The organism is Streptomyces sp. NPDC020983 (assembly GCF_044333485.1).
Classification (GTDB): Bacteria; Actinomycetota; Actinomycetes; order Streptomycetales; family Streptomycetaceae; genus Actinacidiphila.
In genome coordinates, this window is record NZ_JBIRRA010000004.1 from 1 (window position 1) to 57,671 (window position 57,671).

Consider the following 57,671-nt stretch of genomic DNA (forward strand, 5'->3'; position numbering starts at 1 on the left):
TGGGTTGATAGGCCGGATGTGGAAGCCCTGTAAGGGGTGGAGCTGACCGGTACTAATAGGCCGAGGGCTTGTCCTCAGTTGCTCGCGTCCACTGTGTGGTTCTGAAACAACCAGCCACCATGATCCTCCCCAGGGTTTTGTTCCTGTGGGGTGTGGGTTGTGGTGTGTGTTTCATGGTGTTTCGGTGGTCATAGCGTTAGGGAAACGCCCGGTTACATTCCGAACCCGGAAGCTAAGCCTTTCAGCGCCGATGGTACTGCAGGGGGGACCCTGTGGGAGAGTAGGACACCGCCGAACAAATATTGAAGGAGCCCCGCTCCCGGATCTGATTCCGGGAGCGGGGCTCTTTGCTTTTCCCAGGGGGTCTTTGCGTGGTCCATGGTCCCTGGTCCATGGACCAGGTGCCAGGTGCCAGGGCCACCGCAATGCCCGTACGCACGAAGGGGGCCGCCCTCCCGCAGGAGGGCGGCCCCCTTCGTACGTCAGCGGCGGGCGCCGGGCGGTGTGGCGGGAGGCTCGTAACCGGGGACGTTCGCGGCGCGGGCGAGGTCGATGTCCAGGGCCTCGCGGCGGATGCGCTGGTCGACGTACAGCAGGGAGACGGCGCTCGCGCTGATCGGCAGGGTGAGGACGGAGGCGATGACGCCGCCGAGCGCCGTGATGAGGACGGTGGGCCAGTCGGGCGTACCGTCCGTGGAGAAGAGGCCGCCGTTCCCGTTGCCCACGGCGTCGGCGAGGGTGTTCACGGGGAGCTGGATGACGAGTGACGCGACGCCGGTGACGAGCACGACGAGCAGCTGCACGCCGAGGACCCGCCACCAGGAACCGCTGACGAGCTTCACCGAGCGCCTCACCGCCGTCCGGATGCCCTGCCTTTCGAGGACGAGGGCCGGGGCGGCCAGGTTCCACAGGTTCCATTGCCACAGGCAGACGACCGCGGCCGCCACAAGGCCGAGGGACGCGAGTGAGGCGCCACCGTCCTCGGAGCCGGCCCAGGCGACCAGGGCGCCGGGGAGGACTGCCACCGCGATGACGGCGACCAGCGCGAGCGGCAGCAGCACGGCGAGGCCGAGGAGCTGCGGCAGCCGGGGGCGGAGCTCCTGCCAGGAGCCGCGGACGGAGACCGGGCGGCCCAGGACGGCGCGGCTGACCACGACCGTGAGCAGCCCCGAGGTGAGGATGACGCCGAACACGCTGGTGAGCATCACCAGGAAGGACGCCCCGGCGCTGCCTCCGAGCGCGTGCGCGATGTCGCCCATGCTCGGGTCGGACTCGTTCTTGAGGTCGTCGAGGCGGCCGTCGTCGAGCAGGTACTTGCTGGCCAGTGCGCTGGCGCCCTCGGTCAGCACCGCGACGCCGGCGACCAGGAGGATCGCTGTGCGCCAGTGGGCGCGGAAGGTGGCGAAGGCCCCGCTGAGGATCTGGCCGGCGTCGAGCGGGCGCAGGGGGACGACACCGGGCTGGGGTGCTGCGGGGATGGTGCCCCAGCCGGTCGGCGGGGGTCCGTAGTAGGGGACGTTGGGGCCCCAGCGGGGGCCGCTGCGGTCGGGGTCGGGCGGGGACTGGGGAGTCCACTGGCCACTCCAGCCGCCCGTGTACGGACCTGGCTGCGGGGGCACGGGCGCCGGGGGAGGCGGGGGCTGCTCGGCGGCGGGTGCGGGGGGCTCGGGGGTGGCCGAGGCCTGCCACGTGCCGGCCGGGGGCTGCTGCTGCGACCAGTTGGCCGTTGCGGGCGCGGGCGCGTCGGAGCCGGGGCTCTGCGGTGCGCCGGGGGCGTCGTCGGGGACCTCCGGAGTGCCCGGCGAGGCGGCTGAGGCGCCGGCGGCCGTGTCCGGGGTGGCGCCGCCGCTGCCCGGCGGCGCTGCGGGAGGCGTGTCCTCGGTGCTGTCGCCGCTGCCCGGATCCGGGGATCCGGACGATCCGGGCGAGGCCCAGCCCGGAGTGTTGGTCATCGGAGGCTGCCCTTTCGTATGTGCTGTCCTGTGTGTCCTGCGGGTACGGGTGCCCGTACCCGCGCCATCGTGTCACGGGCTGCCGCTGGGCGGACCGGGCAGGGCAGACTGGACGGATGGACGATCACCTCGTGGATTCCGCTTCCGTCCCGGTCCCCGCGCTGCGGTGGGAGGAGCCGCCGGAGGGCCCGGTCGTGGTGCTGCTCGACCAGACCCGGCTGCCCCGGGAGGAGGTCGAGCTGGTGTGCACGGACGTGCCGGGGCTGGTGTCGGCGATACGCCGGCTGGCCGTGCGGGGGGCGCCGGTGCTCGGCCTCGCGGGGGCGTACGGGGTCGCGCTCGCGGCGGCCCGCGGCTTCGACGTCGAGGAGGCGGCCGACCAGCTGGCGCACGCGCGGCCGACGGCGGTGAATCTGGGCTACGGCGTGCGGCGGGCGCTGGAGGCCTGGCGTGCGGCCTCGCCGGAGCGGGCCGCGGCTGCGGCTCTCGCCGAGGCGCGCGCGCTGCACGCGGAGGATGCGGCGGCGAGCACGGAGATGGCCGCGCGCGGGCTGGGCCTGCTGGAGGAGCTGTCGCCCGGTGGGGGCTACCGGATCCTGACGCACTGCAACACCGGCGCCCTGGTGTCGGGCGGGCAGGGGACGGCGCTGGGTGTCGTCCTGGCGGCGCACCGCGCGGGCCGGCTGCGGCGGCTGTGGGTGGACGAGACGCGGCCGCTGCTGCAGGGCGCGCGGCTGACGGCGTACGAGGCGGCGCGGGCCGGGATGCCGTACACGCTGCTCGCGGACAATGCCGCCGGGTCGCTCTTCGCGGCGGGGGAGGTGGACGCGGTGCTGGTCGGGGCGGATCGGATCGCGGCGGACGGTTCGACGGCGAACAAGGTGGGGAGTTATCCGCTGGCGGTGCTCGCCCGCTACCACCGGGTGCCCTTCATCGTGGTGGCGCCGTCGACGACCGTCGATCCGGCCACCGCGGACGGCGCCTCGATCGAGGTGGAGCAGCGCCCCGGGAGCGAGGTGACCGACCTCGCGCCGTCACCGCTGGGCGCGCAGGCCTATAATCCGGCTTTCGACGTCACCCCGCCGGAGCTGATCACCGCGATCGTCACGGAGAACGGTGTGGCGTCACCCGTGACCGCCGCGAGTCTCGCGTCGGTGGGCGCACAGCAGACCGTTCGGTGACGTTCCGTCGATCGTTGGACGCGGGACGTTCCGTCCGTTATCCACAGGCTGCACATGGGGGGCAGCGCAAGTCCGCACAAGCGGGGACAATAGTCGCATAGCGTGACCTTGATCACCAAAGGTCACCATTATCGATATGCAAATGGGATGATGGTCGGTATGAAGGGACGTGTCCTGGTCGTCGATGACGACACCGCGCTGTCAGAGATGCTTGGCATCGTGCTGCGCGGAGAGGGTTTCGAGCCGTCGTTCTGCGCCGACGGCGACAAGGCGCTTGCCGCTTTCCGGGAGGCCAAGCCGGATCTGGTCCTGCTCGATCTGATGCTGCCGGGGCGGGACGGTATCGACGTCTGCCGGCAGATCAGGGCGGAGTCGGGTGTCCCGATCGTGATGCTGACGGCGAAGAGCGACACCGTTGACGTGGTCGTCGGGCTGGAGTCCGGCGCGGATGACTACGTCATCAAGCCGTTCAAGCCGAAGGAACTGGTCGCGCGCGTCAGGGCGCGGCTGCGCAGGGCCGAGGAGCCCACGCCCGAGCAGCTGACCATCGGCGATCTGGTGATCGACGTGGCCGGCCACTCGGTCAAGCGCGACGGGCAGCCGATCGCGCTGACCCCGCTGGAGTTCGACCTGCTGGTGGCGCTCGCGCGCAAGCCGTGGCAGGTCTTCACCCGCGAGGTGCTGCTGGAGCAGGTGTGGGGGTACCGCCACGCGGCGGACACCCGCCTGGTGAACGTGCACGTGCAGCGGCTGCGCTCCAAGGTCGAGCAGGACCCGGAGCGCCCCGAGATCGTCGTGACCGTCCGAGGGGTCGGCTACAAGGCGGGACCGGGCTGACATGCGCAGACCGTACGAGCGTGAGCTGCTGGAGGGCCGGCTCGCGGACCCGATGCGGGGCCTGCTGCCGGTCATCCGCTCGTGCGTGCGCTGGGCACGGCGGCCGCTGCAGCCGGCGTCCCGGCTGTGGCGGCGCAATCTCCAGCTGCGGGTCGTCGCCTTCACGCTGCTGATGTCCGTCGGCGTGGTGCTGCTGCTCGGTTTCGTCGTGATCGGCCAGGTCCGCAACGGCCTGCTCGACGCGAAGGAGAAGGCCTCGGTCAAGCAGGCCATGAGCGGCTTCTCCCTCGTCCAGAACATGGTGACGCAGGGCGGCCAGGAGCTGGACGCGACGAGCACCGGCGGCCAGGTGGGCGGGAACGACAAGCAGATCGACTCCGGGACGTGGATCACCCAGCTGACCCAGCAGCTCTCCAGCGGCGGCAAGGGCGTGTACTGGATCGTCGCGCTCAGCCCGGGCGGTGCGGAGGATTCCGGCCCGCAGGGCGGCGACACCAGCCCGCGTGGAGCGCGCACCTCGGGTGTCCTGCCGAAGAAGACCATCTCGCCGGCACTCAGCAGCGCCGTCGACAAGTCCGCCGGCGCCATGAAGCAGTACACGACGGTGTACACCGACGACGGCGAACCGCCGCGGTCGGCGCTCGCCGTGGGCAAGCGCATCACGGATCCGAACGGGCGCGAGGTCCAGCTCTACTACCTCTTCGCCTTCGACCAGGAGCAGAAGACGCTCGGCCTGGTCAAGGGCACGCTGGCGACGGCCGGGATCTTCGTGGTGGTGCTGCTGGGCGCGATCGCGTGGCTGGTGACGCGGCAGGTGGTCACGCCGGTGCGGATGGCCGCGGGGATCGCCGAGCGGCTGGCCGCGGGCCGGCTCCAGGAGCGGATGCAGGTCTCCGGCGAGGACGACATCGCCAGGCTCGGCGAGTCCTTCAACAAGATGGCGCAGAACCTCCAGGTCAAGATCCAGCAGATGGAGGACCTGTCGCGGATGCAGCGCCGCTTCGTCTCCGACGTCTCGCACGAGCTGCGGACTCCGCTGACGACCGTGCGGATGGCCGCGGACGTCATCCATGACGCGCGCTCGGACTTCGACCCGGTGACGGCACGCTCCGCGGAGCTGCTGCAGAACCAGCTGGACCGCTTCGAGTCGCTGCTGTCCGACCTGCTGGAGATCAGCAGGTTCGACGCGGGCGCCGCGGAGCTGTCCGCGGAGCCGATAGACCTGCGTGAGGTCGTGCGGCGGGTGGTGGACGCCGCCGAGCCGCTGGCCGAGCGCAAGGGCAGCACCGTGCTGATACGCGGCGACGCCCAGCCGGTGGTGGCCGAGGCCGATCCGCGCCGGGTCGAGCGGGTGCTGCGCAATCTGGTGGTCAACGCGATCGAGCACGGTGAGGGCCGCGACGTGGTCGTGCGGCTCGCGACGGCGGACGGCGCGGTCGCGGTGGCGGTGCGGGACTACGGCGTCGGGCTCAAGCCGGGTGAGGCGACCCGGGTGTTCAACCGGTTCTGGCGGGCCGATCCCGCGCGGGCGCGCACCACGGGTGGGACGGGCCTGGGCCTGTCGATCGCGGTGGAGGACGCGCGGCTGCACGGCGGCTGGCTCCAGGCGTGGGGCGAGCCGGGTGGCGGCTCGCAGTTCCGGATGACGCTGCCGCGGACGGCGGGCGACAGTCTGCGTACGTCGCCGCTCCCGCTGGAGCCGGACGACTCGCGCCGCAACCGCGGGCTGACCGCTCCGGGAGGGGCGGCGGCCGCGGGGTCGCCGGTCGTGCCCGGACCGCGTGACGGTTCGGGTCCGGCGGGCAACGGGGCGCCCGGCCAGGCGCACCGCAGGGACGTGGGATCGCCGCGGCCGCCGCTCATCCCGCCGATGCCGTCCGGTGCGCCCGCGCGGCCGCCCACGGCAGATCCGGCGGCGCTGCCGGGCAGCGGGGCACGGGTCGTCGGTCACCGGGACGCGGTTCGGAAGGACGAGATCTGATGGCACTGCTGGGGGGCCGCGTGGGCCGGGCGGCCAGGGTGGCGCTGCCGCTGTCCGCGGCACTGCTGCTGGCGGGGTGCGCGTCCATGCCGGGCGGCGGCGAGGTCAGCAAGGTCGACGACAGCCAGCAGGCGGAGGGCGACACGCAGGTGCGGGTGTTCGGCATTCCGCCGCGGCCGGGTGAGTCGCCCACGGAGATCGTCAACGGCTTCCTGGAGGCCACCACCAGCGGCGAGGCCGATTTCGCCACCGCCAAGCAGTATCTGGCGGCGGACCTGAAGAAGCGCTGGGATCCGCTCGCCGGCATCACGGTGCTGTCCGCCGTACCGCGGGCGCCGACGATGTCCGATCCGGGTGCGAAGGCGACGGAGGAGACCGTCCCGCTGGACGCCGAGCAGACCGCGAAGGTGGACGCGAAGGACGCCTACCAGCTCTCGGTGAACGATTTCCACGAGCAGGTCCACCTGGTCAAGCAGGGCGGCGAGTGGCGGATCGACGGCCTGAAGGACGGCCTGGTCCTCTCCGCCGCCGACTTCCAGCGCATATACCACTCGGTGAACATGTACTACTTCGCCGTCCAGGGGGCCGGTGACCCCCGCGGCAGCGGCGGCAGGACGCTCATCGCCGATCCGGTGTACCTGCGCCGGCAGCAGCCGGACACGCTCTCGGCGACGGTCACCGCGCTGCTCGGCGGTCCGAGTACGTGGCTGGCGCCCGCGGTCACCACGGCCGTCCCGGCCGGCGCGCGGCTGCACGACGGCCGGACGACGAGCGTCTCGCTGGACGACTCGCAGCGCCTGCGGGTGCGGCTGGACAAGGCGGACGGCCTGCACGGGGAGGCGTGCCTGCGGCTCGCCGCCCAGCTCTTCGCCACGGTGCAGGGTCAGTCGTCGGTGCAGCTGTCCTCGGTGGAGGTGCAGCGCACGGACGGGGCCGAGGCGTGCACGCTCGGCAGCGGGGAGGCGAAGCAGTACGGGCCGGGCAATCTCGTCGGCACGACGGGGGAGCAGTTCTACATCGGCTCGCAGAAGCACAATCTGCTGGTGCGGCAGGGGACCAGTACCTCCGGCTTCCCGGTGCGGGGGCCGTTCGGTGCCGACAAGGCCGGGCTCCGGTCGGTCGCCGTGCGCCGGGACGGGCAGCTGGCCGCGGCGGTCAGGTCCGACGGGCGCCAGCTGGTCGTGAGCGCGCTGATGGACGGCGCCGCTGTCCGGACGGCACCGCTGACGAGTGCGGCGCAGGACCCGAAGAACGGGCTGAGCGCGCCGAGCTGGGACGGTTACGACGACCTGTGGGTGGCCGACCGCAATCCCGCGGCCTCCCGGCTTTACGTGCTCCCCGGCGGTACGGGGCAGCCCTCGGTGGTCGACGTCCCGGGACTGCAGGGGCGCATCCAGTCCCTGCGGGTGGCCTCCGACGGGCTGCGGATCGCGCTGGTGGTGGCGTCCGAGGACGGCAAGGACCGGCTGATGCTGGGCCGGGTCGAGCGAGGGGGGACCGTCGCACAGCCTGAGTTCGCCGTGCGGGACCTGCTCGACATCACCCCGTCCGAGCAGAGCGTGGTCTCGGTGTCCTGGGCCGGCGCGAGCCGGCTGGTCGTGCTCGGCAGCGATCCGGAGGGCAGCGGGCAGCAGATCCAGTGGGTCAGCACCGACGGGTCGGTGTCGCCCGCGACGGACACCATCGGTGAGGCGGATTCGGTGGCGGCGTCGGAGAACCCGGACCAGAGGGACGTGTCGCTGCTCGCCTCGTCCCACGACAGCGTCTACTGGCAGTCGCCGGACCTGAACTGGAAGAAGGTCACCCCGGCCGGCGGGAGCCCCGTCTACCCGGGCTGAGGGGCCCTTCCGGCCGGCAGGAGTTGTCCACAGCCCTCGAACGGGTGACTGGCAGCGCACCCCCGCGCGGCCCCACAGTTGGTTCATGCGGGGCTGGTGGCAGGAGATCGCCGGGCTGGTGCTCCCGGCGGACTGCGCGGGCTGTGGCCTGCCGCGTACGGAGTTGTGCGGGCGCTGCCGCGGGCTGCTGGGCGGAGCGGCCTCGGTGCGGCGGGTACGCCCGGTGCCCGAGCCGCCGGGTCTGCCGCCGGTGTGCGCGGCCGCGCGGTACGGCGACGAGGTGCGGGCCGTGCTGCTGGCGCACAAGGAGCGGGGCGCGCTGGGGCTGGCGCGTCCGCTGGGCGGGGCCCTCGCCGCGGCGGTGGCGGGGCTGGGGGTCGCCGGGGCGGTGCTGCTGGTGCCGGTGCCCTCCGCGCGGCGGGCGGTGGCGCGGCGGGGCCACGACGCGACCGCCCGGATGGCCAGGGCGGCCGCGGCGGTACTGCGCGGGCAGGGCACCGCGGCGCGGGCGGCGGTGCTGCTGCGGCACCGCAGGCTGGTCGCCGACCAGACCGGGCTCGACGCGGCCGGGCGGCTGGCCAACCTGTCGGGTGCGATCGAGGCGGCCGGGGGCTCGGCGGGGCTGCTGGCGGCGGTGCCGGTGGTGCTGGTGGACGATCTGGTGACGACCGGGACGTCACTCAGTGTGGCCGCGCGGGCGGTCACGGTGGCGGGAGGCAGGGTGGCGGGGGCGGCTGTGGTGGCGTGCGCCGACGGCCGGTGAAAATCCACTCCGATGCGTGTCGCCGCTGGTGGGGGCTGTAACGGTTCACTCGAACGGAGGTAGCCGGTCGCTGCGGATGCCGACTTCCGCACTCCGGGACTATGTTCGGGGTAGAGGGATGACAGCGCCATGGGGTGATGATCTTCCTCGTGGGGCAGGAGGAGGTGAAAGCCGCAGCTCCGCGGTTCCCGGCAGATCGGGAGGCGGAGCGGCTGCCGACGCAGTGCCGGGCGGGACTGTTCCCGGGCCGGCCTCAGCGAAAGGGACCGCCGCCGGTCACCCGGCGGGGTCCGGGAACGGAGTTCTGCGTGGACATCGTCGTCAAGGGCCGCAAGACCGAGGTGCCCGAGCGGTTCCGGAAGCACGTGGCCGAGAAGCTGGACAAGATCCAGAAGCTCGACGGCAAGGTGATCAGCCTCGACGTCGAGGTGTCCAAGGAGCTCAACCCGCGGCAGGCGGAGCGTGCCGACCGCGTGGAGATCACGCTCAATTCGCGCGGGCCGGTGATCAGGGCGGAAGCCGCCGCAGCCGACCCGTACGCCGCGCTGGACGTCGCGGTGACCAAGCTGGAGGCGCGCCTGCGCAAGGCCGCGAGCAAGCGCCACACGCGCCGCGGAGCGGGCCGGATCCCCGCCGCGGACGTACCCTCCGTGGTCTCCGACGCGGCGTATCTCAACGGGGAGGGGGAGCTCGTCGGCAGCCCGGCCGAGGAGGACGACGTGCCGACCAGGCGGATGGGGTCGCTGGAGGTGCGTGGCGAGGGCCCGCTGGTGGTCCGGGAGAAGACGCACGCGGCCGCGCCCATGGGGCTCGAGCAGGCGCTCTACCAGATGGAGCTGGTCGGACACGACTTCTACCTCTTCGTGGACGCCGACACCAAGCAGCCGAGCGTCGTCTACCGGCGGCACGGTTACGACTACGGCGTCATCCACCTGGACTCCGACGAGGCGATGACGCAGGCCCCCGGTGGTGCGGGCGGAGCGCTGCGCCGCTGAGCGGCGCGGTGCGGCGGCGGCCGAGACGGGCCGACCGCTCGGTACGGCAAGGCGGTGCCCCCGGGTTCTCCCTGGGGGCACCGCCGCGCCAGGACGTGAAATGCTGGACCAGCAGTGGGGCAACTGCGGTCTGACGGGGAGGAATTGATGCCGGAATTCGCGCACCGGGCTGCCGGCGGGAGCGACCGCGACCCCGATGCGGACGGCCCACCACCCGCCGAGCCGATCAGGGTCCTGGTCGTCGACGACCACGCGCTCTTCCGGCGGGGTCTGGAGATCGTGCTCGCGCAGGAGGAGGACATCCAGGTCGTCGGCGAGGCCGGGGACGGCGCGGAGGCGGTCGAGAAGGCCGCCGACCTGCTGCCCGACATCGTGCTGATGGACGTGCGGATGCCGCGCCGCGGCGGTATCGAGGCGTGCACCTCCATCAAGGAGGTGGCCCCCAGCGCCAAGATCATCATGCTGACGATGAGCGACGAGGAGGCCGATCTCTACGAGGCGATCAAGGCCGGGGCGACCGGCTACCTCCTCAAGGAGATCTCCACCGACGAGGTGGCCACCGCGATCCGCGCGGTGGCGGACGGGCAGTCGCAGATCAGCCCGTCGATGGCGTCCAAGCTGCTGACCGAGTTCAAGTCGATGATCCAGCGCACCGACGAGCGGCGGCTGCTGCCCGCGCCCCGGCTCACCGACCGGGAGCTGGAGGTGCTCAAGCTCGTCGCCACCGGGCTGAACAACCGCGACATCGCCAAGGAACTGTTCATCAGCGAGAACACCGTGAAGAACCACGTCCGCAACATCCTGGAGAAGCTGCAGCTGCACTCCCGGATGGAGGCCGTGGTCTACGCGATGCGGGAGAAGATCCTGGAGATCCGCTGATCCGCCGGGCCCGCCCTCCGCGGTGGGCCCGGCGGCCGGTGGACCCGGCGGGTCAGCGGCTCAGCGGCGGTCGTGGGTGCGCCGGAGGGCGCTCTCCAGCGGCTCACGCAGTGTCTCCGGCAGCACCCGCTCCACCCGGGCCTCCACGCAGCCCACCCAGCCCGCCGCCTCCGCGATGGCGTCCGCCGCGGGCTGCACCGCCTTCGGGCCGTCCAGCGTCACCTGCCGGGCGACCAGCGTGCCGCCCTCCCTTGCCGGGTCGACCCGGCCCACCAGCCGCCCGCCCGCCAGCAGCGGCATGGCGAAGTAGCCGTGCACCCGCTTCGGCTTGGGGGTGTAGGCCTCCAGCCTGTGGGTGAAGCCGAAGATCCGCTCCGTCCGCGGCCGGTCCCACACCAGCGAGTCGAAGGGCGACAGCAGGGTCGTGCGGTGCCGGCCGCGCGGCTCGGACGCCAGCGCCGCCGGATCGGCCCACGCGGGCTTGCCCCAGCCCTCGACCTCGACGGGCACCAGGCCCGTGCTGTCGATGACCGCGGCGACCTGCTCGCCCTTGAGGCGGTGGTAGTCGGCGAGGTCGGCGCGGGTGGCCACGCCCATGGCCGCGCCGGCCTGGGCGACCAGCCGCCGCATGCACTCGGTGTCGTCCAGCTCGTCGTGCAGCAGTTCGGCGGGGACGGCGCGCTCCGCCAGGTCGTAGACCCGCTTCCAGCCGCGCCGCCGGGTGCAGACGACCTCGCCGGTGTCCAGCAGCCACTCGACGGCGATCTTCGTCTCCGACCAGTCCCACCACGGGCCGCCGTTCTTGGCGCCGCCCAGATCCGTCGACGTCAGCGGACCGTCGGCCTTCAGGCGGTCCAGGACGGCGGCGCAGGAGCGCTCGGCGTCCGCCAGCACGTGCCAGCGGTGGCCGCGCGCCCGGCGGGCCCGGCGGCGGAAGGCGAAGTGCGGCCACTCCTCGATGGGCAGGATGCACGCGGCGTGCGACCAGTACTCGAAGGCGTGGTCGTCCGACCAGTAGGCCTGCTCGACCGCCTGCCGGCCGATCGCCCCCAGCCGCGCGTAGGGGACCAGCTCGTGCGAGCGTGCCAGCACCGAGATGGTGTCCAGCTGCACGGCCCCGAGGGCGCGCAGCACGCCTCGGGCGCCGGCCCGCCGGTCGGGAGCGCCGAGGAGGCCCTGGGCGCGCAGGGCGATCCTGCGGGCCTCGTCGGCGGACAGGGAGAGCTGGGGAGGGGGCAGCGCTGTCATGCGGGCCAGGCTAGGGGGACCCACTGACAATCGGCTCCGGCCTGCTCACGACCCCTCCCGGCGGCTGCGCGGGGGCGCCCGTCCGGGGTCAGTCCGCCGGGTGCCCGGGGTCGTACGGCAGGTACGGGGCCTGTGCCGGCAGGCCCAGGTCCGTCGGGAGCAGGGCGCCGACCCAGGCGTCCCGGCGGGTGCCGCGCTGTGCGACCTTGGCGCGCTGCACGCCCTCCATGACGAAGCCGAGCCGCAGCGCGACCGCGCGCGAACCCTCGTTCCCGGCCTCGGCGTACCACTCCAGCCGTTCCACGCCCAGGTCTTCGAACGCCCAGCGGCACACCGCGCGGGCCGCCTCGACCGTGTAGCCCCTGCCGCGCTGCTCCTTCACCGTCCAGAAGCCGAGTTCCGCCTGGCGCACGGGCGCGGCCAGTTGCCCGAGCCTGACCAGGGCCATCGAACTGACCAGGGTGCCGCTCGCGCGGGTGAAGACGCCGAAGTTGTACATGGTGTCGTCCTGCCACCCCAGCGGGCTGAGCCGCTGGACGAAATCCGCCGCGTGCTCGCGGGTGTACGGCGACGGCACGCTGGTCCAGCGCGGGATCTCGGGGTCCTGGCACGCGGCGAGCACCGCGTCGGTGTCGGCCGGCTCCAGCGCGCGCAGGTACAGGCGCTCGGTGGTCAGGGTGACGGGTTCCATGGGCGGCGTGCACCTTTCTCCGGGGCCGTCGGGCGGCTCTGCGGCGAGTATCGCGGGCCCCGGAACCACGGGAAAACCGTTTTGCCGCCGCCGGGCCTCCCGGCCCGATGCTCTCCTCGCTTACGATGGCCGTTGCAGCAGGGCCCCGGCAGACAAAACCCCTGCTGTGCCCCGCGCGGCAACCGCGCCAGGCCCGACCGGCAAGGAGCCAGCCTACGTGTCCGTCATCACCAAGATCATGCGTGCAGGCGAAGGCAAGATCCTGCGCAAACTGCACCGCATCGCGGACCAGGTCAATTCCATCGAAGAGGACTTCGAGAGCCTTTCCGATGCCGAGCTGCGGGCTCTCACCGACGAGTACAAGGAGCGGTACGAGGGCGGCGAGAGCCTCGACGACCTGCTGCCCGAGGCGTTCGCCACGGTACGCGAGGCCGCGCGGCGCGTTCTGGGCCAGCGGCACTACGACGTGCAGCTGATGGGCGGCGCCGCCCTGCACATGGGCTACGTCGCGGAGATGCGCACCGGCGAGGGCAAGACGCTGGTCGGCACCCTGCCCGCGTACCTCAACGCGCTGTCCGGCAAGGGCGTGCACCTGATCACCGTCAACGACTACCTCGCCGAGCGCGACTCGGAGTGGATGGGCCGGGTGCACCGTTTCCTCGGCCTCACGGTGGGCTGCATCCTCTCCAACCAGTCGCCGGCCGAGCGCCGCGAGATGTACGCGTGCGACATCACCTACGGCACGAACAACGAGTTCGGCTTCGACTACCTGCGCGACAACATGGCCTGGTCGCAGGACGAACTCGTCCAGCGCGGCCACAACTTCGCGATCGTCGACGAGGTCGACTCGATCCTCGTCGACGAGGCCCGCACGCCGCTGATCATCTCCGGCCCCGCCGACCAGGCCACCAAGTGGTACAGCGACTTCGCGCGCCTGGTGCGCCGGCTGAACCGCGGTGAGGCAGGCGGCATCGGCAAGGAGGAGACCGGCGACTACGACGTCGACGAGAAGAAGCGCACCGTCGCCATCCACGAGTCCGGCGTGGCCAAGGTCGAGGACTGGCTGGGGATCGACAACCTCTACGAGTCGGTCAACACCCCGCTCGTCGGTTACCTGAACAACGCCATCAAGGCCAAGGAGCTCTACAAGAACGACAAGGACTACGTCGTCATGGACGGCGAAGTCATGATCGTCGACGAGCACACCGGCCGTATCCTCGCCGGCCGCCGCTACAACGAGGGCATGCACCAGGCGATCGAGGCGAAGGAGGGGGTGGACATCAAGGACGAGAACCAGACGCTCGCCACGATCACCCTGCAGAACTTCTTCCGCCTCTACACCACGCTGTCGGGCATGACCGGTACGGCCATGACCGAGGCCGCCGAATTCCACCAGATCTACAAGCTGGGCGTGGTGCCGATCCCGACGCACCGTCCGGTGGCGCGGATCGACCGCCCGGACCTGATCTACCGCACGGAGGAGGCGAAGTTCGAGGCGGTCGTCGAGGACATCGTCGAGAAGCACGAGAAGGGCCAGCCGGTGCTGGTCGGCACCGTGTCCGTCGAGAAGTCCGAGTACCTGTCGGCCCAGCTGTCCAAGCGCGGTGTGCCGCACGAGGTGCTGAACGCCAAGCAGCACGACCGTGAGGCGTCGATCGTCGCGCAGGCCGGCCGCAAGGGCGCGGTCACCGTGGCCACCAACATGGCCGGCCGCGGTACCGACATCAAGCTCGGCGGCAACCCCGACGACCTGGCCGAGGCCGAGCTGCGGCAGCGCGGTCTGGACCCGGTCGAGCACGTCGAGGAGTGGGCCGCGGCCCTCCCGGCGGCGCTGGAGCGTGCGGAGGAGGCCGTCAAGGCCGAGCACGAGGAGGTCGTCGAGCTCGGCGGGCTGTACGTGCTGGGCACCGAGCGGCACGAGTCGCGGCGTATCGACAACCAGCTGCGCGGCCGCTCCGGCCGCCAGGGCGACCCGGGCGAGTCCCGCTTCTACCTCTCGCTGGGCGACGACCTGATGCGGCTGTTCAAGGCGCAGATGGTGGAGCGCGTGATGTCGATGGCCAACGTGCCCGACGACGTGCCGATCGAGAACAAGATGGTCACCCGTGCCATCGCCTCGGCCCAGTCGCAGGTCGAGCAGCAGAACTTCGAGATCCGCAAGAACGTCCTGAAGTACGACGAGGTGCTCAACCGGCAGCGCGAGGTCATCTACGGCGAGCGGCGCCGCGTCCTGGAGGGCGAGGACCTGCAGGAGCAGGTGCAGCACTTCATGGACGACACGATCGACGCGTACATCGACGCCGAGACGAGCGAGGGCTTCGCCGAGGACTGGGACCTCGACCGGCTGTGGGGCGCCTTCAAGCAGCTCTACCCGGCCAAGGTGACCATCGAGGAGCTGGAGGAGGAGGCCGGCGACCGCGCGGGCCTCACCGCCGAGTTCATCGCCGAGGCCGTCAAGGAGGACATCCACGCGCAGTACGCCGAGCGGGAGAAGTCGCTCGGCGAGGAGATCATGCGCGAGCTGGAGCGCCGCGTGGTCCTGTCGGTGCTGGACCGCAAGTGGCGCGAGCACCTCTACGAGATGGACTACCTCCAGGAGGGCATCGGCCTGCGTGCCATGGCGCAGCGCGACCCGCTGGTGGAGTACCAGCGTGAGGGCTTCGACATGTTCACGGCCATGATGGACGGCATCAAGGAGGAGTCCGTCGGCTACCTGTTCAACCTGGAGGTCCAGGTCGAGCAGCAGGTCGAGGAGGTTCCGGTGCCGGCCGACGTCCAGGACGAGGTGCCGTCGCTGACCAAGGAGCGCCCGGAGATCCGTGCGAAGGGCCTGGAGGCGCCCAAGCGCGCCGACCGGCTGCACTTCTCCGCGCCGACGGTGGACGGCGAGGGCGGGGTCGTCGAGGGCGAGTTCGCCGGTGCCCCGGCGGACGCCGCGCCGGCCGCCGAGGACGGCTCGACGCGCGCCGAGCGGCGCAAGGCCGCCAAGGGCGGGCGGCGCCGCAAGAAGTAGCGGCAGCGCCGCCACGACGACCGGCCGGGGGCCGGGCCCCGCGGGGCCCGGCCCCCGGCCGCGTCATGCGGCCTCCACGGCGGTGCAGCGCCAGCGCTCGGGCCCGTAGCCGGTGGCGGCGTCCGGTCCGCCGGGCTCCAGCCGGAAGGCCAGCGCGCGGAAGACGTCCTGGCCCAGGCACACCACCGCGCAGACCTCCAGTGCCCCGCCGGCCGTGCGGAAGGGGTAGCAGCGGTACACGAAAGGGGTACGGCCGCGGGCGCCGCGCGGGCGCCAGTCCGCCCGCCGCGCGTGCAGCTCCCACAGCCGCTGGTACGCCTCGTCGCGGACCTTGCCGGCCAGCGTCGTCAGCGGCTGCCGCCCGGTCAGGACGTCCAGCAGCCGGCCGGCGAACCAGTCGTGCGGCGACTGCGGGCGCAGCACCCCGCCGGGCACCCGGCCCGCGGGCGGGCGGCCGGCGGGACGGCGCGGGTCCCGGCGCCCGGGAGGTGCCGCGCCCGCGCCCCCGGGCCTGCGGGGCGGTGCGCCGGCGGCGGGGCGCGGGGCGGAGGCGGCGGGCTGGTGCGGTGGCTGCGGCACGGTGGCTCCCCAAGATCGTTACCGGCTGGTAGTCCGGTTCTAGGGGGCTCCGCGACGGGCGGGCAAGCGCGAGCGGCGGTGCGCGGAGCCGCCGCGGAATTCACCTATCAGGCTGGTTGCGCACGTATGCTTCACGCCATGCGCGTCTATATTCCGACGACCATTGCGGGACTCGCCGAGGCGTACAAGGCGGGTGAGGTGGGGCCCGCTCCGATCGACGCCTTCGCCGTGACGCCGAGCCTGCGCGAGTGGTACGTCTCCGACGACATAGAGGAACTGGAGTACGCGGCGCTGACCCGGGCCGCCCAGGCGTCGCTGCGGCTGCTGGCCGTCCAGCCCGGCCTGCCGCGCCGCCGTACCGTCGTCGCCGTGGACGTGCCCGACGCCGCCGTGCGCTTCGACCCCGACCGCGCCCTGGACCCGGCCGCGCTGGGCGAGGTGCGGCTCACCCGCCCGGTGCCGCTGTCCGACGCGGCGGCCGTCCACCTGGACGCGGACGACGCCGAGGAGGACGTGTCCGCCGCGGCGGCCGCGCTCGGCGCCGCGGACGCGGGGGACGACGACGCGCAGTTCACGGTGGACGGCGCCGAGGACCACGAACTGCTCTGGTACGCGACGCAGGAGATCCCCAACCTGATCGGGTGAACGGCCGGTCCGCCCCGCGGCCCATCACCCGTATGTGCGGACCGTCCGACCGTCCGATGGTGCGGCCTTCCGATCTTCCGACGGTCGGAAGGTCCGGACGTCCCACCGCGGGTGGGGTTGTCCACAGGCTGTGAGACCGGCCGGGGACTCACGCGAGTACGGTTTCTTCCATGAGCACGCACCTCGTGTGGGACTGGAACGGAACCCTCTTCCACGACATCGACGCGGTGATCGAGGCCACCAACGCCTCCTTCGCCGAGCTCGGACTGCCCCCGATCACCCTCGAGCGCTACCGCGAGCTGTACTGCGTGCCCGTGCCCCGGTTCTACGAGCGGCTGATCGGCCGGCTGCCGTCCGACGCCGAGTGGGAGGTCATGGACAGCACCTTCCACCGGCACTACTGGCGGCTGGCCGGGTCCTGCCGCCTGGCCGAGGGCGCCGCCGAGCTGCTCGCCGCACGGCAGGCGGCGGGGGTCACGCAGTCGCTGTGCTCGCTGGCACCGCACACCGAGCTGGTGCCGGTCGTGGCCGCGCACGGCATCACCGGGCACTTCCTGCGGGTCGACGGCCGCACCGGGGCCTCGACGGCCGGCAAGTCCGAGCAGATGCTCCGCCACATCCGCTCGCTCGGCGGCGTCGACCCGCGCCGCGTCGTGGTGATCGGCGACGCCCTGGACGACGCGGCCGCCGCCGCGCACGTCGGCGCGCACGCCGTCCTCTACACCGGGGGTTCGCACAGCAGAGCGGCCCTGGAGGCCGCCGGGGTGCCGGTGGTGGACTCCCTGGCCGAAGCGGTCGAGCAGGCCGAGCGAATAGCGTCCTGACGGATCGCCGCAGGTCGGGGCCTGGTTGCGGTGCCGTTCTGTCCACCAGGGCCAAAGGTGGCCGGTGCATTTGTACGAAGACGTCGCCTGACAGGCCTCCCGGGCTGAGCGATAGCCTGGACGCCGTGATCACTGGTGATCCGTTCTCCGGGGGCAGGTTAGTGACGAGGCGCACGACCGACCTCTTTCCCGGCACAGCGTCGTCCCGTGGCGGAAACCCCGCGTACCGGTACGTCGTGCCATCAACCGACGTCACGCAATGGCGCGCGACAGGAGTCAGAAGACATGCAGAGCAAGCTGGACGAAACCAAGGCCGAGCGGCTGGCGCAGGCGGCGCAGGTCGGTGAGCACAGCCAGCAGGGGAGGCTGCCGGGCCAGGGACTCGACGCGGAGGCCCTGAGCGCGTTCCTCCAGCGGTACTACCTGCACAGCGCACCGGAAGACCTGGTCGACCGCGATCCGGACGACATCTTCGGGGCGGCGCTGTCGCACCACCGGCTCGCCGAGCTGCGCCCGCAGGGCACCGCGAACGTGCGGGTGCACACCCCGACGGTGGAGGAGAACGGGTGGCAGTGCAGCCACACCGTCGTGGAGGTCGTCACCGACGACATGCCCTTCCTCGTGGACTCGGTGACCAACGCGCTGACCCAGGCCAACCGGGCGATCCACGTCGTGGTCCACCCGCAGTTCACCGTCCGCCGGGATCTGACGGGCAAGCTGCTGGAGATCCTGCCCGCCGGCCCGGATCCGGACGCCGGGGGGCTGCCGCACGACGCGCTGGTCGAGTCCTGGATCCATGTCGAGATCGACCGCGAGACGGACCGGGCCGACCTCCAGGAGATCACCGCCGACCTGCGCCGGGTGCTGTCCGACGTGCGGGAGTCCGTCGAGGACTGGGCCAAGATGCGGCAGGCCGCGCAGTCCGTCGCCGACGAGCTGGCCGCGAGGCCGCCGCTGCTGCCGCAGCGGGAGATCGACGACGCGCTGGAGCTGCTCCGCTGGCTCGACGGCGACCACTTCACCTACCTCGGCTACCGCGAGTACGAGCTGATCACCGAGACCGCCGAGGACGGCAGCACCGAGGACGTGCTCGTGGCCGTGCCGGGGACGGGCCTGGGCATCCTGCGTTCCGACCCCCAGCACCCGCAGGCCGACAGCACCCACCCCGGCCACCCCGGGCACCCCAACTCCCCGTCCTTCAGCCGGCTGCCCGCGGACGCCCGGGCCAAGGCCAGGGAGCACAAGCTGCTCATCCTGACCAAGGCCAACAGCCGCTCCACCGTGCACCGCCCCTCGTACCTGGACTACATCGGGGTCAAGAAGTTCGACGCCGACGGGAACGTGATCGGCGAGCGGCGCTTCCTGGGCCTCTTCTCGTCCGCCGCCTACACCGAGTCGGTCCGGCGGGTGCCGGTGGTCCGCCGCAAGGTCGAGGAGGTGCTGGCGGGCGCCGGCTTCACCGCCGAGAGCCACGACGGCCGCGACCTGCTGCAGATCCTGGAGACCTACCCGCGCGACGAGCTGTTCCAGACCCCGGCCGACACCCTCCAGTCCATCGCCACCAGCGTGCTCTACCTCCAGGAGCGCCGCAAACTCCGGCTGTTCCTGCGGCAGGACGAGTACGGCCGCTACTTCTCCGCGCTGGTCTACCTGCCGCGGGACCGCTACACCACCGCGGTGCGGCTGCGGCTGACGAACATCCTCCAGGAGGAACTGGGCGGCCGCAGCGTCGACTTCACCGCCTGGAACACCGAGTCGGTGCTGTCCCGGCTGCACTTCGTGATCCGCATCGACCCCGGCGGTTCGCTGCGCGAGCTGACCGAGGCCGACGTCGAGCACATCGAGAACCGGCTGTCGGAGGCCACCAGGTCCTGGTCCGACGGCTTCGCCGAGGCGCTGGGCGCCGAGTGCGGCGAGGAGCGGGCCGCCGAACTGCTGCGCCGCTACGGGCAGGCCTTCCCCGACGGCTACCGCGCCGACTTCCCCCCGCGGGTCGCGGTCGCCGACCTCCAGCACTTCGAGAACCTCGGCGAGGACGACTTCACCCTCAGCCTCTACGAGCCGGTGGGGGCCGCGCCCGAGGAGCGCCGTTTCAAGATCTACCGCACCGGGGCGCCGGTGTCGCTGTCGGCGGTGCTGCCGGTGCTCCAGCGGCTCGGCGTCGAGGTGGTCGACGAGCGCCCGTACGCGCTGCGCCGGGCCGACGGATCACGGGTGTGGGTCTACGACTTCGGGCTGCGGCTCGACCCCGCGCTCGGCGACCTCGGCGAGGACGCCCGCGAGCGCTTCCAGGAGGCCTTCGCCGCGACCTGGACCGACCGCGCGGAGAACGACGGCTTCAACTCGCTCGTGCTGCGCGCGGGCCTGGACTGGCGGCAGGCGATGGTGCTGCGCGCCTACGCCAAGTACCTGCGCCAGGCCGGGTCGACCTTCAGCCAGGACTACATGGAGGACACCCTCCGCACCAACGTCCACACCACCCGGCTGCTGGTCAACCTCTTCCAGGCGCGGCTGTCGCCCGACCACCAGCGGGCGGGCAGCGAGCTCACCGACGGCATCCTGGAGGAGCTGGACGGGGCGCTCGACCAGGTCGCGAGCCTCGACGAGGACCGCATCCTGCGGTCCTTCCTCAGCCTGATCAAGGCGACACTGCGCACCAACTACTTCCAGCGGGGCGAGGACGGGCAGCCGCACCGCTACCTGTCGATGAAGTTCGACCCGCAGGCCGTCCCCGAACTGCCCGCGCCCCGCCCGGCGTACGAGATCTGGGTGTACTCGCCGCGGGTCGAGGGCGTGCACCTGCGCTTCGGCAAGGTCGCGCGCGGGGGGCTGCGCTGGTCCGACCGCCGGGAGGACTTCCGCACCGAGGTGCTGGGCCTGGTCAAGGCGCAGATGGTGAAGAACACGGTGATCGTGCCGGTCGGCGCCAAGGGCGGTTTCGTCGGCAAGCGGCTGCCCGACCCGGCCGCCGACCGCGACGCGTGGCTCGCCGAGGGCATCGAGTGCTACAAGACCTTCATCTCCGGGCTCCTGGACATCACCGACAACCTGGTGGGCGGCGAGGTCGTACCGCCGCAGAGCGTGGTGCGGCACGACGGTGACGACACCTACCTCGTGGTGGCCGCGGACAAGGGCACGGCGTCCTTCTCCGACATCGCCAACGAGGTGGCCGTCTCCTACGGCTTCTGGCTCGGCGACGCCTTCGCCTCCGGCGGCTCGGTCGGCTACGACCACAAGAAGATGGCCATCACCTCCTCCGGCGCCTGGGAGTCGGTCAAGCGCCACTTCCGGGAGATGGGTGTCAACACCCAGGAGGAGGACTTCACCGTCGTCGGTATCGGCGACATGTCCGGTGACGTGTTCGGCAACGGGATGCTGCTGTCGGAGCACATCCGGCTGGTCGCCGCCTTCGACCACCGGCACATCTTCCTGGACCCCAACCCCGACGCCGCCACCTCCTACGCCGAGCGGCGCCGGCTGTTCGAGCTGCCCCGCTCCAGCTGGGCCGACTACGACACCTCCGTCATCTCGACCGGCGGCGGGGTCTACCCGCGCACGGCCAAGTCGATCCCGGTCAGCGCCGCGGTGCGGTCGGCCCTCGGGATCGACCTGGGCACCGGCTCGGGCCCGGTCAAGCTCACACCCGCCGAGCTGATGAAGGCGATCCTCCAGGCCCCCGTCGACCTGCTGTGGAACGGCGGCATCGGGACGTACGTCAAGGCCTCCACCGAGACCCAGGCGGACGTCGGCGACAAGGCCAACGACCCGATCCGCATCGACGGCGCGCAGCTGCGGGTCAAGGTGGTCGGCGAGGGCGGCAACCTGGGCTTCACCCAGCTCGGCCGCATCGAGTTCGCCCGCTCCGGCGGCCCGGAGGGCACCGGCGGCAAGATCGACACCGACGCGATCGACAACAGCGCCGGGGTGGACGCCTCCGACCACGAGGTCAACATCAAGATCCTGCTCAACGGTCTGGTGATCGACGGCGACCTGACGGTCAAGCAGCGCAACGCGCTGCTGGCGGAGATGACCCACGAGGTCGGCAACCTGGTGCTGCGCAACAACTACGCGCAGAACGTCGCACTCGGCAACAGCATGGCGCAGGCCGGCAGCCTGCTCCAGGCGCACCAGCGGTTCATCCGGCGGCTGGTGCGGGACGGCCACCTGGACCGGGCGCTGGAGTTCCTGCCCACCGACCGGCAGATCCGCGAGCGGGCGAGCGCCGGGCAGGGCCTCAGCGAGCCGGAGATCGCGGTGGTCCTCGCCTACGCCAAGATCACCACGGCCGACGAGCTGATCGGCACCGGCCTGCCCGACGACCCCTACCTGCGCGGGCTGCTGCACGCGTACTTCCCCGTGCCGCTGCGCGAGCGCTTCGCCGCGCAGATCGACGCGCACCCGCTGCACCGCGAGATCATCACCACGCTGCTGGTCAACGACACGGTCAACACCGCGGGCACGACCTTCCTGCACCGCTTCCGGGAGGAGATCGGCGCGACCACCGAGGAGATCGTGCGGGCGCACACCGCCGCCCGGACGATCTTCGGGCTCAGCGGGATCTGGGACGAGGTCGAGTCGCTCGACAACCGGGTGACCGCCGACGTCCAGACCCGCATCCGGCTGCACTCGCGGCGGCTGGTCGAGCGCGCCACCCGCTGGCTGCTCAACAACCGGCTCCAGCCGCTCCAGATCGCCGAGACCATCGACCACTTCGAGGACGGGGTGGCAGCGGTCTGGTCGCAGCTGCCGAAGCTGCTGCGCGGCGCCGACCTGGAGTGGTTCGAGTCCGTGCACCGCGAGATGACCGGCAGCGGGGTGCCGGAGGACCTCGCCACCCGGGTCGCCGGGCTGTCCTCCGCCTTCCCGGCGCTGGACATCGTGGAGGTCGCGCACCGCAGCGGCAGGGAGCCGCTGGACGTGGCCGAGGTCTACTTCGACCTCGCCGACCGGCTGCAGATCACCCAGCTGCTCGACCGGATCATCCTGCTGCCGCGGTCGGACCGCTGGCAGTCGATGGCCCGCGCCGCCATCCGCGAGGACCTCTTCGCCGCGCACGCCGCGCTGACGGCCGAGGTGCTGTCCGCCGGGGACGACGTGGCGACGCCCGAACAGCGCTACCGGGCCTGGGAGGACCGGAATTCCGGGCTGATCAGCCGGGCGCGGACGACCCTGGAGGAGATCCAGGGCGCCGACGACTTCGACCTGGCCAGCCTGTCGGTGGCGATGCGCACCTTCCGGACGCTGCTGCGTACGCACCACTGAGCCGCCGCCGGGGGCGCACGGCACACACCGGCGTCCCCGGCCGGCCGGTCCGGGCCCGCACCGGCCGGCCGCGTGCCGGGGGGCTCCTACGGCGCGAGGCGGAAGAGGCGCTCACCCGTGCGCGGCGAGGTCGCGACCAGGGTGACGCCGCGCGGCGCGGGACGGGCCGCGGGAAGCAGCAGCCACTTCGCGCCGTAGCGGCGGGCGATGGCCGAGCGGCGGGCGGGGGAGGTGCCGCGGGCGAAGTACGCCCGGACGTCGGCCCAGCGGCGGTCCCGCTCGGCGGCCGGGGTGGAGGGGTCGGGCCACGTCGGGGCGGCCAGGAAGAGGCCGTAGGCGGGCAGCACGTGCAGCGGCACGTTGTCGTCCGTCAGGACGGTCGCGCCGGCCGGCACCCGGTCCGCGACCCACCGGTAGTCCGGCCAGCGCGCCGGGTGCGGGGTCGAAACGGGCAGCCAGCGCTGCGGCACCACCGCGCCGACCTGCGCGAAGAGCGCGAAGCCGAGGGCCACCGCCGCCAGCGGGGCGAGCGCCGCCCGCAGCCGCGTCCACGGCGGCACGGCCGCCAGTTCCAACGCGAGGGCGAACTGCGGCGGGACGAGCAGCAGCCCGATGGCCCGCCCGTAGGTGTAGTGCCCGCTCACCCAGCCGTAGCCGGTGAGGAGGGCGTCGGCGGCGAACATCAGCACCAGCGGGTCGCGCGGCAGCCGCCGCGCCCGCACGGCCAGGGCCGGCAGGCCCGCGAGGGCGAGGCCGTACCACTGCCAGGGGTGGGTGTAGAGGCGGCGGTGCACGGCGTCGACGGTGGTGTCGCCGGCCAGCGCGAAGACGTCGAAGTACGGCCACGCGGCCGCGGCCGCGACGCCCGCGGCCGCCGTGAGCCCCCAGCGCAGCCACACCGCCCGGCTCCATCCGCGCTGCCGCCCCGCGACGGTCGCCGCGATGCCCACGGCCGCGCCCAGCGCGGTGATCGGGTGGATCAGCAGCAGCGCCCCGCCCGCCGCCCCGAGCCCCGCGTGCTGCCACCGCGAGCCGCCGCGGCGGGCCAGCCGGTCGGTCCACGCCCACAGCAGGAAGGCCGCCCCCACCGCGAAGGTGCTCGGGTACGAGGCCCCGCGGGTCAGCGACCACACGCCGCAGAAGCCGCTCCACTCCTTGCCCTGCACCCCCCACAGCAGTGTGAAGGCCGGCAGGGCGAGGACCGGCGCGAGGCGGCGCGCGCTCAGTGTCCGGGCGTAGGCGCCGACGCCCGCGACGAGCACCGCCAGGTTCACCGGCCCCGCCCAGCGCACCGCCTGCCACCCGGCGGCCCCGGTCAGCCGCGCGGCCAGCCCCAGCGCGACGACGTACGGCGAGTAGTAGGGGCTCCCGGCGCCGGACTCGTCCAGCAGCGGGTTCGCCGGGTGCCACGGGTCGTCCCGGATCCGCTGGACGGCGGCGGCGTGCTGCCCGAAGTCCGACATCACCGGCGTGTGCCAGGCCACCACCGCCATCAGCAGCCAGAACGCGCCGCCGGCCAGCAGGTACGGCGACGGCCGCCACGCCAGCACCCGCGGCGCGACCGCGACCCGCGCCTCACCCGTCACCGGGCACCCCGCCCCGCACGCACCGCGAGAACCGCGAGAACCGCGCTCACGCCGTCGCCTCCTCCTCCGGGCGCGGCGGCGCCGGCCGCCCGCGGAGGGCCCATCTCCGGGGCGGCACCGGCTCCGCGGGCGGCCGGTCGGCGGGGTGGGCCGCGTCCAGCAGCGGCAGCGAGAGCAACCCCAGCAGCACCGGCGCCGCCATGTAGCGGAAGAGCCCGGCGGGCGTCGCGACCAGCACCGCGACCTGGAGCCCCGCGGTGGTCGCGGCGAGTGCGAGGGCGGCCCGCAGGGGCCGCCGCCGCATCACCCGGGCCACGATCAGGTACGTCGCCCAGCACCACAGCGAGCCCGTCCACAGCAGCCACGTCAGTTCCGGCGCGCGGGCGGCGGTGTAGGCCCACACGCCCGCGCGGTGCAGCGTCGCGGAGGGCGCGGCGGTGCGCAGCGCGGGCAGCCAGCGGCTGTGCGCCATGGGGTGGCCGGGCAGCGCGTAGCCGAAGCGGTCGGCGGGGATCACCGGGGGCTGGACGTAGATGTCGGTGGTGCGGTGGGGCAGTGCCCAGGCGATGCGCCCCCGGCACAGGTGCGCGGAGATCACCAGGTCGGGCCGCTTCTTGAGCACGTGGCCCCACACGTCCAGCAGCCGCGCGTTGAGGCGTTCGGCGGCGGCCCGGTCGAAGGGCGGGCCCATGAGCGGGTCGACCCAGGCGCAGTTGGCGCCGCCGCCCGACCAGTGCGACAGGGGTGCGACCTGCCGCATCACGGCGAGGTCGGGGCCGCGGAAGGACTGCGGGGCGCGGTGGTAGGCGACCGCGATGTCGGCGTAGTTGAAGGCGTAGTACGAGCTGGTGCGCGGGGCCTGGATGCCGATCGCCGGGTAGACGGCGAAGTTCAGGCCGAGCGCGAGCACGGTCGGGACCAGCGTGGCGGCGGCGATCCGGCGCCACCAGCGGGGGATCGCGGCGAGCAGCACCAGGCCCGCGACGAGCACCGCGGGGTAGGCGTTGTTGCGGAAGACCGACAGGCCCGTCATGGCGGCGGCCAGCATCCACCAGTGCAGTGCGGGCCGCTGCCGTGCGGCGAGGTGCGCGCACGCCCCGAAGGCGAGTACGGCGGCGATGCCGTAGGCGCTGTCCTTCCACACGAAGACGGCGAAGGTGCCGGTGGAGGGGATCAGCACGACGGCGAGCGCGGCGAGGCCCGCCCACCGGCCGCGTACCCCGAGCGCGCACAGCCCGTGGCAGGCGTAGCCGAGGCAGGCGGCCAGGACGGCGGTCTGGAGGAACGTCAGGGCGCCGAGCCCGCCGGTGGTCTGCAGCGACAGCCACACCAGCACGTCGTAGGCGACGGAGTGGTCGCTGCGCCAGTGACCCGTCGTCACCTGCCAGACGTACGTGACCGTGTCGAAGCTCATCAGGCCGGGGAGGAAGGCCAGCCACCACAGCAGCAGCACGAACTCGCAGGCCGCGGCCACCGCGACGGGCAGCCGGGCGTGCGGGGGGATGCGGTCGGCGGCGCGCCGCAGCGCGGCCGGCGCCGCCGGCAGGCGGCGGGCGCCGGCCCCCGGGGGCACGTCGACGCTCACCTGGCGGTCCGGCGGTCGGGCGAGGGGGCCGCGGGCAGGGTGCAGACCGCGACGAACTCGTTGTACTTGAAGAGGCGTCCGGCCCCGCGCGGCAGCGGGAAGGAGTACATCCGGCGTACCGCGAGGCCCGCGGTCGCCGCCTCCTTGGCCAGTTCCTCGAAGCCCACGTAGCGCACGTGCGTGGCGTCGCTCGCGAAGCCCGCCTCCTGCGGGGTGATCAGCACGGCCCGCCCGCCGGGCCGCACGTACGGCAGGTAGGCGGCCAGCAGCGCGGTGGCGGTGCCGGCGTCGAGGTGCTCCAGGACGTGCGCGCACAGCAGGGCGTCGAAGGAGCCGTGCGCGAAGCCGGCGGCGGTGAATTCGTCCGGGGTGTAGGCGGTCAGGCCGCGCTCACGGGCGGCGGCGACGGAGTACGCGTTGTGGTCGACGCCGACGCTGCCGGGCGGGCAGTGCTGGAGGTTGCGGCCCACCCCGCAGCCGACGTCCAGCACGGTGCCGAGCCGCAGCCGGCGCAGATTCCAGCGGTAGGGCGCCTGGGTGGGCAGCAGCCGCCGCCCGAGCAGGCGGGCGGTGTAGTCGGGGGTCGTGGTGTCGGACATCGCTGGTCTTTCACGCCTTTCACGTCACAGCTGGTACGGCCGGGGTGGCTGGTACGGGTCCTCCGGTACGGCGTGCGGCCCGGCCGCCCCCGCCGGGTCCGGCGCTCCGGGCGCGCCTGCGGGCATTGGTGCGGCCACCGGCACCGGGGCCCGCCGCGGGGCGAAGGCGTGCCGCAGCAGGGCCTGCGCCGCCGGGCGGGAGGACGCGGCGGCGGGCAGCAGCGTCAGGGCGTGCAGCCGGGAGGACCAGTGGCGGCGGGCGGCACGGGCGGCACGCGGCCAGCCGTGCGCGAGCAGGCGCGCGGAGGCGTCGAGGAAGAAGCCGCGGGCCTCGTCGAAGCGGGCGCCGGTCGCGGCCTGGGCGGCGGACGCGCTTTCCCCGTGCCGCCGGTAGCGGAAGCACACCTCGGGGTCGGTGGCCAGCCGCCCGCCGTCCAGCAGGAGCTCGACGACGACGGCCAGGTCCTGGATCACGCCGAGGTCGGCGCGGAAGGGGTGGCGGCGCAGCGCGTCGGTGCGCCAGCACACGGACGGGAAGTAGAGCCAGTTGCCGCGCAGCAGGGAGACCGCCAGGTCCTCCCCGGCGAGCAGCGCGGGGGCGTGCCGCACCCGGGCGGGCGCGTAGAGCCGCTTCTTCGCGGTGTCGGTGAGGGTGCGGCACGGCCGCCCGGCGGCGTCCACGACCTGCACGCCCGGCTGCACCATGGCGGCGCCGGGGGAGCGGCCCAGCGCGCGCCGTACCGTCCGCAGGTAGCCGGGCAGCATCAGGTCGTCGCAGCCCATGAGGACGACGTGCGGCGCGCCGGCCAGTTCGACGCAGCGGTTGAAGTTGCCCGTCACCCCGAGGTTGCGGGGGTTGCGCAGGTAGCGGACGCGCTCGTCGCCGAGTCCGGCGAACCACTCCGGCACGCCCGGCTCGCGGCCGTCGTCGACGACCGTGAGCCGCCAGTCGTCGCCGTCCTGCGCCTGCACGCTGCGCACCGCCGCCTGGAGCAGCGGCACGTCGCCGTAGTACGGGATCATCACGTCGAAGCGCACGCCGCCGCTCACCGGTGGGCCCCCGGGGTGCGGGGCATACGCGGCAGGTCGGCGCGGGTCGGGGCGGGCACCCGGCGGGTCAGCGCGAGCAGCAGCACCAGGCCGGTGCGGGCGAGGTAGACCAGGGCGCGGCCCGCGGACTGGCTGGGCGCGCCCGCGGCCCGCGGCCGCATCGCGACCGGCACCTGGCACACGTGGTAGCCGCGGCGCAGCGCGCCCACCATGCTCTCCACGGTGTCGCCCAGGTACTCGGCCGGGTACCAGCGGGCGAAGAAGGCGATGAGGTCGGCGTTGCAGGCCCGGAAGCCCGACGTGGAGTCGGTCAGGCGGGTGCCGGCGAGCGCGGACAGCACGAGCGACAGCAGCCGCATCGTCCAGCGCCGCGGTCCGCGCACCCGGTAGTCGCCGACGCCCGCGAAGCGCGCGCCGACGGCGAGGTCGGCGGTGTCCAGGGCCGCCAGCAGCGCGGGCACGTAGGCGGGGTCGTGCTGGCCGTCGGCGTCGACCTGCACGGCGGCGTCGTAGCCGTGGTCCAGCGCGTAGCGGTAGCCGGTGCGCATCGCGCCGCCCACGCCCAGGTTGTACGGCAGCCGGGCCACCATCGCGCCCGCGGTGCGGGCGGTCGCGGCGGTGAAGTCGGTCGACCCGTCGTCGACGACCAGGACGTCCGCCCACGGCACCGCCGTCCGCAGCTCCTTGAGGACGGCGGCGAGCCCGGCGGCCTCGTTCCACGCGGGCACGATGACCAGCACCCGGCGCGCCCCCTGCGGGTGGGCGGGGGCCCTCCGGGGCTCCGCGGACGTCCCCGCGGCCGAGTCCGTACGGGCGCCGCCGCCCCCTCCGGCGCCGAGGCCGGCGCCCGCGTCGAATCCCGCGCCCGACCTCATCCGGAGCGCTCCGGGCGCTGCGCCGCGGCGGGGGCGGGGGCCGGGCCGGTGGTGTCGATCTCCGTCCTGAGCAGGGCGATCTCCTCGGCCAGCGTCCTGGTCTTCTCCTCCAGGCGGCTGGACTCCCAGCTCAGGTGCAGGCACACCAGGAGCAGCAGCACGATGCCGGCGAAGAGCACCAGGCTGACGCCCGACTTGATGCCGACGCTGCCGGCGACCGAGTCGAGCATCCACGGGAAGAGCCCGAGCGGGACGACCGCCGAGCCGACCGCGAGCCACAGGGCCGCGTACTTCTCCTTGAGCTGGTGGCGGCGCAGCAGCTCCAGGATGCAGGCCAGCAGGGCCAGTCCGGTGAGGGAGGTGATCACGGACAGCTGCACGGCGACGGCCTCCAGGAAGGGCGGGGGTGCTGGGGCGCAGGGGGCATGGGGGACCAGAGGGGTGAGAGGGAGGGGCGGGGGGCCGCGCGGGGGGCGGGAGAGGAGGCGGGGCCGCTGTGCCCCGCCTCATCAGATCCGCGGCCCGCGCAGAATCAAGTCCGCCACGCGGGCGGCGGCACCGCCGTCGTCCAGATGGCAGAAGGCGGCGCGGAAGGCGTCGTACGCGGCCCCGTACGGCCCGACCGCGGCGGCGGGGTCGCGCAGCGCGGCGGCCAGCTCCGCGGTGTCCGTCAGCAGCGGGCCCGGGGCCTGCGCCTCGAAGTCGAAGGCGAAGCCGCGCAGCGTGTCGCGGACGTGCGCGAGGTCCGGGGCGAGCAGGAGGATCGGCCGCCCGGTCACCGCGAAGTCGGCGAGCAGCGAGGCGTAGTCGGTGACCAGCACGTCCGCGGCGAGGAGCAGTTCGGCCAGGTCCTGGTGGCCGGACACGTCCCGTACAAAACCGGTGCCGTCCGGCGCGGCCGGCACGGTGTCGGCGACGCGCGGGTGGGCGCGCACCAGCAGCACGTGCGTGTCGCCGAGTTCGGCCTCCAGCGCCGCGAGGTCGGCGGCGAGGTGCAGCCGCTGGTGCGTGGCGTCGTAGGCCTCGTCGTCGCGGACGGTCGGCGCGTACAGCACCACGGTGCGGCCCGGCGGCAGGGCGAGCCGGGCGCGCACCTCCTCGGCGACCTTCTCCCGGTCCTCGCCGCTGAGCAGGTCGGTCCGCGGCAGTCCCGTCTCCGCCGTCTCGCCGTGGAAGTCCAGCGCGCGGCGCAGCACGGGCGTGCTCTGGGCGTTCGGGGAGAGCAGCAGGCTCCACTGGTCGCCGCGGCGCGGCTGCGGCCACATGTGGGTGAGGTCCGCGCACAGCGTGCCGGCCAGGTCCTGGCCGAAGCGCTTGACGGGGGAGCCGTGCCAGGTCTGCACGACGTGCTGGCCGTCGCGGCGGCGGAAGAAGGCCGGCAGGTGGGTGTTGGTGACGACGCAGCGGCTGCGCGCCAGCGCCTCGTACCACGCGTGACTGCCGATCACCACCGCGCGGGCGGAGGACGGGACGGGCACCCCGCGGTCGGCGACCGCCCACACGTGCTCCATCGCCACACCGCGCCGCACCAGTTCGCCGTGCACGGCGCGCGGCGAGTCGTCGCAGCGGCGGCCGTCGAAGCTGCTGTAGAGGACCGTCTCCGTCAGCTCGCGCCGCGCCAGGACCGGGTAGCGGTGCTCGCGCAGCAGCCGCTGCCGGTACGGGCCGCGGTCCCCGTCCGGGGCGGGGTCGCCCGCGGCGACGAACAGGTGGTCGTGGAAGCGGCGGTCGACGGTGACCGGCCGGGCGCCCTCCGCCTCCGGGAGCGCCAGCGGCAGCAGGGGCATCGCGGCCGGCGCGATCCGCACGGGGGTGTCCCGGCCGTCCGCCCGCAGGTGCAGGTACCAGCGGCCGGCGTGCCGGAGGGCGCCGACGTCGACGGCCGCGGAGAACCGGACACCGCTGCCCGGCTCCCTCCGGACCTCGGCGCCCGTCTCGGCGCCGTACGTGCCGTGCCGCAGCACGAGCCGCATGGCCCCGGGGTCCGCGGCGGTTTCCGTCCGCGCGTCCGGGTGCGCTTCGGGCTGCGGGTCCGTGCCGGGCTGGGTGGCGGGGTGCGGTGCGGCTGAGGGGTCCGCGGCGGGCTGCGGCTCGGTGTCCGGGGCGGTTTCCGTCCGCGCGCCCGGGTGCGCTTCGGGCTGCGGGTCCGTGCCGGGCTGCGGCTCGGGTTCCGCGGCAGCTGCGCCGGCGGGTTCCGGGTGCGGGCCGGACCGGGGTCCCGCGGCTGCGGTGGGCCCTGCGGCGCCGTCCGCAGGGCCCGGCTCGGTGGTCGTGGCCTGCGCGGACGCGCGGTCGCTGCCGGGGGCGGCCCCGGCCGTCACCGCACCTTCGTCCGCGTCCCCCGGCGCCCCCGGCGGCAGGACCAGGGGGGTCGGCAGCTCGCCCTCGACGAGGAGGCGGCCGTCCGGGGTGAGGGCCAGGCGGTCGGCGACGGCGTGGGGGATGCGGTCGCGGAGCACCAGGTTGCCGGCCGCCGTGCCCTCCACGGACAGCTCGCGGGGGACGGGCCCGCCCGTGCCGCGCTCGTCGGCGGGCAGCGGGTAGCGGCCCGGCGGGAGGTCGCGGTCGAGGGCGACGCGGGCGGTGCCGCCGTTCGGGAGGACGAGCTCGGCGGTCCATGTCGCCGTCGTCTCCGGCGCGACCTCCTTGGGCAGCCCGGTGTGGTCGGGCCGCGCGCGGCCCAGCCGGGCGAGCGGCACCTCGGCGGTCAGCGGCGTCCAGCCGCCCGACGTCCCGCCCGGCTCCAGCCGCACGTCCAGCACGGAGCCGCCGGCCTGCTGGGCGAGCCGCAGCGAGACGGGCAGCGGGGTGTCGCGGATGTCGAGCTCCAGCCGCACCGTGCCGCCGTCGCCGGGCCGGTGGCCGGTGAGCCGGCGGGTGACGGGCTCGACGGACAGCAGCAGCCGCCCGTCCCTGTACCAGGGCACCAGCCGGATGTCGTCGGTGAGCGGGAAGGGCACGGGGGAGGAGCCGGCGCCGGTCTCGGCGGCGCGCAGGGCGGCCGGGCGGACGCCCGCGGCGCCCGCGACCACCACGCCGATCCGCCACTGCCCGGGCTTCCACTGCCCCTGCTCGCGCAGCCGCGCGGGGTCGAGGGTGATCTCGAAGCCCGACCAGTCGTAGCAGTGGCGTTCCTGCCGCTGCTCGTCGGTGACGTCCGGCACCCGGACGGTGCGCAGCGGCAGCAGCAGCCGGCGCCGCCCGCACGTGGCCACCGCCGTGGTGAACTGCGCGTGGCGGCTGCGGACGTCGGCGTTGCGGACGTACGCGTAGCCGGTGAGCACGATCTTGCCGTCGCGGCGGCGCAGGTCGCGCAGCCGGGCGACGACGGGGAGGTCCTTGCGGCCCACGGCGGTCGCCGCGCGGGACAGCGGTACGGGGGTGCCGTCCGGACGGGGCAGGGCGGCGCGCTTGCGCAGCGGCGGACCGGCGAGGTCGAAGACGGTGCGGCCGCCGTGCCGTTCGTGGGCGAGGACGTCGAGGAGGTCGTCGAGCCGGCCCTCGCGGATCAGCTCCCAGCGCATCCGCAGCTCGACGGGCAGGCCGGGGAGGACGCCGGGGTCGACACGGCTGAGGTAGTCCGCGGCACGGTCCATGAAGACCCGCCGGTAGTCGGGGCCCGCCATCGGCAGCGCCTCGATGAAGTAGAGCAGGTCGTCGGTGAGGACGGAGCGGTCGTAGTCCCGCTTGTACCTGCTCCAGCGGGTGTTGGCGGGGTCGGCGAGGAAGCGGGAGACGCCGTCGACGGCGGCGATGCGGTCGGTGACGCCCTTGACGTCGGTGCGCCGCCGGGTGATCGAGCCCTCGCGGATGCGCCAGTAGTACACGTGCTCGTGGGAGACGTCCACGGCCTCCGCGAGGAAGTGCGCGGGGATCGTCACCGGTGTGTCCTCGTAGAGGACGCCCTCGGGGAAGGCGAGCCGGTGCCGGTTCCAGAAGTCGCGGCGGAAGACCTTGTTCCAGGCCACCCGGTCCGACAGCAGGCCCAGGTCGCGGGTGATGTGGGTGCGGCTGACGGTCCTCGTCATGCCGCGGTGCTGCCAGGCCTGGCTGCGGCCGGCGGCGGTGAGCCGGTAGACGTTGCCGGTCGCGAAGTCCGAGCCGGAGCGGTCCAGCAGCGCGGTGAGCCGGTCGTACGCGTGCGGGGGGAGGACGTCGTCGCTGTCGGCGAAGGTCAGGTACTCCGTCTCCGGGTGGGCGTGCCGCGCACCGGTGTTGCGGGCGTGGCCGAGACCGCCGTTGTCCTGGGAGACCACGCGGAAGCGGGAGTCGCCCGCGGCGAACGCACGGGCGATGTCCGCACTGGCGTCCGTGGACCCGTCGTCGACGATCACCACGTCGAGGGCGGCCAGCGTCTGCGCGGCGATCGACCGCAGGCACTCCTCCAGGTACTGCTCGACGTTGTAGACGGGCACGACAACGGTCAGGCGGGGCGTCATGGGACGGCAACGCTCCTTTCAGTGGCGGCGGCAGACCATGCCGTGTGGTTCAACTCGCCGCGCCCCGAGCGGTCACCGAAGGTAGGCCGAACGAGCGACACGGCACCGTGTTTCGACACAGAGTGCCCGTGTGATTACTCTCGGAGGCTGTCCCGTGCCGGAAACCGCCGATCTGTCCAGGATGGTCATGCCACGCTTCAGCGTCGTCGTCCCCGCCCACCGAGCGCAGGGCTACCTGCGCGTCTGCGCCGAGTCGGTCCTCGGCCAGTCCTACGGCGATCTCGAACTGGTCGCCGTCGACGACGCCTCGCCCGACGCGTCCGGCGCGGTCATCGCCGACCTCGCCGCCGCCGACCCGCGGGTCCGCCCCGTCCGGCTCGACGTCCACCGCGGCACCGGGCTCGCGCGGGACGCGGGCGCCGCCCACGCCACCGGCGACTACCTGCTCTTCCTCGACGCGGACGACCTCATGACGCCCGGCACCCTCGCCGCCGTCGACGCCCGCCTCGCCCGCACCGGCGACCCGGACGTGCTGCTCTTCGACCACGAGCGCTTCACCGTGTGGGAGAACGTCCAGGAGAGCGGCGACGGCGGCTTCCTGGCCGCCGCCGGCGAGAGCGTCTTCACCGCCGCCGAACGGCCCGGGTGCCTCGCGTGCCACCCCGCCGCCTGGAACCGCGCGGTGCGCCGCACCCACTGGACCGCGCACGGCTTCGCGTTCGGCGACGCCCCCTACGCCGACATCGCCGTCGCCGCCCGGGTGCTCACCACCGCCGAGCGCGTCGCGTGCCTGGACCGGGTGTGCGTACGGTGGCGCAAGCGCCGCTCCGGCAGCCTCAGCACCACCCGCGGCCGCCACCACCTGGCCGTCCTCGACCGCTACGACGAGCTCTTCGCCGAGATCACTGCCGCACCGCAGCGCGCCGCGCTCTACGGGCAGATGACCGCGCAGCTCATGGCCGTCGGCGAGGACCGGCTCACCCCCGACGCCACCCCCGAGTTCGTCCGCGGCGCCGGCCGGCTGCTCGGCGCCCACCGCCCCGCCGGCTGGACGGCGCCCGAGCCCGGCCAGGCCCGGTGGGTACGGGCCGCGGGCAGCGGCTCCTACCCGCGCTACCGCGCCGCCCTGGCCCTGCGCACCCTCGCCGGCGGCGCCGCCCGGCGGCTGCGGGCCCACCGGCACGGCCTGGCCCGCGCCGTCCACCAGCGCTACTACCGCATGCGGCTGCGCCGCCCCATCGACCCGAACCTCGTCGTCTACGCCGCCTACTGGAACCGCGGCGTCGCCTGCAACCCCGCCGCGATCGCCCGCAAGGCCGCGGAGATCGCCCCGCACCTGCGCGCCGTGTGGGTCGTCAACAAGCGTGACCGGGACGCGCTGCCCCCCGGCACCGACCACGTCGTCGTCAACACCCGCCGCTACTGGGACGTCCTCGCCCGCGCCCGCTACCTGGTCAACAACGCGAACTTCACCGGCACCGTGGTCAAGCGCCCCGGCCAGACGTACGTCCAGACCCACCACGGCACCCCGCTCAAGCACATGGGCATGGACCTGCGGGCCAGGCCCGCCGTCGGCAAGGGCATGAGCTTCGGGCGGCTGCTCGACCACGCCGACCAGTGGGACTACTCGCTCGTCGCCAACCAGCACTCCGCGGAGGTCTTCGACCGCGTCTACCCCAGCGGCTACACCACGCTGCCCAGCGGATACCCGCGCAACGACGTCTTCTGCACCGCGGGCGCCGAGCAGGTGCGCGCCGCGCGGCAGGCGCTCGGCATCGCCGACGGCACGGTCGCGATCCTCTACGCACCCACCCACCGCGACTACCAGCGCGACTTCGTGCTGCCGCTCGACCTCGAACGCCTCGCCCGCGAACTCGGCCCCGGGCACACGCTGCTGGTGCGCGCGCACTACTTCTACGGGGAGAGCCCCGAGCTCGCGGCGCTGCACGCCGCGGGGGCGGTCGTGGACGTCTCCGCGCATCCGTGCGTGGAGGAGCTGTGCCTGGCGTCCGACGCGCTCCTCACCGACTTCTCGTCCCTGATGTTCGACTACGCCAACCTGGACCGGCCGATCGTGATCCACTCCGCGGACTGGGCGGCCTACCGCGCCGCGCGGGGGGTCTACTTCGACCTGCTGTCCGGCCGGCCCGGCGAGACGCCGGGGGCCGTCGCCGCAGACGAGACCGCCCTCGCGGCGGCGTTCCGCTCCGGCGCCTACGCGGACGAGGCCGCGGCCGCGCTGCGGGCGGCCTTCCGCACCCGCTTCTGCACGTGGGACGACGGGCTCGCCGCCGAGCGCGTCGTCCGCCGCGTCTTCCTCTCCGAGGAGGGGCTGCTCCCCTACCGGCCGCCGGGGGACCGCCGCCCGGCGCCGTCGCCCGCGGCGTGCCTGGCCCCGCCGCAGCCCCCGGCCCCCGCGGTGCCGGCGCCCTGACGCTCCGGCCCGCCCCTGCTGCGGCGCCCGCGGCCTTCCCCGGTGGGGGGCCGCTCGCGCCTTTCCCCGCGCCGCTGGTGTGCTGCGCTGCGCGGCATGCGCGAGCCCCTGCTGCGCCGGGCACGCGCTGGTGCGGGGCGCGGGGAGCGGCGCGACAGGCCCCCACCCACCGCGAGGTCCGCGGCCGGACTCAGGGGGCCGGGCGGACGGTGCCGCGGGCCGGGGCCGGGGGCAACCCCGGGACGGGGGTGCGGTCGGGGAGGGGGACGACTGCGGGGAGCCCGCCCTCCTCGGAGAGGAAGACGCGGCGGACGACCCGCTCGGCGGCGTGCCCGTCGTCGTACAGGCAGAACCGCGCCCGGAAGGCCGCCCGCAGAGCCCCCGCCGTCTCACCGCGGTACGCCCCCGTCGCCAGGATGTCGGTCAGCTCCTCCTGGGTGCGGGCGACGAGCCCGGGCGGCGCCGCGGTGACGTCGAAGTACACCCCGCGGGTGGCCACGTACGTCTCCCAGTCGGGGACGTGCAGGACGATGGGCCGGTCGAGCCCGGCGTAGTCGAACATCAGGGACGAGTAGTCGGTGACGAGCCCGTCGGAGGCCAGGCACACCTCCTCCGCGCACGGGTGCCCGCTGACGTCGATGACCCGCGGGTGGGCCGCGGGCGGCGCCGCGTGGAAGTAGTGGGTGCGCAGCAGCAGCACGACGGAGGGGCCGAGTTCCTCGGCGAGCCGGGACAGGTCGAGCAGGGGGCGGAAGCCGCGCTCGTAGTCGCGGTGGGTGGGGGCGTAGAGGAGGGCCGTCGCGGTGCGGGGGATGCCGAAGCTGTCGCGCAGGGCCAGGACGTCCTCGGGGGTGGCCCGGTGGAAGATGTCGGTGCGGGGCTGGCCGTACTCCAGGCAGGTGAAGGCGGCGGGGTAGGCGCGCTCCCACACCAGGCTGGAGTGGCGGTTGGCGGAGACGCTGTAGTCCCAGCGGTCGACGTGCCGCAGCATCCGTTCGAAGTCGATGCCGCGGGCGGCGGCGGGGTGCGGCATCAGGTCGATGCCCATGTGCTTGAGCGGGGTGCCGTGGTGCGTCTGGACGTTGACCTGGCCGGGGCGCTTGGCGTAGCGGCGGTGGAAGTTGACGTTGCTGACCAGGTAGGTCGCCCGCGCCATCGCCTTCCAGTACGCCGCCGAGCCCGGTTCGAGCCGGCGTACCCCGGGCGGGACGGTGTGCGCGTACGCCCGGGTCGTGATCCACGCGGTGCGCATGTGCGGGGCGAGCTCGCGGACGGCGGCCTCGATCGCGGCGGGGTTGCAGGCGTAACCGCGGTTCCAGTAGGCGGAGAAGACCGCCAGGTCCGGGTCGAGCGGGCGGCGGCGCTGGAGCAGGTAGTAGGCGTGGACGGCGGCGGTCCGCAGCCGCCGCCCGGCTTCCCCGGCGCGGCGGCGTGCGCGCAGCCCCGCACGGTGGAGCGCGCCGAGGGCCAGGAAGGTGCGCCGGGCGCCGAGTGAGAACAGCAGGTAGCGCAGGTCGCTGCGCCGGGTGGGCGACAGCCGGAGGTCCGCGGGCCGCAGCTTGCGGTACTGCGCCCGGCAGCGGCGGAAGAAGTCCGGGCGCGAGGACCGCGGCAGCCGGTCGGGCAGGGTGAAGACCGTCGTGAGGTGGTCGAGCATCCGACGGAAGAGCGCCGGGCGCCAGCGCTCCAGCTCCGGGTGGGCGTCGAGGAAGGCGAAGATCCGGTCGTACTGCCTGAAGATCTCGAAGTGCCGGCGGCTGGTCGTGCGCACGATGCTCCGCTTGCGGCGCTGCCGGTAGTGCACGCACACCCGGTCCAGCAGCGCGATGCTCTGCGCCATCATCAGCGCGGGGTACGTGCACGGCACGTCCTCGTAGTAGCCGGGCGGGAAGGTCAGCCCGGTGCGGAGGAGGAAGTCTCTGCGGTACGCCTTGTTCCACGCGACCATGAGCAGCCGCAGCAGCTCGGGGCGCTCGGCGAGCGTGAAGACCTGCGGGTCGGTCTGCGCGAGCAGCGCCGCGAACTGGTTGCGTTCGGCCCGGCCGTTCCAGTACGTGCGCTCGTAGTCGAAGACCAGCAGGTCGGGGTGGCCGGTGGCGTCGATGCGGGCGGCGACGGCGGCGAGCGCGCCGGGCGCGTAGGTGTCGTCGCTGTCGAGGAAGAGGACGTACTCGCCCGTGGCGCGGGCGAGCCCGGCGTTGCGGGCCGGGCCGAGGCCGACGTTCTCCGGCAGGTGCAGCACGGTGACGCGGGGGTCGCGGGCGGCGTAGGCGTCGGCGATCTCCCCGCTGCCGTCCGGCGAGCAGTCGTCCACCACGATGACCTCGATGTCGCCGTAGGACTGGCCGAGCACGGAGTCCAGGCAGGCGTGCAGGTAGGCCTGCACGTGGTAGGCGGGCACGATGACGCTGAAGCGGGGCACAGCAGCACATCCAGGTTCGGCGCGGGGGCAGGGAGGCTTACGACCGCATACGCGAGGAATGCGGCGTGTGACGCTATATATCCTGCGAACGCGCGGCCGCCCCGGTGGTTACGCCTGGTGGCGCAGTGCCGCCCGAAGCCTTACCAAGCCTTGGGCCACGAACGGCGGCAGCACCGCGAGGGCGAACCGCCGCAGCGGCGACCGCCGCCGTACGGACGCCGGCTCCGGCTGCGGCAGCTCCGGCGCGGCCGCGCCGGCGGCCGGTTCGGCGGGCCGGTGCCGGGAGACCGGGTGCGGCGGCGGTTCGGCCCGGGTGCCCTTGACCCGCACCAGCGTGCCGCCGGCCACCGCCTCGGTGCCGTGCCACAGGTCGTCGCGGCCGGCCAGGAAGGCCAGCAGCGCCTCGCGCACGGGGGTGGGATCCCCCCAGGTGCCGTAGAGCTTGGTGCCGGTCACGCACACCGGGTTGAGGCCGCCGGTGGCGACGGCCTCCCACACCGCGGCGGCCACACCCGGGCAGTGCTCGGAGCGGTAGTCGTCGAGTGCCACGATGCCGTGCGGGTGCAGCAGTGCGCGGGCGCTGTCGATGTCGCCGCGCACGTGCTCGTACAGGTGCGAGCCGTCGATGTGCGCGAAGCGGCAGCTGGCCGCCGGCACCCGGTCCGGCACGACCGACGACAGGCCCTGGACGACGGTCGGCAGGGTGTCGTGGAAGGACAGGTAATTTGCCTCGAACGAGCGACGCGTGAGCGTCGGGTAGGAGTAGCGCATCTCCGCGGAGTTGGCGTCGTCCTGCGCCGGGGAATCGAACAGGTCGCAGACGGTGAAGGTCTCGCCGTCGCGCAGGTAACCGCCCATGAAGATCGCGCTCTTGCCCATGTAGGCGCCGATCTCCAGCAGGTCGCCGGGCTCGGTCAGCTCCAGCTGCCGGGTCAGGAACCAGTCGAAGAGCACCTGGTCGGCGGGGAAGAACCAGCCCTTGACCTCGTCGAGCGAGGCGGGCGCGGGAAGCTGCTCGCCGGCCGGTCCGGCGGCGGCGGGGGAGAGCGTCATGGGGATCCGTTCGAAGGGGCGGCGGCCCCCGGAGGGGGCCGTTCCGGGCTGCGGGGGGCGTCAGTGTAGACGCCCCCCGCAGCCCGGAATGCCCGGTCGGTACCCGGCCGGCTCACTTCACGGCGCCGGCCATCACCCCGTTGACGAACTGCCGCTGGAAGGCGAAGAAGACCACCAGCGGGACGATCATCGACACGAAGGCGCCGGGCGCCAGGATGTCGATGTTGTTGCCGAACTGCCGTACCTGCTGCTGGAGCGCCACCGTGACGGGCTGCGAGTCGCTGTCCGCGAAGATCAGCGCCACCAGCATGTCGTTCCACACCCACAGGAACTGGAAGATGCCCAGCGACGCGATGGCCGGGCCGCCCAGCGGCAGCACCACCCGCAGGAACAGCCGCAGTTCGCCCGCGCCGTCCAGCCGCGCCGCCTCCAGCAGCTCGCGCGGGATCTCCGCGAAGAAGTTCCGCAGCAGGAAGATCGCGAACGGCAGCCCGAAGGCGGTGTGGAAGAGCACCACCCCGGAGATGTCGCCGAAGATCCCGATGTCGCCGAAGAGCTTCGCCACCGGGATGAGCGCCACCTGCACCGGCACCACCAGCATGGCCACGACCGCGATGAACCACCAGTCGCGGCCGGGGAAGTCCATCCAGGCGAAGGCGTAGCCGGCGAGCGCGCCGATCACCACGACCAGCAGCGTGGCGGGGACGGTGATCAGCGCGGTGTTCACCAGCGAGTCGGTGACGGCGTGGTTGTCCAGCAGCGAGCGGTAGTTGCTCACCGTCAGCTGCGAGGGCGAGGTGAAGACCTTCCACCAGCCGCTCGCGGCGATGTCCGTCGGCCGGCGCAGGCTGGACAGCAGCAGACCCACCGTCGGCAGCAGCCAGAACAGGCCCACCACCAGCAGCACGATCCGCACCAGCCCGCCGCTCGCCAGCTCCGCCAGCCGCGCCCCGAGCCGCCGGCCCGGGCGCTCGGCCGGCCGCGTGGCCCGTACCGGCTCCACCGCGGGTCCCGCGGATCCCGCGGTCGCGTCCGCGCTCATCGGCGCCCCTCCTTCCGCAGCCGCCGGATGTTGAAGATCATCACCGGCAGCACCAGCAGCAGCAGGATCACGCCGATCGCGCTGCCCACGCCCTGGTTGTTGCCGCCGCCGAAGGACGACACGTACAGCTGGAGCGCCAGCACGTTGGCGTCCTGCTGGCTGTCGCCGGGCGCGATGATGTAGACGAGGTCGAAGATCTTCAGGACGTTGATCATCAGCGTGACCGTGACGACCACCAGCACCGGCGCCAGCAGCGGCACCGTGATCCGGCGGAAGACCTGCCACTCGTTGGCGCCGTCCACCCGGGCCTGCTCCAGCAGCTCGCGCGGCATCCCGGCCAGGCCAGCCGCGATGAGCACCATCGCGAAGCCTGCCCACATCCAGATGTACGCCGCGATGATCGACGGCGTCACCAGGCTCGGGCCGAGCCAGTTGATGCCCTCGTACTTGCCGGAGAAGTTCGACCCGGGCAGCCGCAGCTGCGCGCCGACCGCGTCCGCGGGCAGCTCGTACGTGCCGTCCTTGCCCGTCTTCGCCGACGCGACGACCTTGCCGTCCTTGACCGCCTGCACCTTCACGCCCGACAGCGCCTTCTCACCCGGGTCGATCCTCCCCGGGGTGCCCGTGCCGCCGGGCCGGAAGTCCAGCCACACCGTGCCGGTGACCGCGCCGGACTTCGGCGCCGCCGGCCTGGCGTCCCGCGCCCCGGAGGGCACCTTGTTCTGCGGGATGCCGACGAGCGGCAGATCCGTCGGGGTGCCCGCGCCCGCCCTGGCCCGCGACGTGAACGAGCCGCCCGCGGACGGTTTCAGGTCGCTGTTCGGCCGCGGTCTCGCGCCGGGATAGGCCGCCGAGTCGCTGAAGGTGTCATGGACCGCCACCACCACCGCGTTGGCCACGCCCTGGTGCGGGTCCTGCTCGTACACCAGCCGGAAGATGATCCCCGCGGCCAGCATCGAGATCGCCATCGGCATGAAGACGACCAGCTTGAACGCCGTACCCCAGCGGACCTTCTCCGTCAGCACCGCGAACACCAGGCCGAGCGCGGTCGCCACGGTCGGCGCGACCAGCACCCAGACGACGTTGTTGCGGACCGCCGTGAGAATGCCGTGGTCGCTGAAGACCGTGCCGAAGTTCTTCAGCCCCACGAAGGCGCTGCCGTCCGCGTCGTACAGGCTGCGCTTGACGGTGTAGACGATCGGATACGCCACCAGCGCGCCCAGCAGCACCAGCGCGGGCAGCAGGAAGAGCACCGCCACCCACGGCCGGGTCGCCGCCACACCGCGCCGCGGCCCCTTCGCGGAGCCCGGCGGGGACGGGACGGCGGCGCCACCGCCGCCGCCCGCCCCCGCGGTGGCGTCCGCCACCGATGCCGGGGCCACCCTCAGCCCCCGTAGGCCTTGGCGGCGTCCGCCTCCAGCTTGGCCTGCGCGCCCGCGACGTCCGACGGGTTGGCCAGGAAGTCCTGGAGGTCCTTCCACTCGCCCTGGCCCTTCGTGCCGCCGAAGGCGGCCGGAGCCTGGTCCGACATGTCGAAGCGGAAGTCGTCGCCCGCGCCGATCAGCGAGGTGGCGATGTTGCGCTGCACGTCGTCCGGATACGCCGCCATGTCCAGGTTCTTGTTCGGCGACAGGTAACCGCCGCCCTGCGCCCAGATCTTGGCCGCGTCCGGCGACGCGATGAACGTCAGCAGCGCCTGCGCCGCCGGGGTGTCCTTCAGCGCCACCGCCACGTCACCGCCGCTGACGACCGGCGCCTTGCCGCCGCCGACCGCCGGGAAGGCGAACTCCTTGGCGTCCGTGCCGACCTTCGCCTTGGTGTTGCCCGCGATGAAGGCCGAGACGAAGTCCCCCTCGTAGACCATCGCGGCGGCCGGCGGATTGCCGGTGAAGGTCTGCGTCACCGACTTCGGGAAGTCGGTCGCCAGCGCGCCCTTCGCGCCGCCCGCGAGCAGCTCCTTCTTGCCGAACAGCTGGGCCAGGGTGGTCAGCGCGGTCTTGACGGACGGGTCCGTCCACTTGATCTTGTGCGCGGCCAGCTGGTCGTACTTGTCCGGCCCGGCCTGCGACAGGTAGACGTTCTCGAACCAGTCGGTGAGGGTCCACCCGTCCGCGCCGCCGATCGACACCGGCGCCGTCCCCGAGTCGAAGACGGTCTCCGCCGTCTTCAGGAAGTCGTCCCAGGTCTTCGGCTCCGCCGCGCCCGCGTTGCTGAAGGCGGAAGTGCTGTACCAGATCAGCGACTTGTTGGACGCCTTGGCGTAAATGCCGTACTGCGTACCCTTCCAGGCGCCGAGATCCTGCCAGCCCTTGGAGAAGTTCTTCTGCAGCTCCGCCTTGGCCTGCGCGCCCAGCGGCTTGAGCCAGCCCTTGTCGGCGAACTGGTGCATCACGCCGTTCTGCGCCAGGAACGCGACATCCGGCGGGGCACCGCCCTGGATCTTCGCGCCCAGGAACGTCGACTGGCTGTCACCCGTGGGCACGAACGTGCTCTTCGCGCCGGTGCGCTTGTCGAACTCGTCCAGCACCTTCTGGAAGTTCTTCTGCTCCGGGCCCGTCCAGACCGCGGCCACTTCCAGCTTCTGGCCGTGCAGGTCGGGCAGTTGCAGCGCGCCGCCCGCGGCGCTGCCCGAACTCGCGGTGGAGCTGGGCGAACTCTTCTTGTCCCCGTCGTCCTTCTTGTCGCCGCCGCACGCCGCGGCGGTCAACGCGAGGGCGGACGCCGCCGCGGTCGCCACCGCTATGCGCGTAGCGCGGCGGACGCCGCGGCTGGTGGTGGCTCTTTGCGGCTTGCCCTTTAACGTGTGCATCTCGCATCCCCTCAGTCCCGTGGCGTCCTGTCCTACGCCCGGTGAACTTCCCCCGGCAAGGCCGCGAACGCCACGTCTGGGGTGCTGTGACCACTCCGTGATCTTGGCGCAAACCCGTTGTAGGGGGTGGGGCGGGGGACTGGGGTTCGACGGGGGCGGGGTTTGCGGTGGGCGGTTCGCCGTTCCGCCGGTGGGGGGTGGGCGCGGGGTGCTCCGCGCCCTGGGGGGGGCGGGTTGCGGTGGGCGGTTCGCCTTTCGCTTGGTGGGGGCTGGTCACGCAGTTCCTCGCGCCCCTGGGGTCATCCGGCGGGGCATCGCGCTGATTGTGCGGGGGTGGGGTCGGGTGCCACTCCGGGGGTACCTCCTCGGAATGCGCGTCTGACCTCCCCCGTGTCCGGTGAGGGAGTAGGTGCGCATTCCTGCGGGGGCACCCCCGGATCGTCCCCCTCCCGGGCCGGTGTGGCGGCTGCCTGCCGGTGGGGGTGAGGTCTTCTCGGGGACTGCGGTTCGCCCCCGACGGCGAAGCACCCCCACAGGTGGACCGTCAGCCGACATCTGTCCCGCACGGGTGGTGGGGGTGGGAACACCCCGCGCCGCCAGGCGCGGGAAACCCCGGCGGCGGGCAAGCCGCCTACGTACCGGCAACCGGGCACGGCCCGGAGCGGCGCGCCGCCAGGCGCGGGCACCCCGGCGGCGGGTCAGCCGCCCACGCACGGGCAATCGGGCGCCGCCAGGCGTGGGCACTGCCCGAGCGCGGCGCCGCCAGGCGTGGGCGCCGCCGGGGCGGGCGTGGAGGTCAGGAGGAGAGCGGGGCGGCCTCCGAGGCGCGCTGAAGGGCGCTGGCGAGGAGCGCGAGGTCCGTGGGCCCGTTTCCGAGCTCGCGGACCTGGCGCCGGGCCGGCGGATCCCCCATCCGCTCCCATTCGAGCGCCACGACCGTGGGCCGCAGCGTGGCTGTCCGGGGGATGCGCCCGCTGACCCGTCCGGCCTGGAAGGCCGTCACCGCCCCGCCGGGCCGGCGGAGGTAGCCCCGCCCGGGCACCGCCTCGTCGAGCCCCGCCGCGTCCTCGACGCCGACGAGGAGCGCCGCGGACTCCGGATCCGCGCTCCGCAGCGCGATCCGCAGCGGTGCCCGCTCGTCCGCGTCCGTCCCGGCGGTCCGCTCGGGCCGCCCGGTGGCGGCGACGAGGTGGACGCCGAGCCGCTCGCCCTCCCGGGCGACGGCCTCGACCGCGCGGACGACGCTGCCGGCCGCGGGCCGCCCGGGGCTGCCGAGGGCGGGCGCGACGAGTGCGTCCAGGTCGTCGACGAGCAGGACGAGCCGCGGCATCGGCGGCGCTTCGGGCGCGTCGGGTGTGTCCGAAGCGTCCGCGGGCCGTCCGCCCTGGTGCGGCACGCTCGCGGTGACGACGCGCTCGGCGTGCCACGCGGCGAACGTCTGCTCGCCGAGCACGGCGGCCCGCCGCTTCAGCTCCGCCCCCAGCGCCTGTGCGAAGTCCCGCATCCGCACCGGGTCGGTGGCGACCAGGTGCTCGGTGACGTGCGGCAGGTCGGCGCAGGCGGCGAGCCCCTCGCCGCGTTCCTGGCCGCCGCCGTCGAGCAGGACGAGCGCGAGCCGCTCGGGCCGCTCGCTCGCGGCGAGCGCCGCCGCGAGCGAGCGCAGCAGCTCGGTCTTGCCCGAGCCGGGCGCGCCCCCCACGAGCAGGTGCGGTCCCTCCGCGACGAGGTCGACGGCGACCCGCCCGCCGGGCGCCCCGGCGCCCGCCCCGGCGCCGAGGACCGCGCCGGCGGCCGGCACCGCGGGGTGCGCGGCGGCCCAGCGCGCGGCAATCTTCGCGGGGGTGGCCAGCGCGAGGTCCAGCTCGTCGAGCAGCCGTACGGTGGCGGGCAGCGCGTGCCGCGACGCGGCGCCGTACGATTCCGCGTCGGCCTCCCGCAGCGGCGCGAGTGCCCGGGCGAAGTGCTCGGCCCAGGCGGCGGACACCGCGTCCAGCACGATCTCGTCGGCCTCGTCCGTGCCGTCGGTGTCCGCCGGGGCGCCCGCGGGCTCGACCCGCAGCGTCGTCGCGACGTCCCCGGACAGCCGGGCCACCACACCGGTGTCCACGGGGGGCCGCTCGCCCGGCTCGGCCAGGCACAGCACGTGCACGCCCACGGCGGGCCCGGTGGCCGCGATACGGGAGACGGTCTCGCGGAGCGCGGCCGAGCCGGGGTCGCCGTCGACGACCAGCAGCGCGTACGTCCCGGGCGCGCCGCCCCCTGCCCGGGCGACCCCGGTGGAGCCCGCGGCGGCCGGGGCCCCTTCGGCCCCGCCGCCTGCCGTCCGGGCGGGGTGTGCGGCGCCGGACGCCCCGGCGCCCGCGGTGCTCTCCTCGATTCTGCGGATCAGCTCCGCCGTCCGCGCCTGCGCCTGCTCGCGGTCGAAGGCCAGCAGCAGCCGGCAGTCCTGGCCGCGGGCCGGGCGCAGGTGCGGCAGCCAGTTCAGCCACGCCCACTCCTCGGCGCGCTGTTCGGCGGGGCGGGCGCGGTCGGCGCTGAGCAGCACCACTTCGAGCGTGCCGGGGGAGTGCAGGGCGCACAGCTGGGCGAGCACCGCGCGGGCGAGCCCGGAGAGCCGAGGGCGCGGACCGGCGAGGGTCAGCGCGGCGGAGTGCGCTTCGCGCAGGGAGACGGCGAAGGGCACCCCGGCGGGCTGCCGCGGGCCGTAGCCGGTGGTGCCGAGCCGTACGGTCAGCGCGTCGGGGTGGCCGGGGCCGCGCTCCCACAGGCGGCGGCCCGGTCCGAGCGCGGTGAGCAGCACCGCCGCCGGATCCGGCCAGCGCTCCCGCAGCTCCGCGGCCTGCGTCCCGGAGTACGCCTCCGCGTTCTCGGCGCGCCCCGCGCCCTGGAGCCTGCGCCGCGCCCACGCCCCTATCGACCCGACGACCCCGCCGCGCCCGCCGCCCACCCCGGGCCGCCGGGCCTGCCCGGTGTCCCGCCTGCCGTATCCGGAGGGGCCCTCGGCGTCCGCGGGCCGCGGGACCTGCGGAACCGCGTCCCCGAACGCCGCGGCCGCCTCCGGACGCGTCGCCGGGGGCGGGGCAGGGGGCCGGAACGTGCCGTGGCCGTACGCGGTGGGCCCGGCGGCCTCCCCGCGGGCGGCGGGGACGTGCGCCTCCGGTGCCGCCTCCGGCTCCGGCCCCGAATCGCGCAGGCCCACCCGGAGGTGGCCCTCGGCGTCCGGGACGGCCGGCAGCGGCTGCGGGGCCGGGGCACCCGGCGGATCGAGGCGCAGCGTGGACTCGCCGAGCTGGAGCAGCGCCCCCGGCGGCAGCGGGACGGGCTGCGGACCGACCGCGCGCCCGCCGAGCGCCGTCCCGTTCGTCGAGCCGAGGTCGGCGACGGTCGGCGAGCCGTCCGGGCCGAAGGCCACCTCGCAGTGGAGCCGGGACACGTCCGGGTCGTCCAGTGGTACGTCCGCCTCCGAGGAGCGGCCGATCGTCGCCCGCCCGCCCGGCAGCAGGTGCACGCCGCCCGCGTCCGGCCCGCCCACCACCAGCAGCCGCGCCGCACCGGCCGGCGGACTGCCGTACTCCCCGAAACTGCCGTACGGGCCCGGGTCGTGCGGGCCCGCGGGAGCGTGCACCGCGAGGACCGCGCCGTCCACGAGCGGCGGCACACCCAGCACCGCGGTCGGCGGCACGCGCTCCTGCCCGGCGTAAAGGGCCACCGAGGCCCCGGCGGAGCGGCCCGGCTGCCCGGAACCCGCCGCGGAGGCGAGCGCACCGGAGATCGAGCCCAGCACGGTGCCGGCGGGCGCCGTCACGAGGACGTCGCTGCCGCGGGCTGCCCGGCCGCTGCGCGGCCCGAGGACGGTCAGCCGGATCTGCATCTCGTCCGCGGTCCCTTCTGCCCGGGCGTACGTCGGGGCGTCCCTCCCCGGCCGCGCGCGGGCGCGTTGACACTGCACTGAACTGGCACTGGCACCACGCGGGCACATCCGGCGGAGCCGCCGCCCCGCCCGCCCCCACCGGACCGTACCGGTGCATCCTCCCACCCGCCGCCGACACCGCGCGGCCGGTACCGGCCTGACGTGATCTTGCCTGTGGCTGCGCCGCCCCATACGTCCCCATGTGGGCGCGCCCACCGGCGGCGCCGGGCTGCGTTTCGCGGTGTCCCGCGCGACCCCACCACCGGTCCCGGACCGTTCGCGGGGGCCTGGGCCCGGGCCCGGCGGTGCGTGGTGCGGTGGCCCGCGGCCTTGCGGTGGGTGGGGGCTGGTCGCGCCGTTCCCCGCGCCCCTGAGGGGGTGCGGCTTGCGGTGGGCGGTTTGCCTTTCTGCCCGGTGGGGCTGGGCGCGGGGTGCTCCGCGGGGCTTTGCGCTGCGGGGGGTTGTTGTTGCGGTCGTGCGCGCGATCTTCTGCCGGTGGGGGGTTGCTCGCGCAGTTCCCCGCGCCCCTGGGGTCATCCGGCGGGGCATCGCGCACTTCGTGCGGGGGTGGGGTCGGGTGCCACTCCGGGGGTACCTCCTCGGAATGCGCGTCTGGCGTCATGACGTGGGTGGCGGGGAGTGGGTGCGCATTCCTGCGGGGGCACCCCCGGATCGTCCCCCTCCCGGGCCGGTGTGGCGGCTGCCTGCCGGTGGGGGTGAGTGTGGTTGGGGGACTGCGGTTCGCCCCCGACGGCGGCGCACCCCCACGAGAAGGCCGTCAGCCGACGTCATATCTGCACGGGTGGTGGGGGTGGGAACACCCCGCGCCGCCAGGCGCGGGCACCCCCACGGCGGGACACCCGCCCACGCACCCCGGGCGGCCACCGCCCGCAGCGGGGCCGCCAGGCGCGGGCACCACAGTGGCGGGTCAGCCGCAAACGCACCTCGGGCGGGCGCCGTCCGAAGCACCCCCGGCGGCGGGCAGCCGCGAGCTCACTTCGGGCGGGCACCGTCCGAGCGCGGCGCCGTCAGGCGCGGGAAGCTGCCGCGGCGGGGCAGCCGCACGCTCCGCCGCAAGTGGGCACCGCGCGGCGCGGCGCCCGCCGTCGTACGCAACCGGGCGGAGCCCGTACGCGTCCTACCCGGGTATTCGGCCTCGCCGCCCGCCCCGCCTCGCGCCGCACGGCACTACGCTTGGGCGGAACCGGGCATCGGTCACCGGGAGGAAGCGCCCGGTCACTACGGAGCAGGGAGCGCATGACGTGCGGCCGGTAGGCAGCAAATACCTCCTGGAGGAGCCGCTCGGGCGCGGCGCCACGGGCACCGTCTGGCGTGCCCGGGTGCGTGGTGCCGAGGGCGGCCCTGACGCCCTGCCCGCGGCGGAGGGACTGGAGCCGGGCGCGACGGTCGCCGTGAAGGTGCTCAAGGAGGAGCTCGCCGGCGACCCCGACGTGGTGATGCGCTTCCTGCGCGAGCGCAGCGTCCTGCTGCGGCTGCGCCACCCGCACATCGTGCGGGTCCGTGACCTGGTCGTCGAGGGCGATCTGCTCGCGCTCGTGATGGATCTCGTCGACGGTCCCGACCTGCACCGCTACCTCCGCGAGAACGGTCCCTTCTCCCCGGTCGCGGCCGCGCTGCTGACCGCGGCCGTCGCGGACGCGCTGGCCGCCAGTCACGCGGACGGTGTCGTCCACCGCGACCTGAAGCCCGCGAACGTGCTGCTCGCCACCCTCACGGACGAGGACGGCAGCGAGCGCATGCACCCGATGCTCACGGACTTCGGCATCGCGCGGCTCGCGGACTCCCCGGGCGTGACGCGTACGCACGAGTTCGTCGGCACGCCCGCCTACGTGGCGCCGGAGTCCGCGCAGGGCCGCCCGCAGACGTCCGCCGTGGACGTCTACGGCGCGGGCATCCTGCTCTACGAGCTGGTCACCGGCCGGGCCCCCTTCCAGGGCGAGACGGCGATCGAGGTGCTCCAGGCGCATCTGCGGCAGGAGCCGCCGCGGCCGGGCAACGTACCCGAGCCGCTCTGGACGGTCATCGAACGCTGCATGCGCAAGGAGCCCGGCCAGCGGCCCAGCGCGGAGACGCTGGCCCGCGCGCTGCGGGTGGTCGCGGCCGGTGTCGGCGTGCACGCGACGCCCGCTGCCGCCGAGGCCGCGCTCGGCGTGGGCGCGCTGCTCGTACCGGACGAGGCCCCCACGCTGCCGCGCGGCGCCAACCTCGCCGCCGCCGCGGACGCCGATCCCACGCAGGTGCTGCCGTCGGGGTCGGGCGGCGGGCAGCAGTACGACCCGTCCGCCGCCACGCGCGTCCTCCCGCCGAGCGGCGACCGCCCCGGCGGCGACGGCACCCGCGTGCTGCCCCCCGTACCGGACGCCGGGCCGCCGCAGCCGCAGGGCCCGCACCCGTGGGAGTCGCAGCTCAACGCCGCCCGGCAGCGCAACGACCAGACCGAGGCGCACTACCTGCCCCCCGAGATGGACCCCCTCTTCCGCCGCCCCCGCCGCCAGCCGGCCCGCCCCGCCCAGGGCCAGGGACAAGGCCAGGGGTACGGCTACCCGCAGCAGCAGGGCGGCTACGGCTACCCGCAGCAGCAGCAGCAGCAGGCCGGGCAGGGCGGCTACGGCTACCCCCAGCAGCAGCCGCCGCAGCCCCAGCAGCCCCGCTACCAGCAGCCCCAGCAGCAGGCGTACGACCCGCGGCGCTACGAGCAGCAGCCCCAGCGGTACGAGCCGCAGCCGCGGCCGCAGGCGCCCGAGCGCGAGCCGCGGCGGCGCAGCGCCAACCCCGTCAAGATCCCGGGCCTGGGCTGCCTCAAGGGCTGCTTCGTGGTGATCCTGGTGCTCGTCGCCCTCTTCGTCCTGGTCTGGTACACGACGCCGCTGCCCGACTGGTTCAACACGACGCGCAACCTGTGGGACGCGTCCTCGGACTGGATCAAGTCGGCGTGGCACACGATCTCGTCCATCACCGGCGACTCCGGAGGGGGCAACGGCACCGGTACGCCCACGCCGGGCATCGACGGCAAGACCCTGCCGCCCAACCTCAACGGCCTCAACTGAGCCCACGCCTGGCGGCGCGCTGCTTCGGGCGGTGCCCGCCCGGGGTGCGTGGGCGGCTTGCCCGCCGTGGGGGTTTCCCGCGCCTGGCGGCGTGCTGCTTCGGGCGGTGCCCGCCTGGGGGTGCGTGGGCGGCTTGCCCGCCGTGGGGGTTTCCCGCGCCTGGCGGCGCGGGGTGTTCCCACCCCCACCACCCGTGCAGATTCGACGTCGGCTGACGGTTCACCTGTGGGGCGCATTCGCCGTCGGGGGCGAACCGCAGTCCCTGCAGAGACTTCACCCCCACCGGCAGGCAGCCGCCACACCGGCCCGGGAGGGGGACGATCCGGGGGTGCCCCCGCAGGAATGCGCACCCCACCGCCCAACGAACACGTCATGACGTCAGACGCGCATTCCGAGGAGGTACCCCCGGAGTGGCACCCGACCCCACCCACCGCACGGAGTGCGCGATGCCCCGCCGGGCAACCCGGGGGCGCGGGGAACTGCGCGACCAGCCCCCACCGGCAGAAGATCGCGCGGCCCACCGCAACAACCACCCCCGCAGCGCAAAAGGCCCGCGGGGGAACCCCGCGACCAGCCCCCACCGGCACCAGGTCCGCGGCCCACCGCACCACGCACCCCCGCAGCGCAAAAGGCACCGCGGGGAACTGCGCGACCGGCCCCCACCGGCACCAGGGCCGCGGCCCACCGCACCCACCACCCCGCGGCGCAAATGCTCGCACCCCCCACCGCCGCAAGACCGCGCGCCCGCGCGCAATCCGGCCCGCGCGGCGGAGCCACCCGCACGCCACTGGGGGGATTTGTCGACTTCTGGAGGGTGATTTCTCGTGCGGAAAGCGTCCTCACCGACCTCCCGTATCCCGAACGGGCCCTCATCCGCGTAGCTTTGTCGGCAACGCGACGGACCGCCGGAGGAGTCGGAGCAAGCCTTGGCCAGGAAGATCGGCAGCCGCTACACCGCCCACCAGGTGCTCGGGCGGGGATCCGCGGGCACGGTGTGGCTCGGTGACGGCCCCGAGGGACCGGTCGCCATCAAGCTGCTGCGCGAGGACCTGGCGTCCGACCAGGATCTCGTCGGCCGCTTCGTGCAGGAGCGGACCGCCCTGCTGTCGCTCGACCACCCGCACATCGTCGGTATCCGCGACCTCGTGGTGGACGGCAGCGACCTGGCCCTGGTCATGGACCTGGTGCGGGGCACGGACCTGAGGTCGCGGCTGGAGCGGGAGCGGCGGCTCACCCCGGAGGCGGCGGTCGCGATCGCCGCGGACGTGGCGGACGGGCTCGCCGCCGCGCATGCGGCGGGAGTGGTGCACCGGGACGTCAAGCCGGAGAACGTGCTGCTGGACTCCGCCGCGCCGGCGGGGCCGGGCGGCGCGCCGCCCGCGCTGCTCACGGACTTCGGTATCGCGCGGCTCGTCGACACCCCGCGGCGCACCCGCGCGACCCGCATCATCGGCACGCCCGACTACCTCGCGCCGGAGATCATCGAGGGTCTGCCGCCGCGCGCCTCGGTGGACATCTACGCGCTGGCCACGGTGCTGTACGAGCTGCTCGGCGGTTTCACGCCGTTCGGCGGAGGGCACCCCGGCGCGGTGCTGCGGCGGCATGTCACGGAGGCCGTCCAGCCGCTGCCGGGGCTGCCGCCGGAGCTGGACCGCGTCCTGACCGCGTGCCTGGCCAAGGCGCCCGCGTCCCGGCTGACGGCCGCCGAACTGGGTGCGAAGCTGCGCGACCTGCTGCCGCGGCTGGCGGGCCTGCCCGCCCTCGACGTCGCGGCGCCCGGCGGCCAGGGCGAGGCCGGTGACGGCGGGTACGGCGCCGAGGACGGCGCGGCCGCGGGCGTCCCGCTGCCGCCCCCGCGGCCCCAGGGCGCGGACGACGGCGACCGGCGGCGCGGGGCCGTACCGCTGGTGCGCGGGTCGGCGCCGGACTCCAGCCGGGACACCCACACCAGCATCAAGCTGCCCACGCCCGAGGAGCTGGCCGGCTACGGGGCGGCCGCCCGTTCCGGCGGCGGCAGGGCGCGGGCTTCGGCGCCGGGGCGGCCGGCGAGCCCCCGGCACCGCTCGGTCTCGGACGCCGTGCGGCAGCGCCGCATCCGTTTCGCCGCCGCGGCGGCCGCGGCGCTCGCGGTGGCCGGCATCGGCGGCTGGGGCATCGCGTCGTCCGGCTCCTCCGGCTCGTCCGGGCCCGGCGACTCGCGCGGCGACGTGCCGCCCTCCGACCCGCCGGCGACGCAGCAGAAGCACGCGACGACCCCGGCCGCCCCGACCGCGGCCGCGGACGTGCCGCAGAGCCGTACCGGGCAGCCGATCGCGCTGCCGCGCTGGTCCGGCTTCCAGGGCGTTCCGGCCGCGGGGGTCCCGCTGACCGGCGGCCCGCGCGCGCTCGCGGTGCACGGCGCGACGTACGTCTTCGCACGGGGCAAGGACAAGAACGTCTGGTACGTCGTGCGGGACAGCCGCGGCCACTACGGGCGGTGGCACAAGCTCACGGGCATAAACGTCGACGACGACCCGGCGGTGGTCTCCGCCCGGGACGGCCGGATCGACCTCTTCGCGCTCGGCACCGACGGCCTGCTCTACCGGCGCACCATGACCGGTGCGACCGGCGCCGCGTCCGGCGGGGAGTGGAACGCCTGGTCCCAGGTCGACGAGCGCACCCACTTCGACGCGGCCCCCGCCGCCGCGTCCTCCGAGCCCGGCCGGGTCGACCTGGTCGGGCGGGTCGGCGGCGACCTGGTGACGGCCTCGCTCGTCGGCGACCGCTGGAACGCCTGGGCCGTGGTGCCCACCGCGGGCCGTATCACCGCCGCCCCCGCGCTGGTCTCGCAGGAGCGCGGCACCCTGGACGCCTTCGTCGTCCGCAAGGCGGACGGGGCGGTGCTCCAGCTGCCGTACTCCGGCGGTGCCTGGCGGCCCTCCGCCGTCGTCCGGGGGCTGGACGCGACCGGGCGGCCCGACGCGGTGGCCGCCGGCGGCCGCCTCTACGCCTTCGCCGCCGGCAGCCAGGCCGCCGCCGCCCCGGACGCCGACTGGTCGGCCGCCCCGCTGCCCGGCACCGGCGCGGACCGCGCGGTCGGCACGGTCGCCGCGTCCCCGCACACCCTGGAGCTCTTCACCCGCACCGCGGGCGGCACCCTGACCCGCGCGACGGCCTCGGTATGAGCCGCGGTACGGGCCCGCGGCCGTACGGCACGGGGCGGGGCGCACGGGCCCGGCTTGTTTCGGCCAGCCGGTAGGCTGGACCCGTGGCAATCGTCGATGTATCCGAAGAACTGAAATCCCTGTCCTCGACCATGGGGTCGATCGAGGCCGTCCTCGACCTCGACCGGATGCGGGACGACATCGCCGCGCTGGAAGAGCAGGCGGCGGTGCCGACCCTCTGGGACGACCCGGACAACGCGCAGAAGGTCACCAGCCGGCTGTCCCACCTCCAGGCCGAGCTGCGCAAGGTCGAGGCGCTGCGCGGCCGGATCGACGACCTCGGGGTCCTCTTCGAGCTGGCCGAGGCCGAGGACGACGCGGACACGCGCGCCGAGGCCGAGTCGGAGCTGACCGACGTCCGCAAGGCGCTCGACGAGATGGAGGTCAGGACGCTGCTGTCGGGCGAGTACGACGCCCGCGAGGCCCTGGTCAACATCCGCGCGGAGGCCGGCGGTGTCGACGCGGCCGACTTCGCCGAGCAGCTCCAGCGCATGTACCTGCGCTGGGCCGAGCGCCACGGCTACCCGACGGAGATCTACGAGACGTCCTTCGCCGAAGAGGCCGGCATCAAGTCGACGACCTTCGTCGTCAAGGCCCCCTACGCCTACGGCACCCTGTCCGTCGAGCAGGGCACGCACCGCATGGTGCGCATCTCGCCCTTCGACAACCAGGGCCGCCGCCAGACGTCCTTCGCGGGCGTCGAGGTGCTGCCCGTCGTGGAGCAGAGCGACCACGTCGAGATCGACGAGTCCGAGCTGCGCGTGGACGTCTACCGCGCCTCCGGCCCCGGCGGCCAGGGCGTCAACACCACCGACTCCGCCGTCCGCATCACCCACCTGCCGACCGGCATCGTCGTCTCCTGCCAGAACGAGCGCTCCCAGATCCAGAACAAGGCGAGCGCCATGAACGTCCTGCAGGCGAAGCTGCTCGAACGCCGCCGCCAGGAGGAGCAGGCGCTGATGGACTCCCTCGGCAAGAGCGACGGCGGCAACTCCTGGGGCAACCAGATGCGTTCGTACGTCCTGCACCCGTACCAGATGGTCAAGGACCTGCGCACCGAGCACGAGGTCGGCAACCCGCAGGGCGTCCTCGACGGCGACATCGACGGTTTCATCGAGGCGGGTATCCGCTGGCGCAAGTCCCGTGAGAAGACCGCCGCCTGATTCCCCGGCAGTCCGTCATGTCACAGACGTGTACGGAAGTGCCGTGCACGTCGGGCTAATTGGGGCATTGTGTGCTTAATGCCCTTGACGGGTCCAGGGAAAGCCGCGAAGGTAAGGCGCGGCATGCGCATGCACGGAGGCGTCAGCGCACGGGGGAGAGCGTCGAAGCCCCCCAGTGACAACACCACCAGGATGCTGCGCAGCCCGAAGCAGACATCTACTGGGGGTATCTGACTCATGAGCAAGCGCAACACGCGGGTGCGTGTCGCTCGGATAGCCGCGGCGGCCGTCATCGCCGGCGGTGCGTCGCTGACGGTCGTGGGCGTGGCGCAGGCCGCCGACAAGCCGAGCCACACGTCGACGATCCAGAGCTTCACCGCGGACGACCCGACGGACCCGATCGGCGGTGTTCCCGGCGAGCCCTCCTCCAGCGCGTCGCCGTCGAGCCCGCCGCCGTCGAACGAGCCGCCGTCGAGCCCGCCGCCGTCCAACGAGCCGCCGTCCAGCCCGCCGCCGTCGAACGAGCCGCCGTCCAGCCCGCCGCCGTCCAACGAGCCGCCGTCGAGCCCGCCGCCGTCCGCGCCGGGCTCCGGCACCACCGTGGGCAACCAGAACGGTGGCAACCAGAACGGTGGCAACGCCAACGGCGGGAACCAGAACGGCGGCAACGCCAACGGCGGCAACACCGGTACCGCCGGTGGTTCGAAGCCCGACGGCAACAACAACACCTGCACGCTGACCGGCGAGAGCGTCGACTGCGGCAACAACAACACCAGCACCGACAACACGGCGCCGGTTCCGCAGGGCACCACCACGACCCAGCTCGCCGAGACCGGTTCCAGCGGCACCACCTTCATGCTGATCGGCGCCGCGACGCTGATCGCCGGCGGCGTCGGCTTCACGCTGACCCCGCGCCTGGCGGGCCGCCGCGGCGGCGGCACCGCGGCCTGACGGCCGCGCCGGACACGCCGAAGGGCGGGGCCCCGAACGCACCTGGCGTTCGGGGCCCCGCCCTTCGGTTGCTGCTGGTGGGGCAGGCGCTCCCAGTCGCTCACGGAGCGTGAGGGCGGCCTCACGCCGTGGCGTGCTCCACGACCAGGACGACGGCGAGGAGGGCCACGAGGAGGGCGACGAGGGTCGCAGGGGATATCGAGGACCAGCCGGACTCCTGCTGCATCCGCGCGCGGTTGGCGCGGCACACGGAGCAGCGGCCCTCGACCACCGGGCCGGAACAGTTCGCGCACACCAGCCGGTCGACTGTCATGGTGGTCTCCTCACTCCGTCCGGTGAACGCTCCCGGTGGGTGAATCGTTCCCGAGCGGCTGCGCTCCAGTTCTGCGACGCCGTGTGCTCGCCTCAGAACACGCTCCTTCTACTGTGCCAGGTTCCCGGGCGGTGTGCGCAAGAGGGCGCCCGGAGGCGGGAGCGCACGGCGGCGGTTGCCGGACGGTAATGCCAGGGCTTGCCCGGTTATGCCCTGTGGGACGGCGCACGAACCCGCCACGGCGACTGCGCACCGGTTGCGCTCTCGCGTAATGTCGCCCTACATCCCCAGTCCGCTCACCCCGCAAACCATTGGTGCGAACGTGATCCGATTCGACAACGTCTCCAAGACCTACCCGAAGCAGAACCGTCCCGCCCTGCGCGATGTATCGCTGGAGATCGAGAAGGGTGAGTTCGTCTTCCTGGTCGGCTCGTCGGGCTCGGGCAAGTCGACGTTCCTGCGGCTGATCCTGCGCGAGGAGCGCACCGACACCGGTGTCGTGCACGTCCTCGGCAAGGACCTCGCCCGGCTGTCCAACTGGAAGGTCCCGCACATGCGGCGCCAGCTCGGCACCGTCTTCCAGGACTTCCGGCTGCTGCCGAACAAGACCGTCGCCGAGAACGTGGCCTTCGCCCTGGAGGTCATCGGCAAGCCGCGCGGCACGATCCGCAAGACCGTGCCGGAGGTGCTGGACCTGGTGGGGCTGGCCGGCAAGGACGACCGCATGCCCGGCGAGCTGTCCGGTGGCGAGCAGCAGCGCGTGGCCATCGCCCGCGCCTTCGTCAACCGGCCGATGCTGCTGATCGCGGACGAGCCGACCGGAAACCTGGACCCGCAGACGTCCGTCGGCATCATGCGGCTGCTCGACCGCATCAACCGGACCGGCACCACCGTGGTCATGGCCACGCACGACCAGAACATCGTCGACCAGATGCGCAAGCGCGTCATCGAACTCGAGAAGGGGCGGCTGGTACGCGACCAGTCGCGCGGTGTCTACGGCTACCAGCACTAGCGCCCGCGGCGGCGCCCCCGCTGGCCCCCGCCGGAAGCCTCGCAGGCCCGAACGGGCCGCGGCCCGGCGGTGCGGCCGTACGACAGCAGCCCCCTTCCGAAAGGACCCCGACCCCCCATGCGCCTCCAGTTCTTCCTGTCGGAGATCGGCGTCGGCCTCCGGCGCAACCTCACGATGACCTTCGCCGTGATCATCTCCGTGGCGCTCTCCCTCGCCCTCGCCGGCGCCGCCCTGCTCGCCAACAAGCAGGTCGACTCGATGAAGGGCTACTGGTACGACAAGGTCCAGGTGACCGTCTACCTGTGCAACAAGGCCGATGCGACGACCACGACGAGCTGTGCCAAGGGCGCGGTCACCGACGACCAGAAGGCCGAGATCCTCAAGAACATCAAGGCCCTGCCGGTGGTGGAGAAGGTCTACTACGAGAGTTCCGAGGCCGCTTACAAGAACTACGAGAAGCAGTTCAAGAACTCCCCGATGGCCAGCTCCATCACGCCCGACCAGATGCCGGAGAACTACCGGATCAAGCTCAAGGACCCGAAGAAGTTCGCCGTCGTCGCGAGCGCGTTCAACGGGCGGCCCGGCGTGCAGTCGGTCGAGGACCAGCGCGACACGCTGCGGAACCTCTTCGCGCTGCTCGGCGGCATGACCAAGGCCGCGTACGTGGCGCTGGCGTTCATGCTCACCGTCGCCATGCTGCTGATCATCAACACCGTGCGCGTGTCCGCCTTCAGCCGCCGCCGTGAGACCGGCATCATGCGGCTGGTCGGCGCGTCCAGCTTCTACATCCAGATGCCGTTCATCATGGAGGCGGCCTTCGCCGGGCTGGTCGGCGCGGGCGTGGCGTGCGTGATGCTGCTCGGCGGGCGGTACTTCATGATCGACGCGGGCCTGAAACTCCAGGAGAAGATCCCGCTGGTGTCCTTCCTGGGCTGGGACTCCGTCGTCAAGGTGCTGCCGCTGGTGCTGCTGATCGGCCTGCTGATGCCCGCGCTCGCCGCGTTCATCGCGCTGCGCCGCTATCTGAAGGTGTGACAGCCGGGAAAGAGGAGACGCGCCGGGCGTCCACGGCGCCTTCCGGCGGACGTCGTAACTTTCCGTACGTCGCCCCTTTCTCGCCTAGACTTCCGGCCATGTCCGGCCCGTTGCTCCCCGGGACGCCCCGCCGCATCCGCCGCGGGGCCACCCTGACGTTGGTCTTCGGCACGATGCTCGCCACCGGCGCGGCCGCGGGCAGCTTCGCCGAGCCACAGGCCGCGGCCAGGACCCGGGCGACCGCGGCCACTTCGCCCTCCGCCTCCGGCGCCGGCCGCGCCAACTCCGCCCGGCCGGACGGCGCGGCGGGCCGCAGCGGCGAGAGCCGGGCGGCGGCGGGGAGCCGGGAGGACCGGGCGCCCGTCGACACCGCGGGCCTGGCACGGGAGATCGAGCAGGGCAAGGTCGGCCCGCAGGCCGTCCGCAAGCTCGTC

36 protein-coding genes, 1 rRNA gene and 1 pseudogene (1 of these 38 running past the window's edge) are annotated in these 57,671 nt (G+C 73.9%); 20 read left to right on the forward strand and 18 right to left on the reverse strand.

The features are described from left to right. The first annotated feature begins 180 nt into the window (after positions 1-180). A 5S ribosomal RNA gene (rrf, locus tag ACH4SE_RS09180) occupies positions 181-297 on the forward strand. Positions 298-482: 185 nt separating this feature from the next. On the opposite strand, the gene ACH4SE_RS09185 is transcribed toward rrf, so the two are convergent. Then, entirely contained in the window at positions 483-1,952 is a 1,470-nt protein-coding gene (locus ACH4SE_RS09185; protein WP_398542693.1) for a hypothetical protein, read from the reverse strand. A gap of 116 nt (positions 1,953-2,068) precedes the next feature. Here ACH4SE_RS09185 and mtnA point away from each other — a divergent pair, with 116 nt between their 5' ends. The 7 genes from mtnA to ACH4SE_RS09220 all read left to right on the forward strand — a co-directional run bounded on the left by mtnA (position 2,069) and on the right by ACH4SE_RS09220 (position 10,426). Continuing rightward, a complete protein-coding gene (gene mtnA, locus ACH4SE_RS09190) occupies positions 2,069-3,133 on the forward strand; it encodes an S-methyl-5-thioribose-1-phosphate isomerase (RefSeq protein ID WP_398542694.1) in 1,065 nt (354 codons plus the stop codon). Positions 3,134-3,280: 147 nt separating this feature from the next. Beyond that, positions 3,281-3,970 (forward strand): MtrAB system response regulator MtrA, encoded by a 690-nt coding sequence (gene mtrA, locus ACH4SE_RS09195; RefSeq protein WP_106966605.1) that lies wholly within the window; start codon positions 3,281-3,283, stop codon positions 3,968-3,970. Position 3,971: 1 nt separating this feature from the next. Then, positions 3,972-5,951 carry an MtrAB system histidine kinase MtrB gene (gene mtrB, locus ACH4SE_RS09200; protein WP_398542695.1) on the forward strand — a complete coding sequence of 660 codons (1,980 nt, stop codon included), beginning with the start codon at positions 3,972-3,974 and terminating at the stop codon, positions 5,949-5,951. Next, positions 5,951-7,789 (forward strand): LpqB family beta-propeller domain-containing protein, encoded by a 1,839-nt coding sequence (locus ACH4SE_RS09205; RefSeq protein WP_398542696.1) that lies wholly within the window; start codon positions 5,951-5,953, stop codon positions 7,787-7,789. The genes mtrB and ACH4SE_RS09205 overlap by 1 nt, the downstream gene beginning before the upstream one ends. Before the next feature lie 85 nt (positions 7,790-7,874). Then, positions 7,875-8,552, forward strand: a complete 678-nt coding sequence (locus ACH4SE_RS09210; RefSeq protein ID WP_398542697.1) for a ComF family protein — start codon at positions 7,875-7,877, stop codon at positions 8,550-8,552. Positions 8,553-8,860: 308 nt separating this feature from the next. Next, positions 8,861-9,547, forward strand: a complete 687-nt coding sequence (hpf, locus tag ACH4SE_RS09215) for a ribosome hibernation-promoting factor, HPF/YfiA family (RefSeq protein WP_398542698.1) — start codon at positions 8,861-8,863, stop codon at positions 9,545-9,547. 147 nt (positions 9,548-9,694) lie between these two features. Then, complete coding sequence (locus ACH4SE_RS09220) at positions 9,695-10,426, forward strand: response regulator (protein ID WP_398542699.1); 732 nt, start codon at positions 9,695-9,697, stop codon at positions 10,424-10,426. A gap of 60 nt (positions 10,427-10,486) precedes the next feature. Here the strand turns inward: ACH4SE_RS09220 and ACH4SE_RS09225 are convergent, their stop codons facing one another. Together ACH4SE_RS09225 and ACH4SE_RS09230 are read right to left on the reverse strand one after the other, a co-directional pair. Then, positions 10,487-11,674 (reverse strand): winged helix-turn-helix domain-containing protein, encoded by a 1,188-nt coding sequence (locus ACH4SE_RS09225; RefSeq protein WP_398542700.1) that lies wholly within the window; start codon positions 11,672-11,674, stop codon positions 10,487-10,489. A gap of 88 nt (positions 11,675-11,762) precedes the next feature. Further along, the gene (locus ACH4SE_RS09230) at positions 11,763-12,365 is read right to left on the reverse strand and encodes a GNAT family N-acetyltransferase (RefSeq protein ID WP_398542701.1); all 603 of its coding nucleotides are present in this window, start codon (positions 12,363-12,365) and stop codon (positions 11,763-11,765) included. A 217-nt stretch (positions 12,366-12,582) separates the two neighbouring features. Here ACH4SE_RS09230 and secA point away from each other — a divergent pair, with 217 nt between their 5' ends. Beyond that, positions 12,583-15,378 (forward strand): preprotein translocase subunit SecA, encoded by a 2,796-nt coding sequence (gene secA / locus ACH4SE_RS09235; RefSeq protein ID WP_398542702.1) that lies wholly within the window; start codon positions 12,583-12,585, stop codon positions 15,376-15,378. A 63-nt stretch (positions 15,379-15,441) separates the two neighbouring features. Here the strand turns inward: secA and ACH4SE_RS09240 are convergent, their stop codons facing one another. Next, positions 15,442-15,957 carry an Rv3235 family protein gene (locus ACH4SE_RS09240; protein WP_398542703.1) on the reverse strand — a complete coding sequence of 172 codons (516 nt, stop codon included), beginning with the start codon at positions 15,955-15,957 and terminating at the stop codon, positions 15,442-15,444. Between the two features lie 138 nt (positions 15,958-16,095). On the opposite strand from ACH4SE_RS09240, the gene ACH4SE_RS09245 reads away from it, so the two are divergent. From ACH4SE_RS09245 to ACH4SE_RS09255, 3 genes are all read left to right on the forward strand, one after another. Continuing rightward, positions 16,096-16,602: a DUF6912 family protein gene (locus ACH4SE_RS09245; protein WP_398542704.1), complete on the forward strand. Its 507-nt coding sequence runs from the start codon at positions 16,096-16,098 to the stop codon at positions 16,600-16,602. A gap of 170 nt (positions 16,603-16,772) precedes the next feature. Next, a complete protein-coding gene (locus tag ACH4SE_RS09250) occupies positions 16,773-17,426 on the forward strand; it encodes an HAD family hydrolase (RefSeq protein ID WP_398542705.1) in 654 nt (217 codons plus the stop codon). Between the two features lie 285 nt (positions 17,427-17,711). Beyond that, positions 17,712-22,688 carry an NAD-glutamate dehydrogenase gene (locus ACH4SE_RS09255; RefSeq protein ID WP_398542706.1) on the forward strand — a complete coding sequence of 1,659 codons (4,977 nt, stop codon included), beginning with the start codon at positions 17,712-17,714 and terminating at the stop codon, positions 22,686-22,688. 86 nt (positions 22,689-22,774) lie between these two features. Here the strand turns inward: ACH4SE_RS09255 and ACH4SE_RS09260 are convergent, their stop codons facing one another. From ACH4SE_RS09260 to ACH4SE_RS09290, 7 genes are all read right to left on the reverse strand, one after another. Then, a complete protein-coding gene (locus ACH4SE_RS09260) occupies positions 22,775-24,274 on the reverse strand; it encodes a hypothetical protein (RefSeq protein WP_398542707.1) in 1,500 nt (499 codons plus the stop codon). Positions 24,275-24,320: 46 nt separating this feature from the next. Beyond that, a complete protein-coding gene (locus tag ACH4SE_RS09265) occupies positions 24,321-25,859 on the reverse strand; it encodes a hypothetical protein (RefSeq protein WP_398542708.1) in 1,539 nt (512 codons plus the stop codon). After that, positions 25,856-26,458 (reverse strand): class I SAM-dependent methyltransferase, encoded by a 603-nt coding sequence (locus tag ACH4SE_RS09270; protein ID WP_398542709.1) that lies wholly within the window; start codon positions 26,456-26,458, stop codon positions 25,856-25,858. Before ACH4SE_RS09270 ends, ACH4SE_RS09265 begins: the two co-directional genes overlap by 4 nt. Before the next feature lie 24 nt (positions 26,459-26,482). Further along, complete coding sequence (locus ACH4SE_RS09275; RefSeq protein ID WP_398542710.1) at positions 26,483-27,508, reverse strand: glycosyltransferase family 2 protein; 1,026 nt, start codon at positions 27,506-27,508, stop codon at positions 26,483-26,485. After that, positions 27,505-28,383 carry a glycosyltransferase family 2 protein gene (locus ACH4SE_RS09280; protein WP_398542711.1) on the reverse strand — a complete coding sequence of 293 codons (879 nt, stop codon included), beginning with the start codon at positions 28,381-28,383 and terminating at the stop codon, positions 27,505-27,507. Before ACH4SE_RS09280 ends, ACH4SE_RS09275 begins: the two co-directional genes overlap by 4 nt. Next, positions 28,380-28,763, reverse strand: coding sequence for a DUF2304 domain-containing protein (locus ACH4SE_RS09285; RefSeq protein WP_398542712.1), 384 nt, complete (start codon positions 28,761-28,763; stop codon positions 28,380-28,382). The genes ACH4SE_RS09280 and ACH4SE_RS09285 overlap by 4 nt, the downstream gene beginning before the upstream one ends. 129 nt (positions 28,764-28,892) lie before the next feature. Beyond that, the gene (locus ACH4SE_RS09290; protein WP_398542713.1) at positions 28,893-32,822 is read right to left on the reverse strand and encodes a CDP-glycerol glycerophosphotransferase family protein; all 3,930 of its coding nucleotides are present in this window, start codon (positions 32,820-32,822) and stop codon (positions 28,893-28,895) included. 187 nt (positions 32,823-33,009) lie between these two features. Between ACH4SE_RS09290 and ACH4SE_RS09295 the strand changes: the two genes are divergently transcribed. Next, positions 33,010-35,256, forward strand: a complete 2,247-nt coding sequence (locus tag ACH4SE_RS09295; protein WP_398542714.1) for a CDP-glycerol glycerophosphotransferase family protein — start codon at positions 33,010-33,012, stop codon at positions 35,254-35,256. A gap of 190 nt (positions 35,257-35,446) precedes the next feature. Here the strand turns inward: ACH4SE_RS09295 and ACH4SE_RS09300 are convergent, their stop codons facing one another. From ACH4SE_RS09300 to ACH4SE_RS09325, 6 genes are all read right to left on the reverse strand, one after another. Continuing rightward, positions 35,447-37,678 carry a CDP-glycerol glycerophosphotransferase family protein gene (locus ACH4SE_RS09300; RefSeq protein WP_398542715.1) on the reverse strand — a complete coding sequence of 744 codons (2,232 nt, stop codon included), beginning with the start codon at positions 37,676-37,678 and terminating at the stop codon, positions 35,447-35,449. A gap of 108 nt (positions 37,679-37,786) precedes the next feature. After that, positions 37,787-38,731: a class I SAM-dependent methyltransferase gene (locus ACH4SE_RS09305; RefSeq protein WP_398542716.1), complete on the reverse strand. Its 945-nt coding sequence runs from the start codon at positions 38,729-38,731 to the stop codon at positions 37,787-37,789. Between the two features lie 112 nt (positions 38,732-38,843). After that, complete coding sequence (locus ACH4SE_RS09310) at positions 38,844-39,773, reverse strand: carbohydrate ABC transporter permease (protein ID WP_398542717.1); 930 nt, start codon at positions 39,771-39,773, stop codon at positions 38,844-38,846. Continuing rightward, entirely contained in the window at positions 39,770-41,140 is a 1,371-nt protein-coding gene (locus tag ACH4SE_RS09315; RefSeq protein WP_398542718.1) for a carbohydrate ABC transporter permease, read from the reverse strand. Before ACH4SE_RS09315 ends, ACH4SE_RS09310 begins: the two co-directional genes overlap by 4 nt. 17 nt (positions 41,141-41,157) lie before the next feature. After that, a complete protein-coding gene (locus tag ACH4SE_RS09320) occupies positions 41,158-42,582 on the reverse strand; it encodes an ABC transporter substrate-binding protein (protein WP_398542719.1) in 1,425 nt (474 codons plus the stop codon). Between the two features lie 796 nt (positions 42,583-43,378). Beyond that, complete coding sequence (locus ACH4SE_RS09325) at positions 43,379-46,453, reverse strand: FtsK/SpoIIIE domain-containing protein (RefSeq protein ID WP_398542720.1); 3,075 nt, start codon at positions 46,451-46,453, stop codon at positions 43,379-43,381. A 1,301-nt stretch (positions 46,454-47,754) separates the two neighbouring features. Here ACH4SE_RS09325 and ACH4SE_RS09330 point away from each other — a divergent pair. From ACH4SE_RS09330 to ACH4SE_RS09345, 4 genes and pseudogenes are all read left to right on the forward strand, one after another. Then, positions 47,755-49,560, forward strand: coding sequence for a serine/threonine-protein kinase (locus ACH4SE_RS09330; protein ID WP_398542721.1), 1,806 nt, complete (start codon positions 47,755-47,757; stop codon positions 49,558-49,560). A 926-nt stretch (positions 49,561-50,486) separates the two neighbouring features. Next, positions 50,487-51,773, forward strand: a pseudogene (locus ACH4SE_RS09335) (serine/threonine-protein kinase); the annotation flags it as partial. Positions 51,774-52,807: 1,034 nt separating this feature from the next. Next, on the forward strand, positions 52,808-53,926 hold the full coding sequence (gene prfB / locus ACH4SE_RS09340; protein WP_398542722.1) for a peptide chain release factor 2: 1,119 nt from the start codon (positions 52,808-52,810) through the stop codon (positions 53,924-53,926). Between the two features lie 237 nt (positions 53,927-54,163). Then, entirely contained in the window at positions 54,164-54,877 is a 714-nt protein-coding gene (locus ACH4SE_RS09345; protein WP_398542723.1) for a hypothetical protein, read from the forward strand. A 121-nt stretch (positions 54,878-54,998) separates the two neighbouring features. Here the strand turns inward: ACH4SE_RS09345 and ACH4SE_RS09350 are convergent, their stop codons facing one another. Next, the gene (locus ACH4SE_RS09350) at positions 54,999-55,190 is read right to left on the reverse strand and encodes a hypothetical protein (RefSeq protein ID WP_398542724.1); all 192 of its coding nucleotides are present in this window, start codon (positions 55,188-55,190) and stop codon (positions 54,999-55,001) included. A 322-nt stretch (positions 55,191-55,512) separates the two neighbouring features. Here ACH4SE_RS09350 and ftsE point away from each other — a divergent pair, with 322 nt between their 5' ends. The 3 genes from ftsE to ACH4SE_RS09365 all read left to right on the forward strand — a co-directional run. Next, the gene (gene ftsE / locus ACH4SE_RS09355; RefSeq protein WP_398542725.1) at positions 55,513-56,202 is read left to right on the forward strand and encodes a cell division ATP-binding protein FtsE; all 690 of its coding nucleotides are present in this window, start codon (positions 55,513-55,515) and stop codon (positions 56,200-56,202) included. A gap of 117 nt (positions 56,203-56,319) precedes the next feature. Next, the gene (gene ftsX, locus ACH4SE_RS09360) at positions 56,320-57,237 is read left to right on the forward strand and encodes a permease-like cell division protein FtsX (protein WP_398542726.1); all 918 of its coding nucleotides are present in this window, start codon (positions 56,320-56,322) and stop codon (positions 57,235-57,237) included. A 98-nt stretch (positions 57,238-57,335) separates the two neighbouring features. Beyond that, positions 57,336-57,671, forward strand: partial view of a S41 family peptidase gene (locus ACH4SE_RS09365; RefSeq protein WP_398542727.1) — the beginning only. Its footprint extends 921 nt past the window's final position; 336 of the gene's 1,257 nt are visible here — the first part of the coding sequence; it begins with the start codon at positions 57,336-57,338; its stop codon lies off the right edge, out of view.

What these genes read in the sequence shown, in the direction of transcription:
- ACH4SE_RS09185 (WP_398542693.1), bottom strand. Translation starts at nt 1,952, where the DNA reads ATGACCAACACTCCGGGCTGGGCCTCGCCCGGATCGTCCGGATCCCCG.
- mtnA (WP_398542694.1), top strand. Translation starts at nt 2,069, where the DNA reads ATGGACGATCACCTCGTGGATTCCGCTTCCGTCCCGGTCCCCGCGCTG.
- mtrA (WP_106966605.1), top strand. Translation starts at nt 3,281, where the DNA reads ATGATGGTCGGTATGAAGGGACGTGTCCTGGTCGTCGATGACGACACC.
- mtrB (WP_398542695.1), top strand. Translation starts at nt 3,972, where the DNA reads ATGCGCAGACCGTACGAGCGTGAGCTGCTGGAGGGCCGGCTCGCGGAC.
- ACH4SE_RS09205 (WP_398542696.1), top strand. Translation starts at nt 5,951, where the DNA reads ATGGCACTGCTGGGGGGCCGCGTGGGCCGGGCGGCCAGGGTGGCGCTG.
- ACH4SE_RS09210 (WP_398542697.1), top strand. Translation starts at nt 7,875, where the DNA reads ATGCGGGGCTGGTGGCAGGAGATCGCCGGGCTGGTGCTCCCGGCGGAC.
- ACH4SE_RS09220 (WP_398542699.1), top strand. Translation starts at nt 9,695, where the DNA reads ATGCCGGAATTCGCGCACCGGGCTGCCGGCGGGAGCGACCGCGACCCC.
- ACH4SE_RS09225 (WP_398542700.1), bottom strand. Translation starts at nt 11,674, where the DNA reads ATGACAGCGCTGCCCCCTCCCCAGCTCTCCCTGTCCGCCGACGAGGCC.
- ACH4SE_RS09230 (WP_398542701.1), bottom strand. Translation starts at nt 12,365, where the DNA reads ATGGAACCCGTCACCCTGACCACCGAGCGCCTGTACCTGCGCGCGCTG.
- ACH4SE_RS09245 (WP_398542704.1), top strand. Translation starts at nt 16,096, where the DNA reads ATGCGCGTCTATATTCCGACGACCATTGCGGGACTCGCCGAGGCGTAC.
- ACH4SE_RS09250 (WP_398542705.1), top strand. Translation starts at nt 16,773, where the DNA reads ATGAGCACGCACCTCGTGTGGGACTGGAACGGAACCCTCTTCCACGAC.
- ACH4SE_RS09255 (WP_398542706.1), top strand. Translation starts at nt 17,712, where the DNA reads ATGCAGAGCAAGCTGGACGAAACCAAGGCCGAGCGGCTGGCGCAGGCG.
- ACH4SE_RS09270 (WP_398542709.1), bottom strand. Translation starts at nt 26,458, where the DNA reads ATGTCCGACACCACGACCCCCGACTACACCGCCCGCCTGCTCGGGCGG.
- ACH4SE_RS09280 (WP_398542711.1), bottom strand. Translation starts at nt 28,383, where the DNA reads ATGAGGTCGGGCGCGGGATTCGACGCGGGCGCCGGCCTCGGCGCCGGA.
- ACH4SE_RS09290 (WP_398542713.1), bottom strand. Translation starts at nt 32,822, where the DNA reads ATGACGCCCCGCCTGACCGTTGTCGTGCCCGTCTACAACGTCGAGCAG.
- ACH4SE_RS09295 (WP_398542714.1), top strand. Translation starts at nt 33,010, where the DNA reads ATGCCACGCTTCAGCGTCGTCGTCCCCGCCCACCGAGCGCAGGGCTAC.
- ACH4SE_RS09305 (WP_398542716.1), bottom strand. Translation starts at nt 38,731, where the DNA reads ATGACGCTCTCCCCCGCCGCCGCCGGACCGGCCGGCGAGCAGCTTCCC.
- ACH4SE_RS09310 (WP_398542717.1), bottom strand. Translation starts at nt 39,773, where the DNA reads ATGAGCGCGGACGCGACCGCGGGATCCGCGGGACCCGCGGTGGAGCCG.
- ACH4SE_RS09320 (WP_398542719.1), bottom strand. Translation starts at nt 42,582, where the DNA reads ATGCACACGTTAAAGGGCAAGCCGCAAAGAGCCACCACCAGCCGCGGC.
- ACH4SE_RS09325 (WP_398542720.1), bottom strand. Translation starts at nt 46,453, where the DNA reads ATGCAGATCCGGCTGACCGTCCTCGGGCCGCGCAGCGGCCGGGCAGCC.
- ACH4SE_RS09345 (WP_398542723.1), top strand. Translation starts at nt 54,164, where the DNA reads ATGAGCAAGCGCAACACGCGGGTGCGTGTCGCTCGGATAGCCGCGGCG.
- ACH4SE_RS09350 (WP_398542724.1), bottom strand. Translation starts at nt 55,190, where the DNA reads ATGACAGTCGACCGGCTGGTGTGCGCGAACTGTTCCGGCCCGGTGGTC.
- ftsX (WP_398542726.1), top strand. Translation starts at nt 56,320, where the DNA reads ATGCGCCTCCAGTTCTTCCTGTCGGAGATCGGCGTCGGCCTCCGGCGC.